Origin of the sequence: Demequina ureilytica (genome assembly GCF_048553575.1) — a bacterium.
In the GTDB taxonomy this organism is placed as follows: Bacteria; Actinomycetota; Actinomycetes; order Actinomycetales; family Demequinaceae; genus Demequina.
The window spans coordinates 1094557-1136881 of record NZ_JBLZIE010000001.1 but is presented as its reverse complement, the minus strand read 5'-3'; the positions used below and the strand labels follow the sequence as shown (position 1 = coordinate 1136881).

Sequence of the window (42325 nt, the reverse complement as noted above, 5' to 3'; positions counted from 1 at the left end):
CCCCCCCCCACGCTCGAGCCCGAAGCTGCGGAGCGCGCCGAAACGGCCGCCCTCGGCGGATCGGCCCCAGGAAGTCCGGCCGGAATCGGCACGCGCGCTCAGGTGATCGCGCCGGCCCGTGTCGCCGCCCTCACCTGCCTCGCCCTCACGTGGCTGAACCCGCACGTGTACCTCGACACGGTCTTGCTGCTCGGCACCATCTCTGCCTCTCACGGCGACGCTCGCTGGGTGTTCGGCGCCGGTGCCATGGCGGGGTCGATCGTGTGGTTCGCGGCCCTCGGCTATGGGGCGCGGCTGCTCAGCGGTTGGCTGACCAAGCCGGGGGCGTGGCGCGTGCTAGACGGCGCGATCGCGCTCGTCATGCTCGCACTTGCGGTGATGCTAGCCGCGGGTGCGTAGCGCACTCCGGGTTCATAGCGCGCTGCTGTCGCGAGGGAAACGACTAGTCCTTGCGGCCGGGCGGCAGAAGCCATACCAGTGCGACGCCTGCGACGACCTCGACGGCCGCGAACGTCCGGGTATTGCGCGCGTCGCCTACGAATGGCTTGAGGGCGCGCTGCCACCAGGACGGCCCTGACTCCCACCGGGCGATGTGCTGCTCGGGCTGAAGCAGCCCGATGACACCATCGCCGATAAGGCCGATTCCCACCGTCTCGCCGACTCTCACTGCAATCTTGCGACCCATGATGTCCTCCAGATATCGTCGGTATCAGTCTCCGAGGACGACCGCGAGCGCGGCCATCTCGTCCTCGGTCAGCTCGATCTCCGCCGCTCCCGCGGAATCGAGGATCGAGCTCGGCCGCGACGCCCCGGGGATGGGGATCACGATGTCTGCGAGCGCGAGCTCCCACGCCAGGACCGCCTGCTGCGGGGAGATTCCCCGCGCATCCGCGACCTCTTGGAACGGGGCGTGCTCGGTGCCCACGTCGCCGGCTCGGCCGATGCCTCCCAGCGGGCTCCAGGGCAGGAAGGCGATGCCGAGCTCGACGCACAGCTCTAGTTCTTGATAGCTGGACACGAATCGCGGCGAGAACTGGTTCTGGACGCTCGCGAGCCGTCCCCCGAGGACCTCGTGCGCCTCACGGATCTGGGCAGGGTTCGCGTTCGAGATGCCCACCATGCGGACCACGCCCTCGTCCAGCAGTTCGGCGAACGCTCCCACGGAGTCGGCGAACGGCACGCGCGGGTCCGGCCGGTGGAACTGGTGCAGCCCGATCGCGTCGACGCCCAGGCGCTGGGCCGAGGCCTTGGCCGCACCCTTGAGGTAGTCGGGGTCCCCGTTCTGATGCCAGGTGCCGTCGCCGGGGCGCAACGAGCCCGACTTGGTCGCGACCAGCACATCCGCCTTGTCGGCCGGACCCGTATAGGTCAGCAGCGCCCTAGCGATCAGCGCCTCGTTGTGCCCGGCCTCGCCTGGATTGAGGTGATACGCGTCGGCCGTGTCGATCAGCGTCACGCCCGCGTCCAACGCCGCGTGAATGGTCGCGATGGCGCGCGCCTCGTCTGGCCGGCCCTCGATCGACATGGGCATGCCGCCCAGGCCGATCGCGCCTACCGTGCGGTCTCCGAGCTTGCGCTGCTCCATGGGTCTCCTTGGGTTCTCCAGTGGTCTCCACGTCTGAACGTAGCGGCTGTGGCGGACAACGCAACTTGCGCTCGCGACGTTCCCTAGCCCCAGCCGCCCGACGGCGGCGCCTCGAGCGGTCCCACCGCGGCACTAGCGGCGTCCACCGAGCCGTTCATGACGGGCACCGTGCACTGGGCGTACGAGTCATCGTCGAGGAGCCACACGGTCACCCACACGCCCTCGCCGTCGGCGCGGAACTGGTCGGCGGTCGCCTCCCACCGGTCGATGACGTCCTGCTCCACCTCGGCGAGAGGGGTGGCAACCTCCCCGCTGGCCTCGGCCACCGCGTAGTAGTCGCGCCACCCAGTGGGGTCGTAGACGTCGCCCGCCACCACGGTCTCGCCGCCGCCCCGCGCCTGCTCGGCCTCGCAGGCGGCGATGACGGCGGACTCGGTCTCACCGGGACGACCGCCGAGGGCGAAGGCGGCGACCGCGACCCCGACCACCACCGCGCCCACTGCACCGGCCGCCACCAGGGGGGCCCAGGTGCGCGGGCGGTCGTCACGAGCATCGGGCACCCGGCCAGCCTACGATGACGAGATGGAGCCCGCCGACGACCTCAGGCGCGTGCCGCGGCTCGGCCTCGCGCTCGGCGGCGGCGGGGCGCTTGGGGCGGCGCATGTCGGGGTGCTGCAGGTGCTCCGCGAACGGGGCATCTCACCCGCCGTGGTGGCCGGGACGTCAGCGGGCGCGATCGTGGGCGCTGCATACGCGGTGGGCATGGACCCCTATGAGCTCGAGGACCACGTGGTACGGGCGTCGTGGGGCACCTTCGGCAGGTTCACTGCCCGCCCAGGGCTTGGACTGCTGACGGCCGATGCGCTCCGCGAGACCGTGCGCACCGTCGCCGGGGAGGCGACGATCGAGGACCTGCCTATCGACTACGCCGCGGTGGCGACCGATGCCGAGACCCGCGCCGCCGTGGCGTTGCGGCGCGGCCCGCTCGCCGAGGCGCTCGCCGCCTCGATCGCGGTGCCGGGAATCTTCCGTCCCGTGCGAATCGACGGCCGCATGCTCATCGATGGCGGGGTGGCGAGGAATCTGCCCATCGACACGGCGTTCGAGATGGGCGCGACGCACGTGCTCGGGGTGCGGCTCGCGCCCGAGTGGGAGGCCCTCGGCGGTTCGGAACTCGAGGTGCACGAGTGGGTCATCCGGCCCGACGTGACGCTCATCCGGCCCGTGGTCGGGCGGCGATCGCAGTGGGTGCCGCGAGACCTGCCCGGCCTGGTCCAGATCGGTCGTAGCGCTGCCGAGAAGGCACTATCGGACTACCCCATCGTCAGCGATCCGCCGGACCGGGAGCCGCCAGAGGATCGGCGGGAAGATGAGGGAACGCCTGGGCCACTGCGGGGTATCGCACGGTTCCTGCATCGGTATTGAGGCCGCGAGCCAGGGCGGGGTCCGCCTCCACCGCCCCCTGCCAGCCGCCCGCGATGGCCGTGACGTAGGGCAGCGTGGCGTGAGTCAGTGCCGCGGTCGCGGTCGCCCCTACGGCACCCGGCATGTTAGCGACGCAGTACACCTGGACATCCCCCACGGTGAACACCGGATCGTCGTGCGTGGTCGGCCGGGAAACCTCGAAGCAGCCGCCTTGATCGATCGCGATGTCGACCAGCACCGCCCCCGGCCGCATCGCCAACACGGTGTCGCGGCTGAGCACTCTCGGGGCGCGATGACCCGGCACGAGCACCGCGCCGATCACGAGATCCGCCGCGAGCGCCTCGCGCTCGATGGCCTCCGGGGTGGACACGACTGTGCGCACCGCATCGCCGTAGGTGGCGGCCAGGCTCTCCAGCCGGTCCTCATCGAGGTCGATGACCACCGCATCGGCCCCCATCCCCACGGCCTGGGCGAGAGCGTTCGAGCCCGCGACCCCGCCGCCGATCACCACCACCCTTGCCCCCGCGACTCCCGGCGCTCCCGCAATCAGCACCCCGCGGCCGCCCTGCGAGCTCAGCAGGCGATGGCCGCCTTCGAGCGTGGCGAGCCGCCCCGCGACGGCGCTCATGGGGGTCAGGAGGGGCAGCGAGCCGTCGTCGAGCTGCACCGTGTCGTACGAGAAGGCCGTGGTGCGCGCCGCCACCAGGGCGGCGGCGAGGGGTTCGTTGGCCGCGAGATGCAGGAAGGTGAACAGCACGTTGTCCCGCAGCAGGTCGTACTCGCGCTCGACCGGCTCTTTGACCTTGAGAACCAGGTCCGCATCCCACGCCTCGGCCGTGCTCACGATGCGCGCCCCCGCGGCCTCGTATTCACGGTCCGGAAGGAAGGCAGCCGTGCCTGCACCCTGCTCAACGCACACGTCGTGACCGGCCTCGGCAAGCTGGCGAGCGCCCTCCGGCGTGAGCGCCACGCGCGTCTCGCGATTCTTGGTCTCCTGCGGGATGCCGATGCGCACGTCGCCTCCTCGTCTCTCGCCTCGTCCCACGCGGGTGGCGAGGGGCGTCGGCGGTCACGGGCGCGGTCCTGGTCGGGGCCGGCCCGTAGCGCCCAGCCTGCTACAACTGCGGCGTCCGCGGCGGTCGACACGACGGAAGGGCCATGCCGCTGTGGTCAGTCAGACGAGCGGTAGGCGTCCGCGCTCGACCAGTACGAGGACCCGTAGACCCCGAGCTCGTCGGTGCCCGGCTCGTACTCGAAGTGCCAGGGCTCCCACTTGCTGGACTTGGCCCAGCTGGGGTTGACCCACCCCCACAGCGCGCCGTTCTCCTCGAGCCACGCCTTGGGCGCGCCGCTGGCGTCTCCGCTGCACAGGTCGATCGCGAGGCCCCAGCCGTGAACGGAAGTGCCGGGCGTCGCGGCGAGGAAGCCGCGCGAGCGCTTAGTCGCGTACTGGCTCGACAAGGTGCGATATCCGTCGATCAGGCAGATGTCGCGACCGAACTCCTGCGAGAACCGGTTGTTGAGCTCCGCGAACGCCACAGCAGCGTCGTTGCGCAGCTGCTCGCCCTGGCCGACGTCACACAGCGAATCGGCGGTGAGGCGACCGTTGTAGCCCTCCCAACCGTCGATCGGGTCGCACCCGGGGAGGTGCTGACTCACGTCGATCTCGAAGGCCGTCGCCAGCACGGAAGAGGCATCGGCCTCAGGCAGTGGGAGCTCAGACTCGACGAGTTGCGGGCCGCCGCCCAGCAGGGCGCGGGCGGTCGACGGGTTCTCGCCGGCGACCGCGCCAGGCACAGACTCGACAGCGCCGGCGTACGGAGTCAGGGTGCCCATCACGGGGTACACGACCATCGCGAGCAGGAAGCCCGCGAGGACGCCGCTACGAGTAAGAAACTTGCGCCGACGGTGGGTCTGACGCACCTGGATCTCCTGCGTGTGGAGGATCCGGCGCTCGCGTCGAGACTTGCGTAGCGCCGGGGGCGCCGACGCACGCGCGCCAGTGCTCACACGAGCCTCCAGTTGCCATCTGAATCGAACCAAGGGCCGACGTCTGTGCGTCGGCCTGGGAGTGATTGTAACCAAATGGTAACGGCGATGGCCACCCCCGCATGTGTCTGATTGATCACCCCGCCCGTTGTAGGGCGTTCTACCAGCGGTTTGACCGCCCCGGTCCGGCCGCTCTCCCGATAGCATCGAAGAGAGCCACCTGAACCGGAGGACCCATGCAGTCACGGACCATCGAAGTAGAATCGCTGACCAAGCGCTACGGTGCCATCACCGCCGTCGACGACCTGAGCTTCGTCGCACGACCCGGTCGTGTGACTGGCTTCCTCGGACCGAACGGGTCCGGCAAGTCGACCACCCTGCGGATCCTGGTCGGGCTCGTCTCCGCCACTGCGGGCGCGGCGCGCATCGGCGGCTCCGCGTACGCGAGCCTCCATAGGCCCGGGACCATCGTGGGGGCCCACTTCGAGGGCGCGTTCCACCCCGGTCGCACGGCCCTCCAGCATCTGCGCGCGTATGCGCCCCTCGTCGACGTCGACGATGCCCGCTGTCACGAGGTGCTCGCCGCCGTGGGGATGACCGAGGCCGCGAACCGTCGCGTCGGCGGGTTCTCGCTCGGAATGCGCCAGCGGCTCGGGCTGGCGACGGCGCTCCTGGGACGGCCCGACGTGCTCGTGCTCGACGAGTCCGCGAACGGCCTGGACCCGGCCGGCATCAAGTGGCTGCGCTCCTTCCTGCGCTCGTTCGCCGATGCTGGCGGCACCGTGCTTCTCAGCTCTCACCTCTTGAGCGAGGTGCAGCAGACGGTGGACGACGTCGTCATCATCGCGAACGGCGCTCAGCGCCACCAGTCCTCGCTCGAGGATCTGCGTGCGCTCGCCGAGCCCGGGGTGGTGCTGAGAAGTCCCCGGGCCGATGCGCTGGCCGACTTCGCGCACGCGCGTTTCCCAGGAGCGGCGACCATCGAGCGCGAGGGCCAGGCACGGATCCTGGGCTCGAGCGCTGCGCAGGTTGGCGCCTTCGCCTTTGCCGACGGACTCGAGATCCACGGCCTCGAAGAGACCGGCGAGAGCCTCGAGGACGTGTTCCTGCGGCTGACCGAGGCCCCCGCGACGACCGAGACGGAGGTGGCAGCGTGAGCGCCGCGATCATCTCCGAGGTCCGCAAGATCCGCTCCACCCGGCTGTGGTGGATCCTGATGCTGATCATGGTCGTCACCGTGGCCACGTTCGCCGGCTTCCTCGCCTTCGCGATGGTCTACGGCATGGAGGATGCCGGCGGCGGTGAGGTCGACAACGAGGGCATCGCCATCAGCATCTACACGATGGGGGTGTCCCTCGCGTACGTCTTCCCGCTCGTGTTGGGCGCGCTGTCCGTCACGTCCGAGTTCCGTCACCGCACCATCGATGCGACCTTGCTGCTCGAGCCGAGCAGGCTGCGTGTGATCGCTGCCAAGTTCATCGCGATCCTGCCGTTCGCGCTGCTGTACGGCCTGGTCTCGATCGCGACTGGAATGGCAGTCGGAATGGGCGCCTTCGCGATCGCCGACCAACCGCTGATGCTCGACAACGAGGCGGTATGGGAGTCGATCGGCCTGGGCGTCGTGGCTCTCGCCACTTGGGCGCTCATCGGGGTGGGCTTCGGCACCGCTCTCACGAACCAGGTGGTCGTTATCGTCGCCGTGCTCGGCTGGACGCAGTTCGTGGAACCGCTCCTACGAGTGGGACTCAGCTTCTTCGAGCCCGTCAGCGGCGTCGGCGCATATCTTCCCGGAGCCGCCGGCGAGGCACTCGTGGGCTCGAGCTTCTACTCCGCCGCAGGCGGCTCCGACCTGCTGCCGCCGTGGGCCGGGCTTCTGGTGCTCCTGGGGTACGCATTGGTTGCTGCGGTCATCGGTTGGCTCACGACGTTCCGGAGGGACATCACATAACGATTTGTCCAAGTCGGGGGAACCGTCGCGCCGCGCGGAGCGTCTAGGCTGGAGTATTGAAGAACACAGACGTCCTCTAGACGCATTCGCGCCAAGAAAGTGAGCGGCCCCCGACGTGTCCACCGACACCAGCGCGACCGAGACTGACCGCACGTCAGTCGCCAAAGACGCAGGCGCCCCTTCGGTCGCCTCGCTCATCCTCGGCCGAGGTGGCGCTGGCTCCGTGCCCGTGGCTTCCACGCCCGCGGCCTCCACGCCGGAGGCGGAGTCCGCGACGACCTCGTCTCCCGAGGAGCCGCCCGCTTCGGCGCGATCCGCCGCATCGGACGCGGGCACGGCGAGCCCTGGTGACGAACCGGCCTCGCAGCCGCAGGCGCGTGCCGAGAGCCCCGCGCCCTCGCCGGGAACCGACGAAGGCGCGTCGCGGACCTCCGCGACCGCCAAGGAGGAGCCACCGACTCCGCAGCCGAAGGCTCAGTCCGCCAGCGGCGACAAGCCCGCGCCCGCATCGGCCCCCGAGCCCGAGGCGCAGGACGACGTCGAGCAGGTCGTCACCCAGCCGATCGCCACGGCCGAGGCCCCCACGGCCGCATACCTGCAGCGCCACGACCACAAAATGCTCGCGGCCAAGGACGTCAAGCACGGCCTCGAACGCCTGCGCGGCCCGGCCGCGCGGGTCGTCACGAACATGGAGGCGAGCCTCGACGTTCCGACCGCGACGTCGGTGCGCACTATTCCTGCGAAGCTGCTCATGGACAACCGAGTCGTCGTGAACAACCATCTGGCGCGCACGCGTGGCGGCAAGGTGAGCTTCACCCACCTGATCGGCTACGCGATCATCGAGGCCCTCGCCGAGCAGCCGTCCATGAACGTGTCGTTCGCTGAGGACGAAGGCAAGCCCGCGATCCGGACGCCGGAGCACATCAACTTCGGCCTCGCGATCGACCTCGACAAAGGTGACGGCGTGCGGCAACTGCTCGTGCCGAACGTCAAGGCCGTCGACAACATGGACTTCGCGAAGTTCTGGTCGGCCTACGAGGCCGTCGTCCGCAAGGCTCGCACAGGCGCGCTGCAAGCGGACGACTTCCAGGGCACGACGATCACGCTGACCAACCCCGGCACCATCGGCACGGTGCACTCCGTCCCACGGCTCATGCAGGGCCAGGGCGCGATCATCGGCGTGGGCGCGATGGACTACCCCGCCGAGTACCAGGGTGCCTCCGAGGAGACCATCGCCAGACTGGGCGTCTCCAAGGTGCTGACGCTGACCTCCACCTACGACCACCGCGTGATCCAGGGCGCGCAGTCCGGGGACTTCCTGTCCCTCGTGCACAAGAAGCTGCTGGGGCTCGACGGATTCTGGGACCGCGTGTTCGTGGCTCTGCGCGTGCCCTACGAGCCGGTGCGCTGGGTGCAGGACTCCGCGACGGACGAGGACGCCGAGGCCGCGAAGCCCGCCCGGATCGCTGAGCTCATCCACTCGTACCGCTCCCGCGGGCACCTCATGGCTGACGTGGACCCGCTAAGCACCCGGCTGCGCAAGCACCCGGACCTCGACGTGCAGACCCACGGTCTCACGCTGTGGGACCTCGACCGCCACTACGCGACCGGCGGCTTCGGCGGCCAGAACCGGTGGAAGATGCGCGAGGTGCTGGGCCGCCTGCGCGACGCGTATTGCCGCACCGTCGGCGTGGAGTACATGCACATCGCGGACCGGGCCCAACGAGCATGGCTCCAGGAGCGGCTCGAGAAGGGCTACACCAAGCCCACCCGCGAGGAGCACCTGCGGATCCTGCGCCGCCTCAACGCGGCCGAGGCATTCGAGGCGTTCCTGCAGACCAAGTACGTGGGCCAGAAGCGGTTCTCGCTCGAAGGCGGAGAGTCACTGATCCCGCTTCTCGACGCGATGATGTCCTCGGCCGCCGTCTCCGGAATCCAGGAGGTGTGCATCGGCATGGCGCACCGCGGGCGCCTCAACGTGCTCGCGAACCTCGCCGGCAAGTCGTACTCGCAGATCTTCAGCGAGTTCGACGGCACCGCAATCCCCGGATCGGTGCAGGGCTCCGGCGATGTGAAGTATCACCTCGGCACCGAGGGTGTCTTCACCGCCGAGACGGGCGAGACGACCAACGTCTACCTCGCGGCGAACCCCTCGCACCTCGAGGCCGTGAACCCGGTGCTCGAGGGCATCGTGCGCGCCAAGCTCGATCAGCTCGGCGCGGACCCCGCCACGGACGGCTACCCCGTGCTGCCCGTGCTCGTCCACGGCGACGCGGCGTTCGCCGGCCAGGGCGTCGTGATGGAGACCCTCAACATGGCGGGCCTGCGCGGCTTCACCACCGGCGGAACCGTCCACATCATCATCAACAACCAGGTGGGCTTCACGACCGGCCCCGGCGATTCGCGCTCGACCCGATACTGCACGGACCTTGCCAAGGGCTACCAGATCCCGATCTTCCACGTCAACGGCGACGACCCAGAGGCGTGCGTCCGCGCCGCCAGGCTCGCCTTCGAGTACCGCGAGGCCTTCGGGCGCGACGTGATCGTCGACCTGGTCTGCTACCGCCGCCGCGGTCACAACGAGGGCGACGACCCGTCGATGACCCAGCCGCGCATGTACGACCTCATCGAGGCCAAGCGGTCGGTGCGTCACCTGTACACCGAGGCGCTGATCCGCCGCGGCGACATCACCACCGACGAGGCCGAATCGGTCTCGCAGGACTACCTCTCGCAGCTCGAGCGCGTGTTCATCGAGACGCGCGAAGGGTTCAAGGGCACGAACAGCGAGAACATCTCGGGCCTGGAGCTGCCGTCGTCTCAATCGTCCGACGCAGGCGTCATGGTGGGATGGCAGACGGCCGCCACGAAGGCACAGATCGAGCGCATCGGCGCCGCTCACATGCGGCCGCCTCAGGGTTTCTCGGTTCACCCCAAGCTCGCGAAGCTGCTCGAGCGTCGTGAGGCGATGAGCCGCGAGGGCGGGATCGACTGGGGCTACGGGGAGTTGCTCGCCTTCGGCACGCTGCTGCAGGAGGGCGTGCCGGTTCGCCTCTCGGGTCAGGACTCCCGGCGCGGGACGTTCGTCCAGCGTCACGCCGTCTTCCATGACCGCGCGACCGGTGCTGAGTGGGCACCCCTGCAGTACCTCAGCTCGAGCCAGGCCAAGCTGCACATCTACGACTCCTCGCTCAGCGAGTACGCCGTGGTGGGCTTCGAGTACGGCTACTCGGTCGAGAGGCCCGATGCGCTCACGCTCTGGGAGGCGCAGTTCGGCGACTTCGTCAACGGCGCACAGACCATCATCGACGAGTTCATCTCTTCCGCGGAGCAGAAGTGGGGGCAGTCCTCCTCCGTGGTGCTGCTCCTGCCCCACGGCTTCGAGGGCCAGGGCCCCGACCACTCGTCGGCGCGGCTCGAGCGGTTCCTGCAGCTGTGCGCGGAGAACAACATGATCACCGCGGCTCCGTCGACACCTGCGAGCTACTTCCACCTGCTGCGGCGCCAGGCCTACGACCGCCCCCGGCGCCCGCTGATCGTGATGACCCCCAAGTCGATGCTGCGGCTGCGGGCCGCGCAGTCGCCCGCAGAGGACTTCACCACCGGCACGTTCCGGCCGGTCATCGGCGACACCATCGACCCCGACGGTGTGGACCGCGTCCTGCTGTGCTCCGGCAAGGTCTACTACGACCTCGCCGCGTATCGCGAGAAGACCGGCGACACGTCGACCGCCATCGTCCGCCTCGAGCAGCTCTACCCGCTCGACCACGAGGGTCTCCAGGAGGCGATCGCGCCCTATGGGGATGCCAAGCTCGTGTGGGTCCAGGAGGAGCCGCGCAACCAGGGCGCGTGGAGCTACCTGTCGATGACGCTGCCGCCGCTGATGGGACGCACGGTGAAGGGCGTGACGCGGTCTGCCGCGGCCTCGCCGGCCTCGGGCCTCAGCTCGCGCCACCAGGAGGAGCAGGGCGACCTTGTGAACCGAGCGTTCACGCGATGACCAACGTGTTCTTCGTGGGCGACGAACTCGTCGCCGGTCACGGGGATCCGAAGGCACTGGGCTGGGCGGGCCGTGTCGCGGCGCGTACGCTGCCGCTCGCCCCGCAACTGCGCTTCCACACCCTCGCCGTGCCAGGAGAGACCACGGGCGAGCTCACCAGCAGGTGGGACGAGGAGGCGCTGCGGCGCATCGGCCCCGACGGCGTGGCGAGCACCTCCAACTTCGTGCTGTTCGCGCTCGGCCGGCACGACCTGTCTCATGGTGTCTCCCCGACCATGACACGCCTGCACATCGCGAACACCCTGGACCGCGCATCGGCGCTGGGCTTCCGGTCGATGATCGCAGGCCCGCCGCCGATCGCCGCGGAGGACCGGCGCGCGGTCGCGGAGTACTCGGCGCTGTGCGAAGAGGCCGCAGCGCGTCGCGACGTGCCGTACATCGACATGTACGGACCGCTCGCACGTCACGAGCAGTGGGCGACCGACATGGCCATGAGCGGCGGCGAGCTGCCGCTTCAGGCCGGCTACGGGCTCATGGCGTGGCTCGTCCTGCACTCGACATGGCATGACTGGCTGGGCATTCCCTCGTCGGCCCCGTCGTCCTGACACTCCTGTCCGGCACTCATTGACGCCTGCCGCGCATCGCGGCGCGCTGTCCGGCACTCATTGACACCTCATGCCGGACAGGAGTCCGATGCGCTCTCTACGCGACAACCAGTGCCGGACAGGGTGGGTGGTTGGCCGGGACTGGAGAGCAGAAGTCAGGCGATGACGCCGGCGTTCCTGAGGCTCACCTGCAGGTCGTGCGGCCGCGTCGCGATCGCCACGGCGTCGTCCAGCGACACCACACGATCCCGGACCAGCTCGAACAGGTGCTGGTCGAACGTCTGCATCTTGTAGTACTCGCCTTCGGCGATCAGGTCGGTGATCGGAGGCTGGCTCGCCGGCTCGACGATCGCCTCGGCGATGCGGCCGTGGTTGACCATGATCTCCGCAGCGAGCGTCCGGCCACTGCCGTCGCCCTTGCGCACCAAGCGCTGCGACACGATGCCGCGCAGCGTCTGGGCCAGCGTCGCGCGCACCTGGCTCTGCTCATGCGGGGTAAAGAAGTCGATGATGCGGTTGATCGTGTCCTGCGCGTCGACCGTGTGCAACGTCGCCAGCACCAAGTGGCCGGTCTCCGCCGCGGACAGGGCGGCGCGCACGGTCTCGATGTCGCGCATCTCGCCGACCATGATCACGTCCGGGTCCTGACGCATGGCGCCGCGCAACGCGGCGGTGAAGTCGAGTGTGTCGGAGCGGATCTCGCGCTGCGAGATGATCGCCTTCTTGTCGCTATGGAGAACCTCGATCGGGTCCTCGATCGTGATGATGTTGACCTCGCGATAGGTGTTGATGAGGTCGATCATCGAGGCGAGGGTGGTGGTCTTGCCCGACCCGGTGGGCCCCGTGACCAGAACGAGCCCACGCGGCTCCAAGGCGAGGTCGGCGATCACCGCAGGAAGACCGAGGTCCTCGAACGGGGTCGCCCCTACCGCGACACGTCGGAACACCAGGCAATCCGTGCCCCGGGCCACGTAGGCGTTGACGCGGAACCGGCCCACGCCGGACAGCGAGAACGCGAAGTCGGCCTCGTGGGTGTCGCGGAACTGCGCGACGAGGTCCTCGGGCAGGACCTGCGCGACCATGTTGCGCGTGTCCGCGGGGGTGAGGGGCGGCACCTGGAGCTTGCGCAGCCGTCCGTCCACTCGGATTCTGGGCGCGGAGCCCACCTTGACGTGCAGGTCCGAGCCGCCGGTGGACGCCAGGGCATGCAGGAACGGGATCACGGATACGGGCTGGTCGCTCACGGCTACTCCATCGGCACGGGTGGATGATCTCTTGAGGGACGGTAGGGCCTCGATGTATCAACCGGAAGCCACGTGTGGGAAGATAGATAGTCGTTTTTCTTACACCCGCTCAAGAAAGGGGGATCCCGATGAGCAAGCGAGGCCGCAAGCGCAAGGCGCGCGCCAAGGGCGGAGCCAATCACGGCAAGCGTCCCAACGCCTGAGTGATCCCACCTGACACGAGGCCGCATCGGGAAGTCCCGGTGCGGCCTTTGTCGTGCCTGGCGCGAAACGGTGTCAGTCGCGCGAGGACCTGATCGAAGAGAGAATGCGCTCGCGCAGCTCTTCGGGAGCCGCGTCGCCCCCGCTGCGGGACGTGAGGTTCTTGATCTTCTCTTTGATCTTGTGCTCCGCCTCGCAGGGCGGGCACGTTTTCAGATGAGCGCCGATGCGGCGAAGTTCGTCATCGGAGAGCTCGTCGTCGATGTATTCGAACAGGCGGTCGAGGGCCTCCTCACACTCCCTTCCGGGCATGGCACACCTCCCCACTGTCCGTCTTGGGTGCCGGGCGCTTGTCGTAGATCCCGCGCTCGGCCGCGTACTCTTTCAACTTCTCGCGCAGCAACTTCCGACCGCGATGCAGGCGCGACATCACGGTCCCCACCGGGGTGTCCATGATCTCTGCGATCTCTTTGTAGGCGAACCCCTCGACGTCCGAGAGGTAGACCGCCATACGGAAGTCCTCGGACAGCTCGGAGAGAGCCCGCTTGACCTCGACGTCGCCGATCTGGTCCAGCGCCTCGGTCTCCGCCGAGGCGAGGCCGGAGCTGGTGTGCTCGGCCGCCGCGGCGATCTGCCAGTCCTCCACCTGCTCGGCGTCGGACAGCTTGGGCTGGCGCTGCTTCTTGCGGTACGTGTTGATGAAGGCGTTCGTCTGGATGCGGTACAGCCACGCCTTGAGGTTCGTCCCCGGCGTGAACTTGTCCTGCGCCGCGAACGCCTTGGCGTAGGTCTCCTGGACGAGGTCCTCGGCATCGGCCCCGTGGCGCGTCATACGCAGGGCAGCCGCGTACAACTGATCCATGTACGACAGCGCCTCGGTCTCGAAATCTAGCGCGGTCTTGCTCATGAGGGGCGAGCCTACTCCAGCATCGACGCCTACGGTAGCGGCGGGATGCTCGCGGAGCAGCGTCGTGGTCATGGAGAGCAGAACACGCATGCGCCGATGTGCATTCCCCTGGCTCCCACCCAGCGCATCCCCTACGAAGGTTGATAACGTAGGTCCCATGTTACGAGTGCTAGCCAGGCCCCTGCTTGCGACGTGGTTCGTCTACGCCGGCGTACAGTCCGTCCTCGAGCCCCAGGTGCGAGCCGCACGTTCCGCGCCCGTGATCGAGCCCGCGCTCAAGGAGGTGGGCCTTGACGACGTCAAGACCACCGACCTTGTGAAGTACCACGGCATGGCGACCATCGCCTCCGCTTCGGTGCTCGCCCTCTCCCGCACGCCCAGGACGGCGGGGCTGGTGCTCGCGGGTCTCACCGCGGCGACCGTCGCCGTCAGCCGCCCGTTCTGGCTCGAGACCGATGAGCAGCGCAAGGAGGAGCAGCTCGAGCTGTTCCTCAAGAACGTGTCCCTGTTCGGTGGCACCCTGCTGGCCGCAACTGTGGGGCACAGCCCGCGCAAGATCAAGCGCACCAAGGCGAAGAAGGCCAAGAAGGCCAAGGTCCAGGCGAAGAAGGACAAGCTCACCGGGGCATCGGTCACGGCCAAGAAGAAGTGAGCGTCGGCGAGGTTCTCCCCGTCGGCACCGGTCCGGGAGAGGCGTGGGATGCGCCTGCCGCCACCAAGCCTCTCGACGCCACCGTCGAGGTCCCCGGGTCCAAGTCACTGACGGCTCGCTACCTCGTGCTCGCCGCATTGTCGGAGACTCCCGTGCGCATCCGCGGCGGACTCAGGTCTCGCGACAGCGCGCTGATGATCGAGGCACTGCGCCAGATGGGCGTGAGCGTCGACGACGCGGGCGATCAGTGGACCATCACTCCCTCGGCGCTGCGTGGCGACACCCACGTGTTCTGCGGACTCGCAGGCACCGTCATGCGATTCGTGCCGCCCATGGTGCTGCTCGCAGACGGCCCTGTGATCTTCGATGGTGACGACGCGGCGCGAGTGCGCCCCATGGCTCCGCTGTTCGACGCGCTGCGCGCGCTCGGCGCGTTCGTGGACGACGGCGATCGAGGTTCCCTGCCGTGCACCGTGGCGCCGCCGGATGCGGTCGCCGACCAGGTCGACGTCGATGCCTCGACCTCGTCCCAGTTCGTCACCGCGCTGCTGCTGATCGCGCCCCGCCTTCCTCGCGGGCTCACGATCCGCCACGTGGGACCGCGGCTGCCGAGCCTTCCTCACATCGACATGACTTGCGAGACGCTGCGCGAGGCCGGAGTCCAGGTCGATCAGCCGAACGCCACCACCTGGGTCGTGCATCCCGGGCCCGTGCGGCTGCGCGAGGTGCGCGTCGAGCCCGACCTCTCGAACGCCGGCCCCTTCATGGCGGCCGCCCTCGTCGCCGGTGGAGAGGTACGGATTCCCGGGTGGCCCGCCACGACCACCCAGCCCGGCGCGCTCTACCCCGAGCTGCTCGCACGCATGGGTGGCTCGTGCTCGCTCGACGGCGACGTCATGACGGTGCGTGGCGACGGGACCATCCGTGGCATCGAGGCCGACCTCTCACCTGCGGGAGAGATCACGCCGACGATCGCGGCGCTGTGCGCCCTCGCCGATGGCCCCTCGCGGCTGACCGGCATCGGTCACCTGCGCGGCCATGAGACGGACCGGCTCGCCGCGATCGAGGAAGAGGTGGCGCGCATGGGTGGCGAATGCGAGTCCGGCGACGATTGGCTCGCCTTCTCGGGGCTGCCAGCGGACGGCCTCCGGCCCGCGGTCGTCGAGTCGTACGAGGATCACCGGATGGCGACGTTCGGCGCCATCCTTGGCCTTGCCGTCGACGGCACGAAGGTCCTCAACGTCGGCACCACCGCGAAGACCATGCCCGAGTTCCCCGCGATGTGGAAGGCGATGCTGCGTCCGTGAGACGCGAGTACGACGAGTCCGATGCGCGCGTGCGGCCAGGAAGGCGCGGCTCGCGGCCACGGTCCAAGATCCGGCCCGCTCACCTCGACGCGGTCCCTGGCACCGTCGTCGGCATCGACCGCGGCCGGCTCGCCGTCCATATGGACGACGGCGTCGCACTGACAGCGGTGAAGGCGCGCGAGCTGGGCCGGCGCGGCCTCGTGATCGGCGATCGAGTGGCCGTCGTCGGCGACACCAGTGGCCAGGACGGCTCGCTCGCTCGCATCGTGCGCCGTCAGCCCCGCGTCACGGAGCTGCGACGTACCGCCGATGACACGGATCCGAAGGAACGGGTCGTGGTCGCGAACGCCGAGCAGCTGGCGATCGTCACCTCGCTCGCCGATCCCGCGCCCAACCCGCGCATGATCGACCGCTGCCTGGTCGCAGCCTTCGACGCTGGGATGGATGCGCTGCTCGTGCTCACCAAGGGAGACCTGGCGTCCGCCGATGCGCTGCGGGACTCGTACGACCCGCTTGGAGTGGCGCTGCTCACCACGACGATGCGGACCGTGGGAGAGGACCGCACCTTCACGGGTCTCGACGAGCTTCGCGAGCGGCTCCATGGCCGATCGACGGTGCTGGTGGGGTATTCGGGCGTAGGCAAGTCCACGCTGGTGAACGCCATCGTGCCTGACGCTCAGCGGACTACCGGCGTCGTCAACGACGTGACAGGGCGCGGCCGCCACACCTCCACCTCCATGATCGCCTTCGACCTGCCGGATGGCGGGCGCATCATCGACACCCCTGGGATCCGATCGTTCGGCCTCGCTCATGTGAACCCCGACAGCTTCATCGCGGCCTTCCCGGACGTCGCGGAGGCCGCGGCAGAGGGCTGCCCGCGCGGCTGCACGCACGAGTCTGCGGAGGCAGGCTGCGCCCTCGACGCGTGGGCCTCGACCCCGGACCAAGAGGCACGGGTGGCGTCGATCCGGAGACTCCTCGCTGCGCGCGCCGAAGGCGACGCATGGTGACCGCGGGGCACCGCGACCGGACGATCGAGCACGCGAGTCCCCGCTAGCCTTGAGCGCATGCAGCCCCTCGGACCCTACGCCGCTGACCTGAGCCTCGCGATGGCCATCGCCGACGAGGTCGATGCCCTCACCCTCCCTGGCTCGACCGGCCACCTCGAGGTCGAGCTCAAGGCAGACGACTCCCCCGTCACCGCGTTCGACCGCGAGGCCGAGCGGATCATCCGCGCTCGCGTCGCGAGCGAACGACCGGCCGATGCGTTCGTGGGCGAGGAGTACGCGCCCACCTCGGGAGGCGCTCGCCAGTGGGTGGTGGACCCGATCGACGGCACCAAGAACTTCGTGCGCGGCGTCCCGGTGTGGGCGACGCTCATCGCGCTGCTGGATGATGGCGTGCCCGTGGTCGGCGTCGTGAGCGCTCCCGCGCTGGGCCGCCGATGGTTCGCCGCAGCCGGGGCCGGCGCGTGGAGGGGAACGAACCTGGGAACCGCCGAGCGCATCGGCGTGTCTCAGGTGAACAGCCTCGCCGATGCGAGCCTGTCGTACTCGTCGCTGTCCGGGTGGGAGCAGCGAGGGTTGCTGCCCGCCTTCCTCGGGCTCGCCGGCGACGTCTGGCGCACTCGCGCATACGGGGACTTCTGGAGCTACATGATGGTCGCCGAGGGCACCGTGGATGCGGCGATGGAGCCCGAGCTGGAGCTCTACGACATGGCCGCGCTGGTGCCGATCGTGACCGAGGCAGGTGGCCGTTTCACGTCGCTCGCGGGAGAGCCAGGACCCTTTGGCGGCGATGCGCTTGCCACCAACGGGAGCCTGCACGACGAGGTGCTGCGCAGGCTTCAGGGCTGACGGCCGTCATGCCCTGGCGAGGTCGCTGAGCTCGCTCACGTCGTACCAGAGCAGGTCGCGCTCCTCGAGCCGGGCGAGCGCGTCGCGATCTCCGCCAGCGGCCGCGCGACCATCGACGTCGGCGTCGGGCTCGTCGACGAACGCGCACGCGATCGCGTCCGCTCGCACGCGCCCTGTGAGCGACACGGCGGCCGGGTGCTCCCCTACGACCTGCTCGACGTCGGCCCGCGGATAGTCCACCACCACGACGGCACGGCGTGAGGCGCCGAGCTCGAGCACCGCGTCGGCCGCGGCGGCGTCTCGCACCTGCTCCGCGAGGAGCTCGTCGTCGTCGGAGGCCGCAATGTCGAGCACCGTCGGGGTCAGCGCATAGCCCGTGGCAGGCTCCCACGAGCCGGACAGGCATAGATCGATATCGTCGACAGTGATGGGCACGTAGACGCGCATGCCTTCAGTCTCCCACTCCTGCGGCCACGGCGCGCGGACGGCGCGGCGCGGCGACCGGATCAGCCGGCTCATGCACGCTCGCGGCGATCGCCGCGATGGCTCGCCTGGCTCGCGACCGCGGCGTGCGCTCGGCGAGCAGCTGCCCCGACAGGACCGCAGCGTCGCACGCGCGCGGATCCCACGGCACGGTCCACGTGCGCGGCACCTGAGCGAAGCGCAGCAGTGCATCGGCCACCGCCTCCTCCGGCTTCGCACCGGCGACCTCCGCTCGGACCCTGTTGACCACTACCACTGGCTCACGTGCCACGACCTCTCGGAGCGCGCCCAGGCCATGCACCAGGCGCTGAATGCCCAGCGGCTCGGCCGTGCCCACGGCAACCACGGTGTGTGCCGAGCCGAGAGCGCTCAGCGTCGCACCATTGCGCTGCGGTGCACGCGTGTCGTACACCAGCTCCTCGTCCATCTCGAGGGAGAACCCGCAGTCGACCACGGTGACCGCCGCAGCCGAGCAAGAGGCCCGCCAGACCTCGTCGAGCGCTGCGGCCGGCAGCTCGGTCCATCTCTCGGGCCGCGACACCCCGGTGAGGACACGCAGGCGCGGTGCCACCTCGAGTGCATAGCGGTCGATGATCCCGCCATCGAGCGCGCCATGCTGCGCCGCCCTCGCCACCGCAGCCAGACCAGGCGCCTCGTCCGTGAGTCCGCACGCCTGTGCGATGGCCCCTCCGTAGGTGTCGGCGTCCACCAGCAGCGTGGACGCGCCGCCCATCGCGAACTCACCGGCCAGATTCGCGGCGATCGTGGTACGACCGGGCGCACCCGTCGGTCCCCACACCGCGACGATGATCCCGGCGCCGGGGGTCTCACTCGACGCAGCGCGTGAACGCTCCGCCGTCTGCACGGGCGCGTTGCGTGCGCGCAGACGCTCCAGCGCCCGCTGTGCCGCGGCCGCGATCTCGACATCGGCGGCGTGGGGAGCCACGACCTCGCCCACGCCGATGAGAACGAGCTGGTCGGCGGCGTCCGGAGTGGTCGGCACGCCGACCACGGCGACGCCCAGCCGCGCCAGATCCGTCAGCACAGTTCGCGTGAGATGCGGCTGGTCCGAGAGCACGACAAGCGTGCCCACCCCGGCCGCAGCCGCAGCCGCGGCCTCTGCCAGGTCCGCGCATCGCCGCACTACGCGCAGGCCGGGAGCCCCGTCGATGGCCTGGGCGACGCGGGCTTCCACCGGCCCCGCGACCGCGATGATCACTCCGGGAGTCGCCATCAGGGCGCCCCGCCGAGTCCGACCACCGAGACGTCGCCGTCAGTGGCGAGCGCCTCCAGGAAGTCGCCAAGCGCGGCACGCGGCACCACGACATACACCGTCTCACCGCCGCCGGTGGTGAACCCGCCCTCGTCAGCCGCGACGTCCGCGACCACGAGAGACTCTCCCACCAGAAGGCTGTCGGGACGTCCTGCGCTGTCCGCTGCGGTGACCCAGACGTCGACCACGGACCCGGGTCTCACGTCGGCGGACACCGGGGACGTCGTCACCACCGCCACCGAACGCCCGTCGAACGAGTCCAGAGTGGCGAGCGCCGCCGCGGGGACAAGCTCCCCCGCCTCGACGACCCGCGTGACGACCCGGCCCCACGGTTCCGCGCCGGTCCCGCCGTCAGCCGCGATGTACGGCCCCTCGCCTACGCGAACACGAGCGACCGCGAGATCGTCGGGCTCGAGCACGGTTCCCGGCGTCAGGGTCTCGCGGGCCACATAATGGGCGGCGGTGTGATCGGCGGCCTGGACGATTCCCGTGACACCGACGATGGCCACCGCCATCAGCAGCAGCCCGATCATCAGGCGCGGATCCTTCCATCCAGGGCGACGCAGTCGACCGGCAACCGGTGCGTGTGCGTCCATGCTTCCCCCCTGGTACACGGCTACGGGGCTAGCCTGCCGCGAACGGGGGCATCCCACAAGACCCTGTGGACAACGCCTCGCCGGCCGCGCGTCCGTGCCAGAATGTCGCCATGAGCCCGCGGTTCCTGAAGATCGAGGACGTCCAGGAGATCCTCAACGTGTCCTCACAGCAGGCCTATGCGTTGGTGCGCTCAGGAGATCTGCCAGCCATTCAGGTAGGCGGACGTGGCATTTGGCGCATCGAGTCGACCGAGCTGGAAGCGTACATCGAACGCCAGTACGCGGCAGCTCGCGGCAAGGCTGAGCAGTCGCGCAACAGCGTGGATGGGTGACTTCACGGTCCTAGGCTGAGACCACCTCGAGCACCGTCGCGTACGGCACGGAGACGCGCCCGCCGCCGGGCCCATCCATCGTCACATCGACGTGATCGGCGAGCACCGCCCCGATGACCCCGTGCACCTCGCCGCCCACGGTGCGCACACGCACCCTCGACCGGTCGCGGCTGAGGGCGCGCAGGACGTGCGACAGCCCGAGCCGACGCTCGACCTCTGTGACGTGGTGGGCGGCACGGCCAAGTCCTGTCACCGACGCCACCGCCTGGATCGGCACCAGATGCTCGCGGGCGGCAGCGTCGACCAGCAGCAGCCACCCGCGGGCCGAGTCCTCCACCTCGCCCGTGATCCGCTCCCCGTCCAACAGCACGAGACCGAGAGTCGTCCCCTGCGCAGCCGCAATGCGCGAGGCCAGGTCGACGGCGATGCGCTCGCCACGGGTGCGTTCCGACACCTCCGCGCGCCACTCGTCCTCGCGAGCCGAGCCGAGTTGTCCCTCGAGGTCGCTGAAGAGCGCTTCCCACCGCATGACCACACGCTACGGCGTGTGCGCCGTCCACAGCCAGAGCCAGCTTCGAGTGGACGCGCGCCCATCATCGATGTATACCTAACATCATCAAAAAGCATCAAACAACTCCTAAGGGGTGTCACATGCGTCAGATGAGGAGCGGTAGCGCCGAGGCTGAGTCTCAAGAAGAGCGGACGGCCGGAACGGCGCGCCGCGCGGGAGCCTTGGGGAGCCTCGCGGCGATGCCGATCGCCGCGATCGTGCTCACGGACGTCACCTGGTCGAAGGGCGGCGCCGTCGCCCGCACCGTCGAACACGCGCCCTCTCTGGCGCTCTCAACCGTGACCTTGGCGGACCTGCTGGCCCTCGCAGCGGGAGCCGTGGGTGCCGCGACATCCGCCTACCTGAGCCTCGCCGCCTTGCTGTTGGTGGCGACTCCGCATCGCTCGCGCGCCCGCACGGCGGTCGTGCGGCTCACGCCCGCCGGCTGGCGTCGCGTGGTGAGCCTCGCCGCTGCCGGGGCCCTGTCCTCGGCCATGGCGTTCCCCGCCGCGGCGGCACCCGACAACTCCGACGCCGGGTGGGTTCCCGAGCCGATCACCAAGCAAGCCGGGACGCTCGACCCACCCGCTACCTTCCCTGTGCTACCCATCCCGGGAGCACGCCATGCGGAACGTCCCGCTCCCGACGAACACGCGCGGGCGCCGGTGCAGTCTCCGATCGACTCCCACTACACCGTCGCCACCGGCGACTCGCTGTGGAGCATCACGGCCGACGCCCTGAAGGGTGAGGTCGGCGATGGCGCGGCATCACCCGACAACGCGCGGATCGCGGCGGCGTGGCCCGCTCTCTTCGAGGCCAACCTCGAGTCCGTCGGCTCGAACCCCGCGCTGATCCATCCCGGCCAGCGGCTCACGTTGCCCGAAGGCTGGCCGCAATGAGCGCGGCCGAGCACTCACCAATTCCCGCGACGCCGGAGCACAGGCCCCATCTCCCGCAGCTCTCGCCGTACACGCGCACACGACAGGCCCTCGGCGATCCCGCCCCGCTTGCTTGCACCATCGCGAAGGCCGCCATGGAGGCGCTGCTAGGTGGCGCGGCACTCGATCCCTACGCGCGATGGATCGAACCCGGGGTCTTCGCACAACTGGCCCGCCAGCGCTCACTCGCGCGGCGCGCAGGTCTCGCACGCAGCGCCCCCGTGGGCGTGCGGCGAGCGCGCGTGTTCAGAGTCTCACGGGATGCGGCCGAGGTGTCCGTCGTCGTGGACGACGGCGACCACTGCCGCGCGATCGCCATGCGGCTCGAAGATGTGGCGGGCCGCTGGCTCGTGACCGAGATGCACGTGGGGTGAGCTAGACCTCGTTCTTGCCGTGGCACATCTTGTACTTCTTGCCTGATCCGCAGGGGCACTGGGCGTTCTTGGGCGTGCCGGGGAAGGTAGCGCCGTCGTCGGAGGGCTTGTCTCCCGCCTTAGGACCTGACTTCTTCACCGCGCCGGTGCCGTCCTCCGACGGCCCCGAGTAGGTCAGCGCCCCCATGTTGGACTGCATCATCGCGCCGGGGGTGGCCGAACCGGTGCCCCCGCGGCGCGGCGCCGTCGGGCTGCCCGCCGCCGTCGCGCCAGCGGCCGCCTGAGCGGCACTGGGATTCGCTCCGGCGGTCGCCGCTGCCGAGTCGCCGCTGACCTCGCCTTCCGGCTGCTTCTGTCGCTTCTCGACGCGGTACAGCACCTGCAGCGACTGCTCCTTGATCGAGTCGGTCATCGCCTCGAAGAGCTGGTACCCCTCGCGCTGGTACTCGGTGAGCGGGTCACGCTGCCCCATCGAACGCAGGCCGATGCCCTCCTTGAGGTAATCCATCTCGTACAGGTGCTCGCGCCACTTGGCGTCCAGCACCTGCATCACGACCTGGCGCTCGACGGTGCGCGTGAGGTCGGCGCCCAGGCGCTCCTCGACGGCTTCGTACTGCACCTTGGCGTCGGCTACAAGTTCGCGCTGCAGGAAGGCAGTCGTGAGCAGGCTCGTGCCGCCCGCCTCGTCCGTGAGCTCCTCTGCCGTCACCGACACGGGATAGACCGTGCGCAGGTCCTTCCACAGCGCCTCGAGATCCCAGTCGTCGGGATTGCCCACGAGAGTGGCGGAACGCACGTACGCGCCGACCACGTCCTCGATAAAGGCCATCACCTGGTCGCGGAAGTTCTCGCCGTCGAGCACGCGGCGGCGCTCGGAGTAGATGACGCTGCGCTGGGAGCTCATCACGTCGTCGTACTTCAGGATGTTCTTGCGGATCTCCGCGTTGCGGCCCTCGAGCTGCGCCTGCGCCGAGCGCACGCCGCGCGTCAGCACCTTGGACTCGATCGGCATGTCGTCGGGCAGCGCCGACGAGTTCATCATCGTCGCGGCGAGCCCGGACTGGAACATCCGCATGAGGTCGTCCTCGAGCGACAGGTAGAACCTGGACTCGCCGGGATCGCCCTGACGGCCGGAGCGACCGCGCAGCTGGTTGTCGATGCGCCGCGACTCGTGACGCTCGGTGCCCAGCACGTAGAGGCCGCCCGCAGCAAGCACCTGCTCGTGCTCGGCGGCGACGGCAGTCTGCGCCTGCTCGAGCACGCCGTCCCACACGCTCTCGTACTCTTCCGGCTGCTCCTGCGGATCGAGGCCCCGCTCGGTCATCTCCTGGACCGCCCGGAACTCCGGGTTGCCACCCAGCATGATGTCGGTGCCGCGTCCCGCCATGTTGGTGGCGACGGTGACGGCACCCTTCCGGCCGGCCTCGGCGACGACGGCCGCCTCGCGCTCGTGCTGCTTGGCGTTCAGCACCTCGTGCGCGATGCCATGCTTGCGCAGCTCCGCGCTCAGCCGCTCCGACTTCTCGACGGACACCGTGCCCACCAGCACCGGCTGGCCCTTCTCGTGCCGCTCGAGGATGTCCTCGATGACGGCGTCGAACTTGGCCTGCTCGGTCTTGTACAGGAGGTCCGCCTTGTCCTCGCGGATCATCGGCATGTTGGTGGGGATGGGCACCACGCCCATGCCATACGTGGCGTTCAGCTCGGACGCCTCGGTCTGGGCGGTACCGGTCATGCCGGCGAGCTTGTCGTACTGACGGAAGTAGTTCTGGAGCGTGATCGACGCGTACGTCTGGTTCTCCGCCTTGACCTCGACGCCCTCCTTGGACTCGATCGCCTGGTGAAGACCCTCGGAGTAGCGGCGGCCCCGAAGCAGCCGGCCGGTGTGCTCGTCGACGATGTCGACCTCGCCGTTCTGGACCACGTAGTCGCGGTCGCGCCGGAACAGCTCCTTGGCCTTGACCGCGTTGTTGAGGAAGCCGATCAGAGGCGTGTTCGCCGGATCGTAGAGGTTCTCGATGCCGAGGGCCTGCTCGACCTTGTCGATGCCCGGCTCGAGCATGCCGACAGCCTTCTTCTTCTCCTCGACCTCATAGTCCTCGTCGATGACGAGCGACTTGGCGATGCGCGTGAACTCGGTGTACCACTTGAGATTGTCGCCCTGCGAAGGTCCGGAGATGATCAGCGGCGTCCGGGCCTCGTCGATGAGGATCGAGTCGACCTCGTCGACGATGGCGTAGTGATAGCCGCGGTGGACCAGCTGGCCGGGATCGAGCGCCATGTTGTCGCGCAGGTGGTCGAAGCCGAACTCGTTGTTGGTGCCGTACGTGATGTCAGCGGCGTACTGCGCCTTACGGTCCTGGGGCGACATCCCGGACAGGATGCAGCCGGTCTCCATCCCGAGGAACCGGAACACGCGGCCCATGAGCTCCGACTGGTAGCTCGCGAGGTAGTCGTTCACGGTGACGATGTGGACGCCTTGGCCGGTGAGCGCATTGAGATAGGCGGGAAGGGTCGCGACCAGGGTCTTGCCCTCACCGGTCTTCATCTCCGCGATGTCACCAAAGTGCAGTGCGCCGCCGCCCATGATCTGCACGTCGAAGTGCCGCAGGCCCAAGGTCCGTCGAGACGCCTCGCGAACCGCCGCGAAGGCCTCCGGCATGATCGAGTCAAGGCTCTCCCCGCCCTCGTAGCGAGTGCGGAACTCGCCGGTGAGCGCCTTCAGCTCGTCGTCCGACAGCTCCTGGTAGGCGTCTTCCATGGCATTCGTCAGAGTGACGATTCTGCCGAGACGGCGCAGTACGCGGCCCTCGCCCATGCGGACGACGCGATCGAGAATTGACACGTAGCTCTCCTAGCAGTTCGGATCCGTCAACCATCGTAGGGCGTCAGTGCAGGCTCGCCGGTTCGTCTCGCTGAGGGCGCAACAACACGACGGCCGATGCGAGGGCCGCGCCTCCGAGCAGGGCCCAGGGCCCGATGCGCTCGGCGAACAGCAGCGCGCCCAGGGCCGCGGCGACGAGCGGCTCGAGGAGCGCGACCACGGTCGCCACGAAGGGCGGCACGGTGCGCAGTCCCGACAGGTAGGCGAGGTACGCGAGCGCGGTGGCCGCCACCCCGAGCGCGACGGCGTAGATCCAGGGCACAGTGCCGGCCGGAACAGCCCAGCCCAGCACCACGGCCGCGGGCGCCAGCATCACTCCGCCGACGCTGAAGGCCAGCGCCGTGAGCCGGGGGGCGCCGAGCCCGCCCACCGGGGTGCGGTTCACGACGGTCACGCCCGCGAAGACCACACCGGTCGCGATCGCCAGTGCCACACCTTCGAGCGCGCGGTCGCCCGCGTCCAGCGAGGACCCGAGCAGCGCTGCGAGGCCTGCAAGGGCCATCAGCAGCGCGAGGATCCCGCGCCTCGACGGTCGGTCTCCGTGGCGCCACCAGTCCCAAGACGCCACCCAAGCAGGCGCCGATCCGATCGCCACCAACGTCGCGAGGCCCACCCCCGCCAGTTCGATACTGGAGAAGTACAGCACCTCGAACACCGCGACGAGGCCCGCGGTGGCGAGAATCCGCCGCCACATCGGCGCCGTGAGCGTCCTGAGGTGGAGCGACTGTGTCGCCCCGAGCCACAGGGTCAGCGCACCGCCGGCGATGACCATGCGCCACATCGCGACCGAGGCCGCGGGGACCGCACCGCCGTCGGCGAGCAGCGTTCCCAGCACGCCACCCGTGCCCCATAGCGTGGCGGCGACGACGACGAGCAGAAAGTCGCGGGTGCGCACGCTCGGAGACTACCGGCCGGCCGTCCCCGAGGCGCGCCCCGCAACCAACGACCGTGGGTCAGGCGCTCTCGAGCTCCGCGTCGTCCGCCTTCTCTTCGATGCGGATCACTCCATACGTCCATCCGCGGCGACGGTAGACAGCGGAGGCGAGCCCGGAGTCGGAGTCGAGGAAGAGGTAGAAGTCGTGGCCCACGAGCTCCATCTGGTCGATGGCGTCTGCGACGGTCATCGGCACGGCGCTGTGAGTCTTCGAGCGGATCACGATCGGCGTGCCATCGATGGGCACCTCGACGGTCGACCCCTCCGGGGCGCCCTCCCACGACTCGACGCTCTCGACGCGGTCAGCGTCCCTGGCGTCGTCGTCGCGCGGGGCACCGTGCTCCGTCGTCGTGCCGGCCTGTGCGGCCTCCGCCATCTCCTGGGCGACCACGGCGTGAAGCGACGGCTTGCCCTTGTGGCGGTTGGCGCGGCGCTCGTGCTGACGCCGCAGCTGTTCGACGATCCGTGCCGTGGCCTGGTCGAGTGCCACGATGCGGTCGTCGGCGGAAGCTTCTGCCCGGATCACGCCGTGGTCGTGCAGGGTGATCTCGACCCTCTCACGCTCCCCCGACAGCCGTGGGTTCCGCTCGTGCACCACGTTGATCTCCGCACGCGTTGCTCGCGGTGCGAGCGACTCGACCTTCTCCATCTTCTCGAAGATCTTCGAGCGCGTGTCTTCGGAGACCTTCGTGTGGCGTCCGACGATCGCAATGTCCATGGTGCAACTCCTTCGTGTCAGCGTGTGCGGCCAAGCGGCCGGGGCGTGGTGGCGGCGCCTTGTGCGCCTGCGGCATCACCTCCCCGGGTATCGAAGGTGTCGACGTGAACGTCGTCTGAACCCCACCTTAACTGTCCAGGCCCGCGGTGGCGAGCATTGCCTGCGGCCGCGACGGCGATCGCGCCGATCACCGTGGCGCCCGCGTCCTCGAGCGCCTGCGAGCACGCCGCGAGCGTCGCGCCCGTGGTGACGACGTCGTCGACTAGCACCACCGGACCGACGACCCGCTTGCGCACCGTCACCGCTCCCCGTGCGCCTCGCCATCGGGCGCGGGCAGACCTCCCGCGCGACTCAGACCCTCCGATGCGCAGCGCGTTCGTTACCGCCGCGGAGACTCCCCCCTCGCTGAGCCCTGCGGCCACGCCCTGCGCGAGCAACTCGGGGAGGTCCACGCCACGGCGTCGGGTGCTCGCGGCGCGCGCGGGCGCAGGAACCACGGTCACGGTCGCCGGCACCAGAGCGGACGGCACCGACCCGACAAAGTCGGGCCCGAGGAGCTCCGGGCCGATGCGCCGCGACGCGAGGAGCACGGTGCCCGCGAGCCAACGGTCCAGATCTCGGCGCGATCCGTCCTTCCATGCGCGCATCACAGACTCCGCCGCGCCGTCCAGTGCCGCGACGGCCCACACAGGCAGGGCCGGCGATCCGTCGACGTCGAGCCGGGGCGCGCCAGACTCGACTCGTACTGGTCGCTCCCACCACGGCGCCGCGCAGTCCGGGCACAGCCGCACATCCACCTCGCCGCACCCCGCGCATTCCACGGGGACCACGAGTCTCGCGAGATCCTCGGCCACGATGCGCAGTGTTCGAACCCACCCCATAACCGCGATGCTCGCCCACCATCGAGCGGTCCCGCCGTCGCCTGCGTCACACGCGGTGAACCGCGCAAGCGAACTCGGAGCTGGGGACGGAACGGTCAACCCGAGTAGGCGATCTCGGACACTCCGTCGAGGACCTCCGCCCACGCCGATCCCGACCGCTCCTCCACACGGCCGTCCTCGCCGACGACGACGAGCGATGCCTCACCCACGCGCACCGACATGTCGACGGGCTCCTGCAGCGTGGTGATCACCGAGGTCCCGCCGCCCACTGTCACGAGCCACAGCGGGGACGTCGCCCCACCCTCGGCCTCGCCCAGCACTGCGACGGTGGAGTCATCGAGCCACACCACGTCCCCACCCGCGCCCACGCCGGTGCCGATCGCGATGGGCTGACCGACCCCCAGCGGCACGCCGGCGACATCGCGGACGATCGCGGCCACCTCCACCACCGGCTGGCCGCCCGAGCGCGACACCATCGCGAGCATGCTGCCATCGCGGGACACCGACAGCGCGACCGCGGACCGTGTCTGCAGCCACTCGCTGGGGAGCACGGTGGGCTCGCCGCTGGGAGACACCGCGATCAATCCGTCGGCGCCGGACGAGGGCGCAGTCCACGCGAAACCGTGCCGGTCGAAGCTGGGCCCCACGAGCTCGTCACCCGCATACACCTCGGTCGCAGCGACCGTGCCCACAGGATCCGGCTGGTCGTCGGGCGACACGAGCGCCGCAGCATCCTGCCCCAGCACCGTGCTGGTCAGCAGCGCGCCGTCCTCCACCCAGGCCACGCGCTCGCCGTCATACGAGCGCGCAAGGCCGTACGCTCCGTCGCCCACGCCGCCCGCCTCGGCAGGAGTGACGAGCAGCGACTCGCCATCCCAGGTCCCGAGCCGGCCCGATGCGAATACCGCAGCCCGCGCCTCGGGAACCGGGGCGGAGGCGAGCTCGACAGGTTCGGCGGTCGCGATAGGCAACCCGCCGATCCGTACTTGCACCTCGGTCACGTTGGGCAGGCCGCCAAGGGTGACGCGCATCTGTTCGGCGGCGAGGGCGCGCTGCTCTGGGGTGCCCGCCGACTGCGGGGTGAGGTCGACAGCTGCCTCGCCGCTCGTCACGACTACCGATTCGACGGCAAGCGCGGCCGTATCTGGAAAGCCCGTCACGACCGCATCGGCAAGCCAGGTGGAGGGCCCTTCGACGAGCTCACGGGCCGCGGCGGTGACCACGTTGTTGTCCGGAAGCCATCGCACCTCGGGCACCGCAGTCGTGAGGTCCGGAGTGGCGAACACCAGATCGACGGGGCGGAAGAACCGGGTGAAGTTGGCTTGTGAGATCACCACGCCGTCAGCGAGCTCCGAGATGCGCCAGCGGCCCTGGTCGTCCTGCATCACGGTGAACTCGAGATCCCCGATCGTGCCGTCGGGCGAGTCCGCGCGTCTTCCCGACGAGTCCACGGTCGACGCAAGGGGCAACTCGTAGGCGACCGTACTCGTGTCCTCGTCCCACTCGGGGGTGACGGCCCCCGAGCGGTAGACCAGGGTCTGGGCGCCCGGATTCCAACTCGCCGCCGCATCGTCCGTGAGGAACTCTCGCGCCACAGAGAAGTCGGATGCGACGCCCGTGGCAGATTCGCGAAGGAAGCCCGTCACGATGGCAGCTGGGTCGTCCGAAGGGTTCGGACCCTCCTGGATCGGCTGCAGCGGCGCGACGGGAAGCACGTCGGCGTTGCCCTCCTCCACGTCACCGCTGTCGGGAATGGCGGCACAGCCCGTGAGCGCCACGGCCACGGCCACCATCAGTGCAGCGAGCCGGTTCTTCCTCATCAGGGACCCGACCCGTCCGTGCCGTGGGTGACGAGCGGAGAAGAGAGCTCCACGCGCGCGCCCACGGCCGCGAAGTCGGCCTCGCGCATCACGAGCGCGAGGGGCGCATTCGATCCCAGCCCCTCCGAGGTGCGCGGCAGCAGGAGCCGGAAGCTCGCCCCCTTGCCTGGCTGCCCCCACGCCTCGAGTCGTCCCTCGTGCAGCACCGCGTCCTCGCGGGCGATCGACAGGCCCAGGCCCGTACCGCCCATCGTGCGCGTGCGCGCCGAGTCCGCACGCCAGAACCGATCGAAGACTCGCGCCACCTGGTGCGAGGTGAGCCCGAGACCGTAATCCCTCACCACGACCGCGACGCCGCGCCGGTCCGCCCCCACCGCCACGTCGACAGGCCCGCCCTGACTGTGCTCGATCGCGTTCGACAACAGGTTGCGGATGATCCTCCCCACGCGTGGCCGGTCGATCGACGCCGTGTGCGAGCCGGACGAGAGGTAGAGCCGGATGTCGACGCCCATGTCCGCCGCAATGGGCAGCACCGCCTCGACCTCATCGCGAACCACGTCGGCCAGGTCCACCTCCTCGAACTCGAGTTGGGCCGCTCCGGCGTCAATGCGCGAGATCTCGAGGAGATCGCTGAGCAGCGCCTCGAACCGGTCCAGCTGAGTGCTCAGCAGCTCTGCGGACCTGCCCACGTGGGGCGGGAACTCGGTCCGCGCATCGTAGAGAACGTCTGACGCCATGCGAATCGTGGTGAGCGGCGTGCGCAGCTCGTGCGAGACGTCCGAGACGAAGCGCCGCTGCAGCCGCGAGAGGTTCTCCATGCGGGTGATCTGGCGTTGAAGGGACTCCGCCATCTCGTTGAAGGTCTGCGCGAGGGTGGCGATCTCGTCATGGCCGCGGACGGTCATGCGCTCGGACAGCCGGCCCTCGGCGAGGCGCGAGGCGACGCGCGCTGCCTGACGCACCGGACGCACGGCCTGCGCGGTGACGAACCACGTCATCGCCACCACCAATGCGACCAGGACGGCAGCCCCCAGGGCGAGCACCTGTTGGATCAGCGCGAGCGTTGCCTGCTCGTCGGCAAGGGAATAGACGAAGTAGAGCTCGAATGCTCCTGCGGCGGGAATCTCCAGCGGCGAACCGACGACGACCCCGGGATCCCCAGTCTCAGGCAGCGCCACGAACTGCCAGGGTTGGGGCACGTCAAGGGCCACCGCTGCGCGCATCTGGGTCGAGACCACTTGACGGAGGTCCGTCGTGGACTCCTCGGTCGTCAGGGGTACGGACGAGGTGTTGTCCGGACTCCGCAACATCACCAGACCGCGGCTCTCGCCGCCCAGAGCACGCAACTGGACGGTGAGCTCGTAGACGAACTGCTGGAGGTCCTGGGGATTGGCCGCGGTGGAGTTGCCCGCACGCTCCTGCGCCGTTGCGGCGTCCCGTGCGCTCTCCGCGAGCACGCGCTCGACTCGGTTGTCGACCAGACCGTCGCGCATCTGGGTGGTGACATATGCCCCCAGGAGGGCGACCGTGCCGATGCCGACCACGAGAGTCGAGAGCACCACGCGCAGGGACATGGACCGCGTCCACCGCCGCAGTGCCACTCGCAGCGGCGCCGCAAGCGCCTCTCGGACTGCATTCGCGCTGGCCCTCACGAGCCCGTCCTCACTTTCCCACCGTCACGCCTGGTGGGCGCCGGCCTTGTAGCCCACTCCGCGCACCGTCTGGATAATCTCTGGATTCTCCGGGTCGTGCTCGACCTTCGCGCGCAGCCGCTGGATGTGCACGTTGACCAGACGGGTGTCGGCCGCGTGACGGTATCCCCACACGTCCTCGAGAAGCACCTCCCGCGTGAACACCTGACCCGGAGAGCGGGCAAGCGTGACGAGGACGTCAAACTCAAGGGGAGTGAGGGGGATGACATCGCCGTCGCGGGTCACGCGATGACCGGTCACGTCGATCTCGAGGTCCCCGATGCGGACCACCGCGGCCGCCGCGTTGTCATTGCGGCGCAGGCGGGCCCGCACCCTCGCGATCAGCTCACGCGGCTTGAAGGGCTTGGGGATGTAGTCGTCGGCACCGGACTCGAGTCCGAGCACCACGTCGACGGTGTCCGACTTCGCAGTGAGCATGATGATCGGCACTCCCGACTCGGCCCGAATCTCTCGGCAGATGTCGATGCCGCTCCTGCCGGGCAGCATGAGATCGAGCAGGATCACCTCGGGGTTCTCATCCCGAAAAGCCTGGACGGCGTGGTCGCCGTGGTCGCAGAACACCGGGTCGAACCCGTCCCCGCGCAGGACGATCCCGATCATCTCCGCGACTGCGGGATCGTCGTCGACCACAAGGATGCGTGCCGTCATGACGCCATCTTGCCACGCGGGCCCCGGCAGGCGGGAGAGGGTCCTCGTCGTGCGCGCGCCGCATGGCAGGATGGTCCGAGTCGACGAAGGGGGCCTGATGACCGAGGACGATCGCCGCGCGCGGCAGGACACTGGCGATACAGCGGTACCGCAGTGGCCGTCGCCCGAGGCGACGAGCGAGGTCAATGGCGCACCCTCGAGCCACGCCTGGACGGCACCGGGTGCTCCGGCCCAAAGCCATGCCGGTCAGCCTTCAACGCCGGAGTTCACCGGACCCGCCTCCGACACTCGCGCCCAGCCTGCTCCGTCCGCAGGCAGAGGGCCGGCGCCCGAGCAACTCGCGGCCGCTCCGTCGTTCCGCTCGTGGCAGCCGGGAATCATCCCCCTGCGGCCGCTCAGCTTCGGTGACTTTCTCACCGTTCCCTTCAAGGCGATGCGCTACAACCGAGCGGTGGTGCTCGGCGCTCCCCTGCTGTTCACGCTCGTGTCGACGATTCTCATGCTGGTCGCGCTCTGGATGGTCTTCACGGATCCCCAGCTCGGGCTGCTGGACTCGACTCCCACGCTGTCGGGGATCTCCCCTCAAACTGTCGCCCTCCTGCTCGTGTCGGTACTGATGATGTTGCTCGCGGACGTGTTCTCGAGCTCGATCATCGCTCCAGGCGTGGCCCGCGCGGTCCTCGGTGAGCGCATCGGCATCCCCGTGGCATGGCGCCAGGTGCGCCGCAGGCTGGGCTCGCTGCTACTGCTCTACCTGGTCAGCGCTGCCGCACTCACCCTGCTCCTGCTCGCGGTTTTTGCGCCGGTGCTGGTCTCGCTCGGCTCCGGCGACCCGAGCGGCGGGGCCGTGGCGCTGAGCCTGGTGCTGTTCTTGCTGCTGCTACTACCTGCGGGACTGCTCGTGACGCTCGCCCAGGGAATCGCCCGCGCGATGATCGTGCTCGAGGGAATCTCGATGGTCGCGGCGCTGAGGCGGCTCGCCAGGCTGATCCGAGGCCGATTCTGGTGGAGCGTTCTGATCCTGTTCGTCGCCGCCGCGCTCATCAACATCGTGTCGAGCGTGCTGCAGTACGTGGGGCAGTTCGGGGCGATCGCCGTCTCATTCGTGGCGCCCGAGAACGTCGCGGTGCTGATGGTGGCGTTCTTCGTCGTCTACGGCCTCACCTACATCGTGTCTCTGGTCCTGGTCTACTCGTACGTCGGGTCCGTGTTCGCGCTCCTCTACATCGACCTGCGGATGCGTCACGAGGGGTTCGACCTCGACCTCGCGCGCGCAGCAGAGGAGCGGGCGCGGGGCTGACAGATGCACCTCGAGATTCCGGTCACGCCCGATGCTGACACGGCGCGTGAGTGGGCGCGCGATGAGCTCGCGAAGCCCGAGTACAGCGACCAGGGCACCACGTGGTTCGAGAGCTTCCTACGGTGGGTGCAGGAGCTCTTCGACGGCGTGGGGGCGCTCGGGGGAAGCCTCGGGCCCCTCGGCACGATCGCTCTCGTACTGCTCGCGGTCGCCGCGGTGGCGGTCATCGTGTGGCTCGTGCTGGGCCCGCTGCGACGCTCGCGACGGACCGATCCCACCCGCGCCGTGTTCGATGACGACTCTCGCTCCTCACAGCAAATCCGGGACGCCGCCACCGCGGCCGAGCGCGGGGGCGACTGGGACCTCGCGACCATGGAGTGGTTCCGCGCTTCGGTCCGGCTCATGGAGGAGCGCCGCGCGATCAGCGACTCCCCCGGCGTGACCGCGCACGAGGCAGCCACTCGCATCGAGTCAGCCGCGCCCGCACTCGCGGGTGACGTGGCGGCCGATGCGATGGGCTTTGATCTTGCTCGTTACGGATCGGGGGGGCTGACCGCGACCGACGCCGGCCACGCGCGCACCACCTGCGAAGCGCTGGCCGACCACCGGCAGGCAGGCCGGGCGGTGGCTCCCAGATGAGCCCAGCCGCCATCGCCGACCCGCGCGGGGACCTCTCGCCCTCGCACGGGGATCTGAACCGCGCAGATGACAGCGCCACCTTCGTGGCGCGCGCCCGGCGCCGCCCGATCGTGGTGATAGCGGTCGTGCTGTTCGTCGCCCTCATCGTCACCCTTGTGTGGACGTCACGACCCGAGGACTACACGCCGCTGTCCACCGACAACTCCACGCCCAGCGGCACCCGGGCGCTCGCACAGATCTTGCGCAGCCAAGGCGTCGACGTGCGTCAGGCGTCCACCATGGCCGACGCCCGCATCGAGGACCCGGAGAGCACCACGCTCGTCATCGCGAACTCGGAGCCGCTCGCCGTCTATCAGGTCGACGCGCTTCTGGAGTATCCGGGCGATCTCGTGATAGTTCAGCCGTCGCAGGCGGTGATCGACAAGGTCGCGCCCGCGCTCTCGCTCGAGCCGTCGCTCGACTCCGCACCAGTCGGCGCGCAGTGCGACGATCCTGACGCGGTCGCCGCCGAGCGGGTGCGCGTCGAGAACGAAGGCCTCGCGGGTGACCCCGGTTCGGGCGGCGCGCTGTGCTTCGCGAACAGCGACGGGGCGCACGCCTACGCGGTCGTCGACGACGGGGGGCGGCGCGTCACACTGATCCCGTCCTGGCCCCTCGTCACCAACGAACACCTCGCGGAGGACGGCAACGCCGCGCTCGCGCTGCGCGCGCTCGGGCGCCACGAGTCGCTCGTGTGGTACGTGGGCGACCTGTTCGACGCATCCACGCTGACGTGGGGCCAGGAGGGCGGCGACGGTGCTGGGGGCTCTGACGGAGCAGTGCCTCCGACCGAGGTCGAGGCAAATCCGGACTTCATGCCGCCGGGAACCGGCAGCGCCGTGTACTTGCTGGCCCTCACGGTGCTGATCGCGGCGTGGTGGCGGGCACGCCGCTTCGGTCCGCTCGTCCGCGAACCCCTCCCCGTCGTGGTGCGTGCCTCGGAGGCCACGCGAGGGCGCGCGCGCTTGTACCGGCGCTCCCGTGCCAGCGGGCGCGCCACGGCCGCTCTGCGCGCGACCGCGACGGCGCGGATGGCGCGCCGCCTCGGCGTGCCCCGCGCGGCGGGCAGGGCTGCGGTCATCCCCGCGGTCGCCCGCGCGGCATCCCGCGACGAGCGCGAGGTCGAGCGCATTCTCTATGGCCCCGCGCCCACCGACGATTCGACCATGATGAGCATCATCCGAGAGCTCGACACCCTGGAAAGTGAGGTTCACCGACCGTGACCGACACCCCTGACAACCCGCAGCCCGCCGCCGCCCTCCCCGAGGGCGCAAGCGATCTCGCGGACGACGCCCGCGAGTCGCTGTCCCGCATCCGTACCGAGGTCGGCCGCGCCGTCGTGGGACAGGATCAGGTGGTCACCGGGCTCGTGATCGCGCTGCTGTGCCGCGGGCACGTGCTGCTCGAAGGAGTGCCCGGTGTGGCGAAGACGCTCATGGTCCGCACGCTCGCACGCACGGTGGGGCTGGACTCGAAGCGTGTGCAGTTCACGCCGGACCTGATGCCGGGAGACGTCACGGGCTCGCTCGTCTACGACGCGCGCACCGCGGCGTTCTCCTTCCGCGAGGGCCCCGTGTTCACCAATCTGCTGCTCGCGGACGAGATCAACCGCACTCCTCCGAAGACTCAGTCGTCGCTGCTGGAATCGATGGAGGAGCGCCAGGTGACGGTCGACGGGACAGCACGTCCGCTCCCCGATCCGTTCCTCGTGATCGCGACTCAGAACCCCGTCGAGTACGAGGGCACCTACCCGCTCCCGGAGGCGCAGCTCGACCGGTTCCTCCTCAAATTGCCAGTGCGGATGCCCGCGCGCGAGGCCGAGATCGACCTGCTGCGTCGTCACGCCGCCGGCTTCGATCCGCGCAATCTGGAGGCCGCAGGAGTCCGCACTGTCGCGACGATCGCCGACCTTGAGGCCGGCCGCAAGGCAGTCGCCAAGGTGGCGGTGTCCGACGAGGTCGCCGGGTACGTGGTTGACATCTGCCGTGCCACTCGCGAGGCCCCGTCGGTCGCGCTCGGTGTCTCCCCGCGCGGCGCGACGGCCCTGCTCAGCACCGCCCGGGCATGGGCCTGGATGCGGGGTGGCACCTTCGTCACGCCCGACGACATCAAGGCACTCGCTGAATGGACTCTCAGCCACCGCATCCAGATGCGCGCCGAGGCGGAACTCGAGGGAGTCACCACGGCGGCCGTCCTGGCCTCGGTGCTGGCGAGCGTCCCGGTTCCGCGCTGACCATGTACATCACCGGATGGACCGTTGCGCTGACCGCCCTCGGCGCTGTGCCGGCGGTGTGGGTGCAGGATCGCGCGTTCGCTTGGGTGTGGGTGCTCGGCGTGATCGCCGTGGCTTGCTTGGATGCGGCGCTCGCGCCGAAGCCAGGAAGTCTCGGCGTGCGCCGATCCGCACCGCGCGCCGTCCGCCTCACCGAGTCCACTGCGGTTGAACTCGAGGTCGTGAACCTGGGGAGCCGGCGTGTGTCGGGGGCCGTCCGCGATGCATGGCAACCCTCGGCGGGAGCGACGGGCAACCGCCACAGCCTGCGCCTCGCGGCTGGCGAGTCGACGGTGTTCGTGACGCCGATGCGCCCCACGCGCCGGGGAGACCGGCGCGCGGACCTGGTGACGGTGCGCACCGCCGGGCCGCTGAGGCTCGCGGGCCGGCAGCGTTCGATCGAGGCCCCGGCGACCCTGCGCGTGCTGCCCGAGTTCGCCTCCCGCAAACACCTGCCGTCCCGGCTCGCGCGCCTGCGCGAGATCGACGGGCAGACTGCCGTGCAGCTAAAGGGTGCCGGCTCGGAGTTCGATTCGCTGCGTGAGTACGTCATCGGCGACGATGTCCGCACGATCGACTGGCGGGCGAGTGCCCGCCGCGCCGAGGTGCTCGTCAAGACCTATCGCCCCGAGCGAGACCGCCGTGTCATGACGGTCCTTGACACGTCCCGGCTGTCCGCCGCGCGAGTGGGAGACGCTCCCCGTCTCGACGCCTCGATCGAGGCCGCGCTGCTGCTATCGGCGCTCGCCTCGAAGGCGGGCGACCGCGTCCAGGTGAGCGCCTTCGACCGGGTCGAGCGCGCCCGCGCGATAGGCGTGTCCGGACCCGCGATGATGCCCGCGCTGGCCGATGCGCTGGCGACCGTCGAGCCCGCTCTCGTCGAGCCTGATTGGCCGGCGGTCGCGCGGCTTGTGCAGTCCAGGCTCTCGCAAAGATCGCTCGTGGTACTCATGACCACTCTCGATGCGTCGGCGATCGACGGCGGGCTGCTCGACGCCGTGGCCGCGATCGCGCACACCCACGCCGTGGTGATCGCCTCGGTGGATGACCCGGAGGTGCGCGCTCTCGAGCGGGGACGCGACGACGTCCACGATCTCTACGCTGCGGGGGCTGCTGCGCGTGGAGCGCTCGAGCAGGACGCCGTTGCCGCACGTGTGCGCGAACTGGGAGCGGACGTGCTCACCGCACTGCCGGACGATCTCGCCCCGGCGGTCGCGGACCGCTACCTCGACCTCAAGGCCTCCGGCAAGCTGTAGGAGCGGGCCTCAGCCGACGGCTGCCGCGCGATCCGTGGCGAAGTCGCCCTCGGAGTCTCCCGTCACCCGTGCGTCCACCGCGTGGCGTCCCACGACGAAGATGTAGAGCCAGAAGGCCGCGAACGCGAGAGCACCGATCGTGATCTTCACCGGCCACGGCAGGTACGAGCCGGTCACGAACCCCTCGATGATGCCGGACAGGAACAGCACGCCCACCAGGCCGATCCCGACGCTCACCGCGACCCTGCCCTCCTCCGCCAGCGCCTCTCCGCGGGTCCGATGGCCGGGCACGAGCATCGTCCAGAACAGCCTCAGGCCAGCTCCCGTCGCGACGAACACGGCGCTGAGCTCGAGAAGGCCGTGCGGGATGATCAACTGGAAGAAAATGTCGAGCAGACCGGCCTCGGCCATGACCGCGGCGGCGACCCCCAGCTGAATCACCGTGTTGTACATCAGGATGAGCGGAAACACGCCGGTGATCCCCAGGGCGATGCACTGGAGCGCGATGAGGCCATTGTTGGTCCACACCGAGGCCGCGAAGGACCCCGAGTCGTACTCGTAGTAGTAGTTCGCGAACTCGAGCTCGGCGACGGCCGCGCGTTCCTCGGGTGTGCCGATCAGAGCGAGCGCCTCCGGATGCGTCACCGTCCACCAGGCCGTGACCGCACCCAGGGCGACCACCGCGACCAGCACTGCCGCTCCCCACCACCGCACGCGATAGAACGCCGCGGCGAGACCGAGCGTCAGGTAGTGGCGCACGCCGTGGGTAGACACCTCGTGCGCGCCGGTCAGCCATACGCGAGCGCCCGCGAGCAGGATGGACAGCCTGGTGACCAGGCCCGGCTCGGGAGCGGCTGAGCGGATGGCCGACAGGTCTCCGGACGTGGACTGGTACAGCCGGGTCAGCTCGTCGGCTTCCTCGCCGGTGAGGCGCCGGCGGCGCGACAGGTCCTTGAGCCTGGCCCAACGAGCCTCGCGAGCCTGAGAGAAAGCGTCGATGTCCACGCCGCTACGATGCCATAGGAGCGGCGAACAAGGAGTGCACGATGACCGACATCGACGATGAGATCCTCACGGGGGAGGGCGTGGTGCTCAGCACCGGTGCCGCCTCTGTGACGATGCGCATGATGTCAGGGTTCGTCGATCTGCTGGCCTACGGAGTGCCCGCGCTGCTCGCCATCGCCGCGATCGAGCGCGCTGTAGCACCGCTCAACGCCGCGCTCGCGCGCGCGATCATGATCATGATCGCGGTCGTGATGCTCGTGCTCGTTCCCGCGCTCGTCGAGACTCTGACGCGAGGTCGCTCGCCGGGTCGCTACGCCGTGGGCCTGCGGGTCGTTCGCGATGATGGCGGCCCGGTCTCGTTCCGCCACGCATTCACGCGCTCCCTCGTGGGCCTGGTCGAGATGTTCGGCACGCTCGGGATGCTGGCCATGACTGTCTCGGTGCTGTCCGCGCGCGCCAAGCGACTCGGTGACATGCTGGCGGGCACCTACGCGATGCGCATGCGCGGTGCAAAGCGAGCGCTGCCGCCGGTCGAGATGCCACCCCACCTGGCCATATGGGCATCGACCACAGACATCCGGCGGCTCCCTGACGGGCTCGCACTGACGTGCCGCATGTTCCTTGCTCGCGCTCACGACCTGCACCTCGGCTCACGCGCCCGGCTGGCGGCCACGTTGTCCGAGCGGCTCGCGGAGTACGTCGCTCCGGCTCCCCCGGCCGGCACCCACCCCGAGCACATGATCGCCGCGGTCCTTGCCGAGCGCCGCTCGCGAGAGACGGCGATCGAGGCGCGCCGCAGCGCGCGTGCCGCCGGGGAGTCGGCCCGGGCCGCCAAGCTGCCTTACGGACTCCCCGACTCGGTCAACTGACCGGCGGCGCGAAGCCGCCAACCGCATCGGCCGCTCGCATGCACGGCGCCCGGCGTCAATAGCGATAGTGCTCGGACTTGAACGGACCGTTCTGAGGAAGTCCCAGGTAGTCGGCCTGCTCCAGGGTGAGCTCCGTCAGTCGTACGCCGAGCGCATCGAGATGCAGCCTCGCCACCTTCTCGTCGAGCACCTTCGGGAGACGGTGCACGCCCAGCGGGTAAGCATCAAGATTGGTCCAGAGCTCGATCTGCGCGAGCACCTGGTTGGCGAACGACGTGCTCATCACGAAGCTCGGGTGCCCGGTGGCGTTGCCGAGGTTGAGCAGGCGCCCCTCGGACAGCACGATCACGCTGTGGCCGTCCGCAAAGGTCCATTCGTCGACCTGCGGCTTGATGGGCTGATGCTTGGCACCGGAGCGCGCAAGGCCGGCGATGTCGATCTCGTTGTCGAAGTGGCCAACGTTGCCCACGATCGCCTTGTCCTTCATGGCTGCCATGTGCTCGACGCGAATGATGTTCTTGTTCCCGGTCGTGGAGATGAAGAAGTCCGCCCGGTCGACGACGTCCTCGATGCGCACCACCTCGTAGCCGTCCATGACAGCCTGCAGAGCACAGATCGGATCGACCTCGCTCACCACCACGCGAGCACCCTGGCCGCGCAGCGCCTCAGCCGCACCCTTGCCCACGTCGCCATAGCCGGCGATGAAGACCACCTTGCCGCCGATCAGCACGTCGGTGGCGCGGTTGATGCCGTCGGGGAGGGAGTGACGGATGCCGTAGCGGTTGTCGAACTTGGACTTCGTGACCGAGTCGTTGACATTGATCGCCGGGAAAGCGAGATCCCCGCGGGCGTGCATCTGGTCGAGCCGGTGCACTCCCGTGGTGGTCTCCTCTGAGACTCCGACGATGCCGGCGGCCATGCGCGTGAAGCGTTGCGGGTCCTCCTCAAGAGAGCGCCGCAGCACGCGACGCATCGACTCGACCTCAGCGTTGTAGTCGGGATCCTCCTCCTCGAGCGGCGCCGGCACCACACCGGTGCGCTCGGCCCTGACGCCCTCGTGGACCAGCAAGGTGGCGTCGCCACCGTCATCGAGGATCAGCGTGGGCCCGTCGTGACCCTCCCAGGTGAGGATCGCGTCGGTGTACTCCCAGTAGTCGCGCAGCGACTCGCCCTTCACCGCGAACACCGGCACGCCCGCCGGGGCGGAATACGTGCCCGGCCCCACCACGACGGCGGCCGCGGCATCGTCCTGCGTCGAGAACACGTTGCACGATGCCCACCGAACGTCGGCGCCGAGCGCGGTCAGCGTCTCGATGAGCACTGCGGTCTGGGTGGTCATGTGGAGCGAACCGGCGATCCGGGCGCCCGCAAGGGGCTGAGAGGCGCCGAACTCCTCGCGGAGCTTGATGAGCCCCGGCATCTCCACCTCGGCCAAACGGATCTGGTGGCGCCCCGACTCTGCGAGGGAGAGGTCGGCGATGACGTGGTCGGTCAGGGTCACAGGTGTTGCTCCTCGGTATGGGCGGTATGGCTCGGCAGGTCAAGCATGGCGGATGGCAGCGAGCGCTGCGTCGCGCACCCGCTCCATCTCATCGCGGTCGGCGGCCTCGCAGTTCAGGCGCAGCAGCGGCTCTGTGTTGGAGGCGCGAATGTTGATCCACCATCGCGGCTCCGCATGCCAGTGAGACAGCGTCACGCCGTCCATCTCGTCGACCTCGATCGACTCGCCGTCGAAGTCCGCGCTGTCGAACACGGCTTGCACGCGGGCGATGGCGGCCGGGGCGTCCTCCACGGTCGAGTTGATCTCGCCGGAGGCCGCGTAGGGGCTGTGGGACTCCAGCAGCCCCGAGAGGGGGCGATCCTGCGTACCGAGCGCCGCCAGCACGTGCATCGCTGCCAGCATCCCCGAGTCCGCGAAGAAGAAGTCACGGAAGTAGAAGTGCGCCGAGTGCTCCCCGCCGAACACCGCGTCCAGGCGGGCCATCTCCGCCTTGATGTAGCTGTGGCCCACGCGCGAGCGGACAGGCGTGGCGCCCGCCGCGGCGAGCTGCTCGGGTACGGCACGCGAAGAGATCAGGTTGTAGATCACCGTGGGGCTCCGCCCCTCGGCGAGTTCGCGCGCGCTCTCGCGCAGCCCCACGAGGGCGGTGATGGCCGATGCGGGCACTACCTGGCCGCGCTCGTCCACCGCGAAGCAGCGGTCGGCATCACCGTCGAACGCGAGACCGATGTCGGCCTGGTGCTCGCGCACCGCCGCCTGCAGGTCAACGAGGTTGGCCGGGTCCAGCGGGTTCGCCTCGTGGTTCGGGAACGTGCCGTCGAGCTCGAAATACAGCGGGATGATCTCGAGCGGCAACTCGGGCAGGCCTCCGCCGGTACCGAGCACCGCGGGCACCGTGTAGCCGCCCATCGCGTTGGCGGCGTCGACCACCACACGCAGCGGTCGGATCTCGCTGAGGTCTACGAGCGAGCGCAGATAGGCCGAGTAGTCGCTCAGCATGTCGCGGTCGATCGCCTCGCCGCGGCCGTCTGCGACGGGGATGCCGTCCGCCAAGTAGTCGGCCGCGAGAGCGCGCACATCCCCGAGACCGGTGTTCTCCCCCACTGCGCGGGCGAGACTGCGGCACAGCTTCATGCCGTTGTACGCCGCCGGGTTGTGGGACGCGGTCACCATCACGCCGGGAAGCTCAAGCGCACCGGATGCGTGATAGAGACCATCCGTCGAGCACAGGCCGATGTCGATGACGTCGACGCCACGATCACGCAGCCCTCGTCCCACCGCCTCCACGAGGCCCGGACCCGAGTCGCGCATGTCGCGGCCGATGACGACCTCGCGTTCGCCGTCGGGGATCACCACCGCATCGGCGAAGGCTGCGCCGATGGCGCGAGCCACGTCGTCGGTGAGAGTGTCACCCACGATTCCGCGAACGTCGTAGGACTTGATGAGCGTGCTGAGATCAGGGCGTGTCGTCACGCGCACCAGGGTAGCGCTCAGGCGTCTCCGGACACCACGCGGAGATGTCCGCGGCGCGGCTCAGACGCGAGCGGCGCCGTCGGCTGCTGGGGTGCGCGAGGCCGGCCGGCCT

The 42325-nt window shown here is 69.5% G+C and carries 43 protein-coding genes; 20 read left to right on the top strand and 23 right to left on the bottom strand.

Translation table 11 applies throughout. From position 1 onward, the window contains the following. A partial coding sequence (locus ACNI3K_RS05215; RefSeq protein WP_419390785.1) for a LysE/ArgO family amino acid transporter occupies positions 1–399 on the top strand: 399 nt, incomplete at its 5' end. Positions 400–442: 43 nt separating this feature from the next. On the opposite strand, the gene ACNI3K_RS05210 is transcribed toward ACNI3K_RS05215, so the two are convergent. The 3 genes from ACNI3K_RS05210 to ACNI3K_RS05200 all read right to left on the bottom strand — a co-directional run bounded on the left by ACNI3K_RS05210 (position 443) and on the right by ACNI3K_RS05200 (position 2145). Further along, a complete protein-coding gene (locus ACNI3K_RS05210) occupies positions 443–685 on the bottom strand; it encodes a hypothetical protein (protein WP_419390784.1) in 243 nt (80 codons plus the stop codon). 24 nt (positions 686–709) lie between these two features. Beyond that, on the bottom strand, positions 710–1585 hold the full coding sequence (locus ACNI3K_RS05205) for an aldo/keto reductase (RefSeq protein ID WP_419390783.1): 876 nt from the start codon (positions 1583–1585) through the stop codon (positions 710–712). Positions 1586–1668: 83 nt separating this feature from the next. Then, positions 1669–2145 carry a hypothetical protein gene (locus ACNI3K_RS05200; protein ID WP_419390782.1) on the bottom strand — a complete coding sequence of 159 codons (477 nt, stop codon included), beginning with the start codon at positions 2143–2145 and terminating at the stop codon, positions 1669–1671. Positions 2146–2167: 22 nt separating this feature from the next. Here ACNI3K_RS05200 and ACNI3K_RS05195 point away from each other — a divergent pair, with 22 nt between their 5' ends. Beyond that, a complete protein-coding gene (locus ACNI3K_RS05195) occupies positions 2168–3010 on the top strand; it encodes a patatin-like phospholipase family protein (RefSeq protein ID WP_419390781.1) in 843 nt (280 codons plus the stop codon). On the opposite strand, the gene ald is transcribed toward ACNI3K_RS05195, so the two are convergent. Both ald and ACNI3K_RS05185 read right to left on the bottom strand, forming a co-directional pair. Further along, positions 2910–4025 carry an alanine dehydrogenase gene (gene ald / locus ACNI3K_RS05190; RefSeq protein WP_419390780.1) on the bottom strand — a complete coding sequence of 372 codons (1116 nt, stop codon included), beginning with the start codon at positions 4023–4025 and terminating at the stop codon, positions 2910–2912. The two genes, ACNI3K_RS05195 and ald, sit on opposite strands and share 101 nt — an antisense overlap. A 155-nt stretch (positions 4026–4180) precedes the next feature. Then, on the bottom strand, positions 4181–5020 hold the full coding sequence (locus tag ACNI3K_RS05185) for a M15 family metallopeptidase (RefSeq protein WP_419390779.1): 840 nt from the start codon (positions 5018–5020) through the stop codon (positions 4181–4183). A 215-nt stretch (positions 5021–5235) separates the two neighbouring features. On the opposite strand from ACNI3K_RS05185, the gene ACNI3K_RS05180 reads away from it, so the two are divergent. The 4 genes from ACNI3K_RS05180 (at position 5236) to ACNI3K_RS05165 (ending at position 11549) form a co-directional block, all read left to right on the top strand. Continuing rightward, positions 5236–6156, top strand: coding sequence for an ATP-binding cassette domain-containing protein (locus ACNI3K_RS05180; protein WP_419390778.1), 921 nt, complete (start codon positions 5236–5238; stop codon positions 6154–6156). Then, positions 6153–6947: an ABC transporter permease gene (locus tag ACNI3K_RS05175; protein WP_419390777.1), complete on the top strand. Its 795-nt coding sequence runs from the start codon at positions 6153–6155 to the stop codon at positions 6945–6947. Before ACNI3K_RS05180 ends, ACNI3K_RS05175 begins: the two co-directional genes overlap by 4 nt. A 223-nt stretch (positions 6948–7170) precedes the next feature. Next, a complete protein-coding gene (locus ACNI3K_RS05170; protein ID WP_419391105.1) occupies positions 7171–10944 on the top strand; it encodes a multifunctional oxoglutarate decarboxylase/oxoglutarate dehydrogenase thiamine pyrophosphate-binding subunit/dihydrolipoyllysine-residue succinyltransferase subunit in 3774 nt (1257 codons plus the stop codon). Beyond that, a complete protein-coding gene (locus ACNI3K_RS05165; RefSeq protein ID WP_419390776.1) occupies positions 10941–11549 on the top strand; it encodes a GDSL-type esterase/lipase family protein in 609 nt (202 codons plus the stop codon). The genes ACNI3K_RS05170 and ACNI3K_RS05165 overlap by 4 nt, the downstream gene beginning before the upstream one ends. Positions 11550–11704: 155 nt before the next feature. Here ACNI3K_RS05165 and ACNI3K_RS05160 read toward each other — a convergent pair whose 3' ends face one another. Next, positions 11705–12793, bottom strand: a complete 1089-nt coding sequence (locus ACNI3K_RS05160) for a type IV pilus twitching motility protein PilT (protein WP_419390775.1) — start codon at positions 12791–12793, stop codon at positions 11705–11707. A gap of 128 nt (positions 12794–12921) precedes the next feature. Between ACNI3K_RS05160 and ACNI3K_RS05155 the strand changes: the two genes are divergently transcribed. Further along, entirely contained in the window at positions 12922–12996 is a 75-nt protein-coding gene (locus ACNI3K_RS05155; protein ID WP_371327667.1) for a 50S ribosomal protein bL37, read from the top strand. Positions 12997–13069: 73 nt separating this feature from the next. Here ACNI3K_RS05155 and rsrA read toward each other — a convergent pair whose 3' ends face one another. Beyond that, positions 13070–13306, bottom strand: coding sequence for a mycothiol system anti-sigma-R factor (gene rsrA / locus ACNI3K_RS05150; protein WP_419390774.1), 237 nt, complete (start codon positions 13304–13306; stop codon positions 13070–13072). Further along, on the bottom strand, positions 13287–13901 hold the full coding sequence (locus ACNI3K_RS05145) for a sigma-70 family RNA polymerase sigma factor (protein ID WP_419390773.1): 615 nt from the start codon (positions 13899–13901) through the stop codon (positions 13287–13289). The genes rsrA and ACNI3K_RS05145 overlap by 20 nt, the downstream gene beginning before the upstream one ends. Before the next feature lie 157 nt (positions 13902–14058). On the opposite strand from ACNI3K_RS05145, the gene ACNI3K_RS05140 reads away from it, so the two are divergent. From ACNI3K_RS05140 to ACNI3K_RS05125, 4 genes are read left to right on the top strand one after another with little or no spacing between them, the layout of a single operon-like run. Continuing rightward, complete coding sequence (locus tag ACNI3K_RS05140) at positions 14059–14553, top strand: hypothetical protein (protein ID WP_419390772.1); 495 nt, start codon at positions 14059–14061, stop codon at positions 14551–14553. Next, positions 14550–15860 carry a 3-phosphoshikimate 1-carboxyvinyltransferase gene (gene aroA / locus ACNI3K_RS05135; RefSeq protein ID WP_419390771.1) on the top strand — a complete coding sequence of 437 codons (1311 nt, stop codon included), beginning with the start codon at positions 14550–14552 and terminating at the stop codon, positions 15858–15860. Before ACNI3K_RS05140 ends, aroA begins: the two co-directional genes overlap by 4 nt. Further along, positions 15857–16870, top strand: coding sequence for a ribosome small subunit-dependent GTPase A (rsgA, locus tag ACNI3K_RS05130; RefSeq protein ID WP_419390770.1), 1014 nt, complete (start codon positions 15857–15859; stop codon positions 16868–16870). Before aroA ends, rsgA begins: the two co-directional genes overlap by 4 nt. A gap of 57 nt (positions 16871–16927) precedes the next feature. Continuing rightward, complete coding sequence (locus ACNI3K_RS05125; protein WP_419390769.1) at positions 16928–17716, top strand: inositol monophosphatase family protein; 789 nt, start codon at positions 16928–16930, stop codon at positions 17714–17716. Between the two features lie 6 nt (positions 17717–17722). Here the strand turns inward: ACNI3K_RS05125 and ACNI3K_RS05120 are convergent, their stop codons facing one another. The 3 genes from ACNI3K_RS05120 to ACNI3K_RS05110 are packed head-to-tail and all read right to left on the bottom strand — an operon-like array spanning position 17723 to position 20068. After that, entirely contained in the window at positions 17723–18163 is a 441-nt protein-coding gene (locus ACNI3K_RS05120; RefSeq protein WP_419390768.1) for a DUF6912 family protein, read from the bottom strand. A gap of 4 nt (positions 18164–18167) precedes the next feature. Beyond that, entirely contained in the window at positions 18168–19433 is a 1266-nt protein-coding gene (locus tag ACNI3K_RS05115; protein ID WP_419390767.1) for a CpaE/TadZ family protein, read from the bottom strand. Next, positions 19433–20068 (bottom strand): CpaB family protein, encoded by a 636-nt coding sequence (locus ACNI3K_RS05110; protein WP_419390766.1) that lies wholly within the window; start codon positions 20066–20068, stop codon positions 19433–19435. The genes ACNI3K_RS05115 and ACNI3K_RS05110 overlap by 1 nt, the downstream gene beginning before the upstream one ends. Before the next feature lie 110 nt (positions 20069–20178). Here ACNI3K_RS05110 and ACNI3K_RS05105 point away from each other — a divergent pair, with 110 nt between their 5' ends. Then, positions 20179–20400 carry a helix-turn-helix domain-containing protein gene (locus tag ACNI3K_RS05105; protein WP_419390765.1) on the top strand — a complete coding sequence of 74 codons (222 nt, stop codon included), beginning with the start codon at positions 20179–20181 and terminating at the stop codon, positions 20398–20400. A 10-nt stretch (positions 20401–20410) separates the two neighbouring features. On the opposite strand, the gene ACNI3K_RS05100 is transcribed toward ACNI3K_RS05105, so the two are convergent. Next, positions 20411–20929, bottom strand: a complete 519-nt coding sequence (locus tag ACNI3K_RS05100; protein WP_419390764.1) for a hypothetical protein — start codon at positions 20927–20929, stop codon at positions 20411–20413. 122 nt (positions 20930–21051) lie between these two features. Between ACNI3K_RS05100 and ACNI3K_RS05095 the strand changes: the two genes are divergently transcribed. Both ACNI3K_RS05095 and ACNI3K_RS05090 read left to right on the top strand, forming a co-directional pair. Next, a complete protein-coding gene (locus ACNI3K_RS05095) occupies positions 21052–21849 on the top strand; it encodes a LysM peptidoglycan-binding domain-containing protein (protein WP_419390763.1) in 798 nt (265 codons plus the stop codon). Beyond that, complete coding sequence (locus ACNI3K_RS05090) at positions 21846–22262, top strand: Rv3235 family protein (protein WP_419390762.1); 417 nt, start codon at positions 21846–21848, stop codon at positions 22260–22262. Before ACNI3K_RS05095 ends, ACNI3K_RS05090 begins: the two co-directional genes overlap by 4 nt. A gap of 1 nt (position 22263) precedes the next feature. Here ACNI3K_RS05090 and secA read toward each other — a convergent pair whose 3' ends face one another. The 7 genes from secA to mtrA form a co-directional block, all read right to left on the bottom strand. Next, complete coding sequence (gene secA, locus ACNI3K_RS05085; protein WP_419390761.1) at positions 22264–25107, bottom strand: preprotein translocase subunit SecA; 2844 nt, start codon at positions 25105–25107, stop codon at positions 22264–22266. 43 nt (positions 25108–25150) lie between these two features. Then, the gene (locus ACNI3K_RS05080) at positions 25151–26041 is read right to left on the bottom strand and encodes a DMT family transporter (RefSeq protein ID WP_419390760.1); all 891 of its coding nucleotides are present in this window, start codon (positions 26039–26041) and stop codon (positions 25151–25153) included. A 58-nt stretch (positions 26042–26099) separates the two neighbouring features. Then, positions 26100–26798 carry a ribosome hibernation-promoting factor, HPF/YfiA family gene (gene hpf, locus ACNI3K_RS05075; RefSeq protein ID WP_419390759.1) on the bottom strand — a complete coding sequence of 233 codons (699 nt, stop codon included), beginning with the start codon at positions 26796–26798 and terminating at the stop codon, positions 26100–26102. Between the two features lie 17 nt (positions 26799–26815). Continuing rightward, positions 26816–27652: a ComF family protein gene (locus tag ACNI3K_RS05070; protein WP_419390758.1), complete on the bottom strand. Its 837-nt coding sequence runs from the start codon at positions 27650–27652 to the stop codon at positions 26816–26818. A gap of 122 nt (positions 27653–27774) precedes the next feature. Then, on the bottom strand, positions 27775–29499 hold the full coding sequence (locus ACNI3K_RS05065) for an LpqB family beta-propeller domain-containing protein (protein WP_419390757.1): 1725 nt from the start codon (positions 29497–29499) through the stop codon (positions 27775–27777). Continuing rightward, positions 29499–31151 (bottom strand): MtrAB system histidine kinase MtrB, encoded by a 1653-nt coding sequence (mtrB, locus tag ACNI3K_RS05060; protein ID WP_419390756.1) that lies wholly within the window; start codon positions 31149–31151, stop codon positions 29499–29501. Before mtrB ends, ACNI3K_RS05065 begins: the two co-directional genes overlap by 1 nt. Positions 31152–31175: 24 nt before the next feature. Further along, complete coding sequence (mtrA, locus tag ACNI3K_RS05055) at positions 31176–31859, bottom strand: MtrAB system response regulator MtrA (protein ID WP_419390755.1); 684 nt, start codon at positions 31857–31859, stop codon at positions 31176–31178. A 97-nt stretch (positions 31860–31956) separates the two neighbouring features. On the opposite strand from mtrA, the gene ACNI3K_RS05050 reads away from it, so the two are divergent. From ACNI3K_RS05050 to ACNI3K_RS05030, 5 genes are read left to right on the top strand one after another with little or no spacing between them, the layout of a single operon-like run. After that, positions 31957–33159, top strand: a complete 1203-nt coding sequence (locus ACNI3K_RS05050) for a hypothetical protein (protein WP_419390754.1) — start codon at positions 31957–31959, stop codon at positions 33157–33159. A gap of 3 nt (positions 33160–33162) precedes the next feature. Next, on the top strand, positions 33163–33798 hold the full coding sequence (locus ACNI3K_RS05045; protein ID WP_419390753.1) for a DUF4129 domain-containing protein: 636 nt from the start codon (positions 33163–33165) through the stop codon (positions 33796–33798). Beyond that, positions 33795–35060, top strand: coding sequence for a DUF4350 domain-containing protein (locus ACNI3K_RS05040; protein WP_419390752.1), 1266 nt, complete (start codon positions 33795–33797; stop codon positions 35058–35060). Before ACNI3K_RS05045 ends, ACNI3K_RS05040 begins: the two co-directional genes overlap by 4 nt. After that, on the top strand, positions 35057–36070 hold the full coding sequence (locus tag ACNI3K_RS05035; protein WP_518486590.1) for an AAA family ATPase: 1014 nt from the start codon (positions 35057–35059) through the stop codon (positions 36068–36070). The genes ACNI3K_RS05040 and ACNI3K_RS05035 overlap by 4 nt, the downstream gene beginning before the upstream one ends. 2 nt (positions 36071–36072) lie before the next feature. Next, positions 36073–37365 carry a DUF58 domain-containing protein gene (locus ACNI3K_RS05030; RefSeq protein WP_419390751.1) on the top strand — a complete coding sequence of 431 codons (1293 nt, stop codon included), beginning with the start codon at positions 36073–36075 and terminating at the stop codon, positions 37363–37365. A gap of 9 nt (positions 37366–37374) precedes the next feature. Here the strand turns inward: ACNI3K_RS05030 and ACNI3K_RS05025 are convergent, their stop codons facing one another. Next, positions 37375–38370 carry a stage II sporulation protein M gene (locus tag ACNI3K_RS05025; RefSeq protein ID WP_419390750.1) on the bottom strand — a complete coding sequence of 332 codons (996 nt, stop codon included), beginning with the start codon at positions 38368–38370 and terminating at the stop codon, positions 37375–37377. A 41-nt stretch (positions 38371–38411) separates the two neighbouring features. On the opposite strand from ACNI3K_RS05025, the gene ACNI3K_RS05020 reads away from it, so the two are divergent. Next, positions 38412–39239 carry an RDD family protein gene (locus tag ACNI3K_RS05020; RefSeq protein WP_419390749.1) on the top strand — a complete coding sequence of 276 codons (828 nt, stop codon included), beginning with the start codon at positions 38412–38414 and terminating at the stop codon, positions 39237–39239. A gap of 55 nt (positions 39240–39294) precedes the next feature. On the opposite strand, the gene ahcY is transcribed toward ACNI3K_RS05020, so the two are convergent. From ahcY to ACNI3K_RS05005, 3 genes are all read right to left on the bottom strand, one after another. After that, positions 39295–40740, bottom strand: coding sequence for an adenosylhomocysteinase (gene ahcY, locus ACNI3K_RS05015; protein WP_419390748.1), 1446 nt, complete (start codon positions 40738–40740; stop codon positions 39295–39297). Positions 40741–40779: 39 nt separating this feature from the next. After that, positions 40780–42213, bottom strand: a complete 1434-nt coding sequence (locus ACNI3K_RS05010) for a phosphomannomutase/phosphoglucomutase (RefSeq protein ID WP_419390747.1) — start codon at positions 42211–42213, stop codon at positions 40780–40782. 17 nt (positions 42214–42230) lie between these two features. Then, positions 42231–42325 (bottom strand): hypothetical protein (locus tag ACNI3K_RS05005; RefSeq protein WP_419391103.1); only part of this gene is annotated, 95 nt, incomplete at its 5' end.

Bases quoted from the DNA above. Each gene is read 5' to 3' on its own strand.
- ACNI3K_RS05210 (WP_419390784.1), bottom strand. From the start codon at position 685: ATGGGTCGCAAGATTGCAGTGAGAGTCGGCGAGACGGTGGGAATCGGC.
- ACNI3K_RS05205 (WP_419390783.1), bottom strand. From the start codon at position 1,585: ATGGAGCAGCGCAAGCTCGGAGACCGCACGGTAGGCGCGATCGGCCTG.
- ACNI3K_RS05195 (WP_419390781.1), top strand. From the start codon at position 2,168: ATGGAGCCCGCCGACGACCTCAGGCGCGTGCCGCGGCTCGGCCTCGCG.
- ACNI3K_RS05180 (WP_419390778.1), top strand. From the start codon at position 5,236: ATGCAGTCACGGACCATCGAAGTAGAATCGCTGACCAAGCGCTACGGT.
- ACNI3K_RS05165 (WP_419390776.1), top strand. From the start codon at position 10,941: ATGACCAACGTGTTCTTCGTGGGCGACGAACTCGTCGCCGGTCACGGG.
- rsrA (WP_419390774.1), bottom strand. From the start codon at position 13,306: ATGCCCGGAAGGGAGTGTGAGGAGGCCCTCGACCGCCTGTTCGAATAC.
- ACNI3K_RS05145 (WP_419390773.1), bottom strand. From the start codon at position 13,901: ATGAGCAAGACCGCGCTAGATTTCGAGACCGAGGCGCTGTCGTACATG.
- ACNI3K_RS05140 (WP_419390772.1), top strand. From the start codon at position 14,059: ATGTTACGAGTGCTAGCCAGGCCCCTGCTTGCGACGTGGTTCGTCTAC.
- ACNI3K_RS05125 (WP_419390769.1), top strand. From the start codon at position 16,928: ATGCAGCCCCTCGGACCCTACGCCGCTGACCTGAGCCTCGCGATGGCC.
- ACNI3K_RS05120 (WP_419390768.1), bottom strand. From the start codon at position 18,163: ATGCGCGTCTACGTGCCCATCACTGTCGACGATATCGATCTATGCCTG.
- ACNI3K_RS05115 (WP_419390767.1), bottom strand. From the start codon at position 19,433: ATGGCGACTCCCGGAGTGATCATCGCGGTCGCGGGGCCGGTGGAAGCC.
- ACNI3K_RS05110 (WP_419390766.1), bottom strand. From the start codon at position 20,068: ATGGACGCACACGCACCGGTTGCCGGTCGACTGCGTCGCCCTGGATGG.
- ACNI3K_RS05105 (WP_419390765.1), top strand. From the start codon at position 20,179: ATGAGCCCGCGGTTCCTGAAGATCGAGGACGTCCAGGAGATCCTCAAC.
- ACNI3K_RS05100 (WP_419390764.1), bottom strand. From the start codon at position 20,929: ATGCGGTGGGAAGCGCTCTTCAGCGACCTCGAGGGACAACTCGGCTCG.
- ACNI3K_RS05095 (WP_419390763.1), top strand. From the start codon at position 21,052: ATGCGTCAGATGAGGAGCGGTAGCGCCGAGGCTGAGTCTCAAGAAGAG.
- ACNI3K_RS05090 (WP_419390762.1), top strand. From the start codon at position 21,846: ATGAGCGCGGCCGAGCACTCACCAATTCCCGCGACGCCGGAGCACAGG.
- hpf (WP_419390759.1), bottom strand. From the start codon at position 26,798: ATGGACATTGCGATCGTCGGACGCCACACGAAGGTCTCCGAAGACACG.
- ACNI3K_RS05065 (WP_419390757.1), bottom strand. From the start codon at position 29,499: ATGAGGAAGAACCGGCTCGCTGCACTGATGGTGGCCGTGGCCGTGGCG.
- mtrA (WP_419390755.1), bottom strand. From the start codon at position 31,859: ATGACGGCACGCATCCTTGTGGTCGACGACGATCCCGCAGTCGCGGAG.
- ACNI3K_RS05050 (WP_419390754.1), top strand. From the start codon at position 31,957: ATGACCGAGGACGATCGCCGCGCGCGGCAGGACACTGGCGATACAGCG.
- ACNI3K_RS05045 (WP_419390753.1), top strand. From the start codon at position 33,163: ATGCACCTCGAGATTCCGGTCACGCCCGATGCTGACACGGCGCGTGAG.
- ACNI3K_RS05040 (WP_419390752.1), top strand. From the start codon at position 33,795: ATGAGCCCAGCCGCCATCGCCGACCCGCGCGGGGACCTCTCGCCCTCG.
- ACNI3K_RS05030 (WP_419390751.1), top strand. From the start codon at position 36,073: ATGTACATCACCGGATGGACCGTTGCGCTGACCGCCCTCGGCGCTGTG.
- ACNI3K_RS05020 (WP_419390749.1), top strand. From the start codon at position 38,412: ATGACCGACATCGACGATGAGATCCTCACGGGGGAGGGCGTGGTGCTC.